A 56,432-nucleotide genomic window follows, 5' to 3' on the forward strand; every position below is an offset into this window, starting at 1 on the left:
TCGGGCCCACCGAGCCTCCGCCCACCGTGGCGGGCGACCGCAGCCGCTTCGCGACGCCGCCCGCCACGGGCCTGCGCGTCACCTGGCTTGGCCACTCCACGGCGCTGATCGAGATCGACGGGCACCGTGTCCTCATGGACCCGGTGTGGAGCGAGCGGGCCTCACCCCTGACCTGGGTGGGTCCCAAGCGCTGGTATTCGCCACCCATCGCGCTCGGGGAGCTGCCCCCGGTCGACGCGGTGATCATCTCGCACGACCACTACGACCATCTCGACCATCCCACCGTCCTGGCGATGAAGGACTGGGACACCACGTTCGTGGTGCCGCTCGGGGTGGGCGCGCACCTCGCGTCGTGGGGCATCCCCGAGGCGCGCATCGTTGAGCTCGACTGGTGGGAGAAAACGCGGGTGCGCGGACTCGACATCGTCGCCACTCCGTCGCGTCACGCGTCGGGGCGCACGGTCATCGACAAGGACGCGACGCTGTGGGCTGGCTTCGCCCTGCTCGGCGCCACTCATCGCGCGTACTACTCGGGTGACACGGGGCTCTTCCCGGCGATGAAGGACATCGGCGAGCGCCTGGGGCCCTTCGACGTGACGATGATCGAGGTGGGTCAGTACAACAAGGCATGGCCCGACTGGCACATCGGCCCCGAGCAGGCGGTGCTCGCCCACCGGATGGTGCGGGGCCGCGTCCTGATCCCCGTGCACTGGGGACTCTTCACCCTCGCGCTCCATGGCTGGACCGAGCCCATCGAGCGCGTGCTCGTCGCGGCCGGGGCGGGCGACACCGTCATCGTGCCCAAGCCCGGGCAGAGCATCGAGCCGGGTGCGCCGCCGCCTTTCGAGCGCTGGTGGCCGGAGCTGCCCTGGGAGACCGCCGCGCAGCACCCCATCGTTTCCACGAAGCTCGACTGAGCCCCACGGAGGAGCTCGACGACATGAAGATCCTTCTCTTTGGCGCCACGGGGATGGTGGGGCAGGGCGCGCTGCGCGAGTGTCTGCTCGCGCCCGATGTGGAGCGAGTCCTCGCGGTGGGGCGCAGCGCGACGGGGCAGCGGCACGAGAAGCTCCAGGAGCTCGTGCACGAGAACCTCTTCGACCTCTCCCCGGTGGAGGACGCGCTCGCCGGCTACGACGTGTGCCTCTTCTGCCTGGGCGCCTCCTCGGCGGGCATGTCGGAGCCGGACTATCGGCGCGTGACGTATGACCTGACGCTCGCGGTCGGGAGGACGCTGGCCCGGCTCAACCCGGGGATGACGTTCCTGTATGTCTCGGGCGAGGGGACGGACAGCACTGGGAAGGGCCGCAGCATGTGGGCACGGGTAAAGGGCGAGACCGAGAACGCGCTGCTCCAACTGCCCTTCAAGGCGGCGTACATGCTCCGCCCCGGCTACATCCAGCCGCAGCACGGGGTGAGGTCGAAGACGCGGCTGTACCGGTCGCTCTACGCGGTGATGGCCCCGCTCTACCCCGTGTTGAAGGCGCTCCTGCCGAAGCACGTGACGACGAGCGAGCAGCTCGGGCGCGCGATGCTCGAGGTCTCCAGGCGGGGCGCCCCCAAGCGCGTGCTCGAGAACGAGGATCTCAACGCGCTCGCCGGCGCGACTGCCTGACCCGGAGGCCGGCCCCGATTGGGACGGGCGCGTGCGGCCGTACACCGCGGGAGGGCGTCCGGGTCAGTACCCTCCGCGTACCCGGAAGAGATCCACGTGGCGCTCCGCTGGCTTGTCCTCCAGCTTCGTCGTACAGACCGCCGCGATGACCTCCTGGCAGGCATTGGCTGTGACCAGTCGACACTCGACAGTGACCAACGTCACCGGGCCTCCCTTCGTGGAGTCGATGCGGCACCCCACCGCGTCGTCCGGGCACTCGCGCAGAATACGCGAGCGAAGCACGAGGGTCGCGTGGTCATCCTCGGGAATGGACGACTCCCCCTGTCGCCGCTGGGACCAGGAGCACCTGCCGGGGTCGTGGAGCAGCCAGTGCTGGCCCCACCTCGGGTCGGTGCCATCGTCGTCGAGGTGTCTGGATTCCTTCGGGAAGTGCGCCGCGTTGATGACCAGCCGCTCGAAAGCAATTCCTCTTTTGTCCTTGCCCGAGAGCGTGTGCGTACAGGCGAGCAATGGACGTGGGCATGACGCGCTCGGAAGGAGCGCGCCACACATTCCAGGTGGCGGAATCTCGATATCCACGCCGAGGTCGTCCAGTTGGAGTAGCGCGTCGCGCGCGGACTCGGGGAGGAACAGCGGGGAGCCCGTTGGCGGCAACGCGCGACGCAGGGCCTCTCGTGCGGCATCGACAGCGCCATCGACGTCACCGGCCTTCTCGAGACACTTGGACAGGCGCAACCAGTTCCGAGGGAGCGCCTCCTGGCGCTTCGATGCCTGCCTCTCCGTCGCACATGCGGGACCCGGCTTTTCCGTCGGGGCGGGGGGGTGTTTCTTCTCCGCGGCCATGCCGGGGGAGGTGAGCACGCTCATCCCGAGAAAGACGCCGAGGAACCTGACGAACCTCGCGTAGCGCATGGACATGGCGGAACACTAGCGCACCTCGAGCAGCCGCACGCGTTTGTAGAGGCGGCGGTCGAGCGGCAGCCGCAGGTCCGTGGGCTTCATCTCCGCGTCGAACTCGATGCTGACGGTGGGCACGGGCGGGCTGATGGAGATGATGAGCTCGATCTGCCACAGGCTCACCAGTTGCGTGCGGCCCTGGAGGGCTTCGGGGGGCGGGATGGGGAGGCGCTCGGCGGCGGCGCGGATGTCGATGATCGCCTCCCGGTCTACCTGGAGGTCGTTGCTGGGCGTGACGAGCTCCACGCTGAGCAGCTTCCCCTGGGTGTCCTGCACCACGCGCACGGTGGCGCGCCGGGTGGCCCGGAAGTCCTCACGCATCTGCTTGCGCAGGGTGCGGCGCACCTCGAGCGTCGGATCTCCACCGGGAGGCAGGCGATCGTTCGCCGCGGGCGCATCGGCATTCAGTGGTGAGCCCGTGTTGGCGTAGGCCGAGGCGCGGTCCTGCCAGACGCGCATCCATTCCTTCGAGTTGCCTCGGGTCTGGTCGAGGAAGCCCTGGAGCCCCTTGGCGGAGACGGCGCGCTCGGCGTCCCAGCTCTTGAGCAGGGATTTGCCCAGCTCGGAGAAGTAGGGGTGCACGAGGCCCCTGTCCACCTTCCCTCGGCGCACGCCCTCCATCACCATGTCGGCCACCTTCGCCTCCGGCGTGGAGGGCACCGGCACGCCCGCGTCCGGTACGGCGACGCCTCCCCCGGGGCTCCACGACAGCGAGGGTGAGGGCAGCAGTCGTGAAGCGCCCAGGCGAGGACCCTCCGCATGAGGAGCGTCCGCGCGAGGCCTGTCTCCACTCGGGGGCGCGGGGTTCTCGACGACAGCGGGAGGTTCGACCGGGGAGGGCGGTGGCTCGTCGCGCGTGGGCGGTGGCTTTGGGGCCTGTGCGACTGCCGGCGGCCTGGGGCGGGGTGGCTTCGGCGGAGGCTGGGGACTCGGTGGTGGATCCTTGGGAGGCTCGGGAGGCGGAGCCACCTCCACCTCGACGAACTGGAGCGTCGCCGGCGCGGGTTCCCGGGCCCGCTGCTCGTCGAGCGGGGCCCGCCGCGAGTCCAGCCACAGCCACGCCACGGCATGCAACCCGAGGCTGAGGACGAGCGTGAGCGGCAGTCGGCGGCGGGAGTCCGGCATCGCGGCCTCGATTCAAGCACCCTTCACGCCCATTCCCGACCCCCCTTCGGGCGAGAAAGAGTATTGCTGACTCTTTCTCCACCCGTTAGATTCCGTCCCGGGAGGCACACCATGGGGAGTTCGCTGCTCGCGACGGACGGCTACAAGTTCAGCATGGCGGAGGCCGGCTGGCCGCTGCGCCGGGAGACGTTCTACTACTCGCACCGCAAGGGAGGGCAGCAGGTCGTGCCGCTGGACATCGAGTCCTACGTGCGTGGCCTGCTCCCGGAGCCGACCGAGAGCGACTACTCCTATCTGGCGCGCAACAGCTACGAGATGGGGGCGGGCTTCAAGGCGGCCATCCAGCAGAAGGAGAAGCTGGTCATCCGGGCCCTGCCGAAAGGCGCGCGCTTCTACGCGCGGGAGCCGGTATTCACGCTGACGGGGCCCTCGGCGCTGGTGTCGTGGCTGGAGCCGCTGGTGCTGCAGCTCAACTTCCGCATCCAGGTGGCCACGCAGGCGCTGGCGGACCGCGAGGCCCTGGCGAAGGCGGTCGCGGTGCTGTCGTGCGAGGAGGAGAAGCGCATCGTCCTGGAGACGCTGGACGCGGTGGGCGTGAAGCCGGTGCCCATGAAGGTGGACCCCGAGGGCTACTACGCGCGGGTGCTGGCGGTGGTGCACGACCTGGTGGACGCGGTGAAGGACCCGAGCCGCATCTTCGAGGTGGGTCTGCGCGCGGCCACGTGCCTGGAGCAGCATGAGATCGCCCTGCGGGCCTGCAAGGACGCGGGGGTGATGCGCACCAGCAACGTGTACGGGGCGCGGAAGCTGGGGATGATTCCGGTGGGCACCATGGGCCACGAGCACGTGCAGCGCTACGGTGAGGACGAGGCTGCCTTCCGGGCCATCCGCGAGCGGCGGCCGGAGCGCTCGAGCTACCTGCTGGACACCTACGACACGCTCACCTCGGGCCTGCCGAAGGCCTTCCGCATCATCCACGAGGCGCCCGATGCGGGGGACTCCATTCGCTTCGACTCGGGGGACAAGAAGAAGCAGTACACGCAGGCGGTGTCGCGGGCGCAGGCGGAGGGCATCAAGCCGGTGCTCATCCTGGAGGACGGACTGGACGCGCAGGCCACGCGCGAGTTCGAGGCGATGCGCGTCGAGTACGGCTGGGAGCCCTCGAAGCAGTTCTACGGGTACGGTGGCTTCATCGTGGCGCGCACCATGGCGTGCCCGTTCACGCGGGACCGGGTGGCGGCGGTGTACAAGCTGTCGCGCACGGGCCACGTGCCGACGATGAAGTTCGGCAACGAGCTGGCCGAGGGCAAGCAGAGCATCCCGGGCGTGCCGGTGGTGTTCCGGCGCCGGAGTGGCGCGGGGCCCATCGGGCTCATCGGCCAGGAGGGCGAGCCGGTGCCCGAGGGCTACGAGCTGCTCTCCGGTGCCACGCCCGAGACGGCCTCGGCGATTCCCTCGGCCGGAGCCGAGGAACAGCGCGTCGTCTATACGCCGACCACGCAGAAGCTGGTGGAGGAGTTGCTCCACCGCCACTTCCCGCGGGGTCGCGCGCAACAATCCTGAAGTTCCCCTGGAGGACGCCATGCCTTTGCCCATTCCCGAGTTCCATGACGAGAAGCGCGTGGGCTCGCTGTACCTGGAGCGTGCCGCGCAGGTGACCGAGGAGGCCCGTCGCTACGCGGTGGCGAACAAGGTGAAGCCGGCGCGCGAGGACCGTGTGCGCATCGCCGCGTTCGGCATCGACGTGCAGGTGGCCTTCTGCCAGCCCGAGGCGAGCCTCTTCGTGCCGGGGGCGGTGGAGGACTCGCAGCGCACGCTGCGCTGGCTGTACGCGCACCTGGATCGCATCACCGGGTTGGTGTTCTCCCTGGACACGCACCGCGTCTTCCAGATCTTCCACCCGGCGTGGTGGCAGGACGCGGAGGGCCGGCCGCCCGCGCCGCTGACGCCCATTACGTCGGCGGAAATCCGCGCGGGGAAGTGGCGGGCCACGCGCCATGCGGAGGAGAGCCTGCACTACTGCGAGCGGCTGGAGGCCACGGGCCGGTACGTGCTGACGGTGTGGCCATACCACGCGCTGCTCGGGGGCCTGAGCCACGCGCTGCTGCCGGCGATGATGGAGGCGAGCCTCTTCCACTCGGTGGTCAGGGACACGCAGACGCGCTTCGAGCAGAAGGGCGAGGAGCCACTGACGGAGAACTACTCGGTGCTGTCGCCCGAGGTGACGGAGGTGTTCGGGCGGAAGGTGGGCGAGTTCAACCAGGAGCTCTTCGACCACCTGCTGACGTTCGACCGGGTGTACGTGTTCGGTCAGGCGAAGTCGCACTGCGTGCTGTCGACGCTGCTGGACTTGAAGCAGCACATCGAGGCGACGGACCGCTCGAAGATGGGGCGCATCCACATCCTGGAGGACGCGATGAGCCCGGTGCCGGCGCCGCCGCTGGATCCGTTGCCGCCGGGGTTGGACTTCCCGCGCGTGGCCAACGAGGCGATGCGGACGTTCCAGGAGGCGGGGATGAAGGTGGTGCGGACCACCGACCCGTTGGGCGTGTGAGAGCGCCCGGGGTCCTCCGGGCCCGCGAGGCGCTGGTGTCCCATGCGCGCCCGGCGGTGGCGGTGGATCTGGTCATCCTGACGCTGCTGGACGGCGCGCTGAGCGTGCTGTTGGTGCGCCGGGGTGAGCCTCCGTTCGAGGGAAAGCTGGCGCTGCCGGGTGGCTTCCTGCGGGTGGGGGATGGGGTGGAGGACCAGGGAGAAGACCTGGACGCGGCGGCGGCGCGCGAGCTGGAGGAGGAGACGGGGCTCGGGGTGGAGGACGTGCTGCTGGAGCAGTTCTCCACGTTCGGCCGGCCGGGGAGGGATCCGCGCATGCGGGTGCTCTCGGTGGCGTACTACGCGCTGGTGCGCTCGGACCTGGCGAAGCGGGTACGAGCGGGCGGAGACGCGGCGGAGACGTGCTGGATTCCGGTGGCGGAGCTGCGCGAGGGGGTGCTGGCCTTCGACCACGAGGACATCCTCCAGGTGGCGCTGGCGCGGATGCGGGAGAAGGTGGACACGTCGTCGCTGGCGTTCTCGCTGGTGCCGGAGACCTTCACCATTCCCGAGCTGCGCGCGGTGTACTCCGCGGTGAAGGGCGAGCCGCAGGACCCGGGGAACTTCCGGCGCCGGGTGACGCGGCTCATCGAGGACGGCGTGCTGGAGAAGGCACCCGGAGTGCGGCGGACGGCCTCGAAACCCGCCGCCCTGTATCGGTTCCGCTCGTCGGGTTGAGTACACTGGAGGTCTGCACTTCGCGGAGACCTCCATGCAATCCCTCTCTGGCTCGACCCGAGCGCTGGGCCTCGGCCTCGCGCTGCTCCTCTGCTCCTGTCAATCCGAGTCGACCACGCCCCTCGAGCACCACGAATCACAGGCCGCGGCGCTCTCCATCGTGCGCGAGGGGGACGGCCCCTACGTGGAGGGCAACACGGAGCGTCTGCGCGCCGTCTACCCGGAGCCCCTGGCCACGGTGCGCTGGAACGCGACGGCGGGCCGGCTGGAGGCCAGCGCCGACAGCGCCTCCTGGCGGCTGCCAGCGGCGGGCACCGCGTCGCTGACGGTGACGGCGGTGACGAAGTCCGGGCAGGAGCTCTCCGCCACCTACCAGTTCCAGGTGACGACGGCCTCCTCGGGCCTGGGCTCCGGTGAGCCGGGCTCGCTCGCCACCGCCGGGGCGGTGGATGCGAGCAACGACCTGACCGGGCAGGTCTGCGAGCTGGCCTTCGACGCGAGCGGCAGGGGCCACATCCTCTACGACAACGGGTCGCACACCTCGCTGTGGTACGGCACGTGGGATGGTTCCACCTGGACGACGGAGCAGGTGGAGGGACTGGGGATGGGCGTGGGGGGATTGGTCAGCACGTACATGGCCATGGCGGTGGCCGCCGACGGTACGCCCCACCTGGCCTATTGGATGACACAGCAGGGCCAGCCCACGCTCTGGTACGCCACGCGCGGTGGCACGGGGGCCTGGGTGCGCGAGCGCATCAACCTCACGTCCGCTCCGGCCAGCGGCATCGGCACCGTGTCCATCGTGCTGGACCCGGCGCGGGCCAACCGCCCCACGGTCGTGTTCGACTCCTTCATCAAGGACAGCTCGGGGTACCAGCAGGGGAGAGTGGCGGTGGCCTGGCGCACCGGGCCCAATACCTGGGCGGGCAATCCCGTCTCGTACATCGCCAGCCAGCACCAGTTCCTGCAGGGAGACGCGGTCATCTCCTCGGATGGCACGGTCTTCTTCCCCTTCGGTTACAGCTACTACGGCGAGTACTTCCTGGGCTCCTACAGGCCGGGTGGCGGCCTGGACAACCTCAGCCTCGCCAACTACTCGTTCGGTGGGAGCTACGCCTCGCTCGTGTGGGCCGGGACGAACCGGCTCCTGGCGCGCACGCCCAGCGGCCTCTTCGACTTCAACCTCACCTCGCCGATGAGTGGCACCACCATCCAACGCTACGACCTCGAGCAGCATACGGTGACGCTGGGCGACCTCGTGTACACGGCGGGCAAGCCGTACATCGCCCATCTGCATGACTCCCAGCTGGAGCTGGTCTCTCCTCGCGCGGACAACTACTGGACCTATACACAGCTCGGCACCGCGCAGAGCTCGGGGCGCATCGGACTGGCCGTCCGGCCCACCACGGGGCAGCTCCACGTCTGCTACCGGAACAACTACAAGGTGATGTTCCAGTAGGTGCCGAGCATGCTCCCGCGCCTTCTGCTGGGCCTCGCGCTCGTGGTGCTGGTGGGCTGTCCCAAGGACAGTCCGCCGTCGCCTCCTCCGGACGCCGCCCCCACCGTACATATCCTCTCGCCCCAGGACGGGGCTTCCCTCTCGGGGGGTACCCTCACCCTGGAGGGCGAGGCCAGCGACGCCGAGGACGGCCCGCTCCGTGACGCCTCCCTGCGCTGGTCCTCCAGCGTCGATGGGGAGCTGGGCTCGGGAAGCCCGCTGCGCGTCACGCTGACACGCGGCACGCACCGGCTCTCCCTGGACGTCGCCGACTCCCACGGTCAGACGGCTCGCGCCCAGGTGTCCGTCACGGTCTCGGGCGACAACCGTCCGCCGGCCGTCTCCATCGAGTCTCCGCGAGACGGAGTGCTCGTCCCCGAGGGGGCCCCCATCACCCTGCGCGGGCGCGCCACCGACCCCGAGGACGGCGCACTGGGTGGTGCTTCCCTCACCTGGACCTCCGACCGGAACGGAGTCATCGGCACCGGAACGCAGGTCACCCTCGGCAACGCGGCGCTCGGCACGCACCGCATCCTGCTGACGGCGGTGGATGCGTATGGAATCTCCGGTTACGCCTCCCTCTCCCTCACCGTCGTCCCCGCTGGGACGAACCTGAAGCCCTCCGTGACCATCACCTCGCCCACCGAGGGCTCCCGGCTCACCGAGGGCCTGCCCATCACCCTCGAGGGCAGTGCCACCGACCCGGAGGACGGTCCGCTCGCGGACAGCGCTCTCGCGTGGACCTCCAGCCTCGCGGGTCCGCTGGGCACCGGGCGCAAGCTCTCCTCCGTCACCCTGGCGAGCGGCGTCCACACCCTGACCCTCACCGCCACCGACTCGGGCGGCGCCAGCGAGGGGGCCTCGGTGCTCGTCACCGTCTCGCGCCCGGGCACCACCGCTCCCGTGGTGCTCATCACCCAACCCTCGGACGGGTACACGCTCTTCGAGGGCACCGCGCTCACGCTGGCCGGTTCGGCCACGGACGCGGAGGAGGGGCGGCTCATCGGTTCCGCGCTGAGGTGGACGTCGAGCCTCGACGGCGAGCTGGGGACCGGCGAGTCGCTCTCCGTGTCGAGCCTCTCTCGGGGGAAGCACGAGGTGCGGCTCACCGCCACGGACTCGAGCAGCACGAGTGCCGCGGCGCGCATCCAGGTGGAGGTGCTGCCCCGGAACGCCGCGCCGACGGTGCGGATCTCCTCGCCCGCGGACGGCTCGCGCTACACCGCCGGCCAGACGGTGTCCCTGCGCGGCTCCGCCGAGGACGTCGAGGACGGTCAGCTCACCGGGAATCGGCTCACCTGGCGCTCCAGCCTGGACAATGAGCTGGGCGTCGGCGCGTCCCTGGATGTGGCGTCGCTGCGAGTGGGCCGGCACCAGCTTTCACTGACGGCGCTGGACTCGGGGGGCCGGGTGGCGAGCGCGAGCATCCTGGTGACCATCGATCCCTCCCCGGTGAAGCTCGCCCCGTTGGCGCGGCTCACCGGCCCCGAGCAGGCCGAGGCGCGCCAGGAGCTCACCTTCGACGCCTCCAGCTCCAGCGACCCGGATGGCACCCTCCAACGCTACCGCTTCGACTTCCAGGATGGATCTCCCATCGTGGAGGGCACCGCCGCGCAGGTGCGGCACACCTTCGCGGCCGCGGGCACGTACACCGTGACGCTCACCGTGACGGACAACGACGGGCTCACCGGGACCACTTCTCGCACCGTCACCGTCACGCCGTATGTGCGCCGGCCGGCGGTGCTGGCCGAGGGCTCGGAACGTTATGGCTCGGTGTGCCAGCTGTCGGCGCGTGGCGATGTGCTGCACCTGCTCTTCCGCGCGGAGACGCACCCGTCCATCTGGTACGGCACGCTCACCGGCTCCACGTGGAGCATGGAGCAGGTGGAGGGGCTGGGAATGGGAGTCGGGGGATTGGTCAGCACGTACATGGCCATGGCGGTGGCCGCCGACGGCACGCCGCACCTGGCCTATTGGATGACGCAGCAGGGCCAGCCCACGCTCTGGTACGCCACACGCGGCGGCACGGGAGCCTGGGTGCGCGAGCGCATCAACCTCACGTCCGCTCCGGCCAACGGCATCGGCAACGTGTCCATCGTGCTGGACCCGGCGCGGGCCAACCGCCCCACGGTCGTCTTCGACTCCTTCATCAAGGACAGCTCGGGGTACCAGCAGGGGAGGGTGGCGGTGGCCTGGCGCACCGGGCCCAATACGTGGGCCGGTAATCCCGTCTCGTACATCGCCAGCCAGCACCAGTTCCTGCAGGGAGACGCGGTCATCTCCTCGGATGGCACCGTCTTCTTCCCCTTCGGTTACAGCTACTACGGCGAATACTTTCTGGGCTCCTACAGGCCGGGTGGTGGCCTGGACAACCTCAGCCTCTCCAATGGATTCAGTGGAGGACTGGTGGCGACCTCCGCATGGAGTGGCTCGGACCTGCTGCTCCTCTCCAGCGCCGGGCTCCTCCAACTCACCCCGGAGGTGCCGCTCTCAGGAAGCACCTCGCGCCACTCGCCGGTGGAGGAGTTCACCCTCCAGCAGGCGGCCCTGGCCGTGGATGCGAATGGTGGGCCGCGCCTGGCGCTCGCTCATAGCGGGCTGCTCGAGGTGGTGCGCCGTGGGCCGGAGGGGTACTGGGTGCGCACGGCCAACCTGAGCGCCATGGACAGCGCTCGCATCGACGCGGACGTGGATGCCGAGGGCGAAACGCGGGTGTGCTTCTTCCGCTCGGGCAAGCTCATCCTCTATTGAGTTGGGGGCATGCGGGCCTATCCTTCAGGGTTGTTTCACTTGGGGAAAGGCCGCTGTCATGCCCAAGGAGTACCGGAGTCTTGGGGCGGGGGAGGGCGTCAGCACGCAGGTCGGGTCTCGACGGGAGGGTTCGCGGAGCCCGCCCCGGCGGGCGGCCGTGAAGGCCCTCGGGCTCGTCGTTCTCTTTCTCCACGCGGCGTGCGCGTACGCGCCCAGGGGGAGGCACTCGGAGCCCGGACTCGGTGATGCCGTCATCCACGAGGTGTACATCGTCGAGGTTGGGACGGTGCGCACCAGGCTGGTGCCCATCAGCAAGGCAGAGTTCCAGCGAAACGTGGAGCGGCTCACGAGGGACCTCCGCTTCAACGGGACGCCGAAGGAAGCGGCGCGGGAGTTGCTCGAACTGGCCCACGGCGAGGCGTTGCGTGAGGTCGAGCATGTGGCGATGACGGGGGACTGGGAGGGAGAGTCCCATCGAGGCGAACTCTACTCTCTGGTGCCGGTGCGGCAGTCGGGTCCGGTACCTCTGACGCCGGTGGCTGAGGCCGCGCTCCGGGCGAGATATGAGCAGTGGTGTCTAGTCCGTGGTGGCGGGGACTGTCTCGGCCTCTTCGAGGACGGGCCGTACCTGCGCGCTGACGACAGGAGAACTCTGACCCTGGCGCTGGCCTTTGGCTCGGTGCTCGATGAAACGTTCGCGGCCCTGGGTCGCGAGCTGAGTCCTCGGGCGGTGATGGCCTCGCTCATGTGGACGGTGGGGCTCTACCTGTCGCTGTGGCTGGTGCCCGAGCCGGTCATGACGAAGGGCGCGGCGACGGCCCTCACGGTGCTGCTGGTGGCTTGGCTGGGCGTGGACACGGTCTGGGGGCTGATGGACGGCTGGGTTCTCATGGCGACACAGGCCCACCGCGCCAGCACATTCGAGGATCTGCGCACGGCCGGGGATGGCTTCGCCAAGGTACTGGGGGCGGACGCAGCTCGCGCACTGATTCTGGCGGTGACGGCGCTGACGGGGCGAACGGTGACCGAGGTGGCGGGGTTGGTTCGCTCGCTGCCGGGCTACAGCCTGGCGCGGTTGCAGTTGGAGGGGCAGGGCGTTGGCGGGTGGGTGCTGATGCAGATGGAGAGGGTGCAGGTGGTGGTGGCCTCGGAGGGGGTGCTCGCGGTTGTCGTTCCTCCAGAGGCCTCGCTCGCCGGGGCGATGATGAACCGCAACAGCGCGGCGCACGCGGCTCCTACTCCAGGTCGGCCCAGGGCAACGGAGGTCTACCGCCACCGCGGTGGTCCGGCAGGTGGTGCTCGACAATGGGCAGCGATGGCACCTGCCACGCGACAAGTCGGTGGCCGATATTCCCACGTCGGACCCGCTTGGTGACGAGCTCCAGTCGGCTGCCAACGAGTTTGCGGCAAAGTGGGGCCCGGAGCATTTCACGCGTGGAGTGAGGGAAGCCCGCAACGAATTCCTACGGAGGGGTGATAAGCGCGCGGCGGACCTGTTGGAGGCGCGGGCTCGCGGGCAATGGATCGAGGATCGATTGATCGACCGGTTCAAAGGATTGAAGTGGAATGAGCGGGGAGTCGATGTCACCGGCCAGCCGGGGCTGGGTTACCACTACGAGCTCCTATCGGGGACAGAGTCCAACTTCCTGCGGCATGGACGGCGGATGTCGAGCACCTTCTTTCGTATGATCTTCTTCTGAGCGACACGTGACTCCCAACATCCACTACGAAGAGCGGGAGATGGAGGGCGAGCGGCTGGAGCTGACGGACACGAAAGCTCTCTACTGGCTCGGCCCAGACCTGACGCTGCGGCGCTGCACCCTGATTCTGGGCGTGGGGGGACGCTCTTTGTGCCTCTCGTCCTCACGACTCATCGACTGCACCATCCAGGTGAAACGGCAGTTGGGAGCGAAGGCCTGGACGAAGGTGGCCTTGAAGGGGTGCCGTTTCAAGGGCCGATATACGAGCTGCGACTTCGGCCCGTGGTACGGATACACGGAAGGATGGGAGCAGGGGGCGGTGGAGGACTGTGACTTCTCCGAGGCCCAACTCGACGGTTGCCGCTTTCACGGATGCGACGTGCGCACCCTGCGCCTTCCCGTCTGGCCATGCTTCACCATCGTGGATCCGCTTCGATGGGCCGCCGAGCTGCACCGCGTGACGTGGCCGGGTCACTTCGGGGAGGTCGTCGTGGCCGACCTGGCGAGTGAGCCGCGCTCCACCACTGGAGTGACGTGGCACGCTCCTTCCGTGGCGAAGCGGATGAACACAACACCGGAGGAGCTCAAGGTGGCGATCGAGCGGTTCGACTTCATCGTGTACTGAGCGCCGCGCAAGCCCTGTCGGGGTGCACGCGGGGAGGTGCAAAATCTGCGTGCCCGTGAGGGCCGTGCGTGGCGTCTCGGAGGGGCCGCGTCCCGGTCCATCCCTTGCACTGCTCTGGTGTCGAATCAGTACCCAGACACCGGGGCACGGCGGTGCCCGGGGAGCGCCCATGAAGGTCCGTGAACTCAAGTACGAGATCCTCGCGCAGCACCACATCCTCCGTGCGTTGCTGGTGAACCTCGGGGACGTGGCCCGGAAGGTGGCCGAGGGGGATGCTTCTTGCGAGACGGTGCTTCGCCAGGGCGCCCACCAGCTCTCCACCGAGCTCCTGCGCCACATGGCCGACGAGGAGCGGATCCTCGAAGAGCTCGCCCGCGAGGGTCATGCCCCCTCCGCCGAGCATCTCTCGGAGCTCCACCACAACCACGCCCATCAGCGCCAGATGCTCGCCTCCTTCGACACGCGCGTGGACAGTGTCCAGTCCACGCGGCGGCTCGGGGAGTTCATCGAGGCGATGACCCAGGCGGTCATCCTCGACATGGAGCACGAGGAGGCGGCCCTCTTCGGCATGCGGCCCTTCCTGCTGACACCGGTCCGGACCCAGCCGTCGCAAGTCTCCTGAGCCCTTTCAGAGGCGGACCTCGGTGAAGGGCTCGCGGCACGCGGGCCCCACGGCCACCCACATCGTGCGGCGCGCGGGTGCCATCACCACCGTGGCCTTGGTCTCCATCGGCATCGTTCCCGGAGCGGCCGGCGTGTCGTGCATGCAGATGCGGCCGTCGGGCGTGCCGTGGTCGCCGAGCAGGCGCATCACCGACTCGGGCGTGAGCCGCCCGTGCTCGGCGGCCACCCGCTCCGCGATGCGGTCCTTGCGCTTGAGCGTGCAGGGAACGAACTGACGGGTGATGTCCTGCTCGCGGAAGCGCTCGGACTGGTAGTGGTTGGCGTGGACGAGCACTCCGCGCTCCGGCTGGAGCAGCACGTGGTCGTCGTACGTGCTCTCGATGCCCACCACGCGCCCGTGTGCGTCCGCGAGGTGGTAGTAGCCGATTCCCCGCGCCGCCGTGACGAGCACCTCCAGTGCCGCCGAGAGGCTCGGTTGGCGCATGGCCTTCGGCACGTACACGCTCAGCGGCACCAGCGAGGGGCATGGCTTCGGCGCGACGAGCGTGAGGTTGGCGCAGTTGCCCACCCCGTCACTGTTGAGGTGGTAGTACGGCGAGCCGGACAGGCACAGTGAGAGCTGCTCGCGTCCATCCGTGTGGCGGATGCGGAGCAGCTCCACCGTGGCGTCCGGGTTCCAGTCGATCGTCTGTCCGATGATCGCCTGCCCGTCGGCGGTCGCCTCGCCGGTGACGGCCAGCGAGGTGCACATGGCCCCCACCTGGGCGTAGTTGATGGCCAGCTCCAGCATGCACTGGAGCACGAAGGCGTCCAGGTACGGCAGGCCCGCGCCCTCGGCTTGCCCCTGGATGAGCTCGAGGGCCCCCGGATCGAAGGCGCGCACGTTGGCCTCCAGCTTCAGCGCCGTCCGCACAACGTCCTCGCGAGGCGCCTTCAAGGGTCCCATGGCCAGGGCCTGGAAGAGGTACTCGGCCGAGGCGCGCAGGCTCTCCCGGCTCGCCTCGCCCCACTGCTGGCCAATCTGTCGCGGAGTCCCTCCGCACTCGATGACTCGAAGCGTCGTCATGGAGCGCAAGCTACGAGGGAGAAGCTCCCCGCGCTTGAACGGATGCGACACGCGTGGGCACTGCTCGGGCCGGCGGGCGGAAGTGGCTCGGCGTCCGGCCCGTCAGCTCGCGGAACTCCCGCGTCATGTGCGCGTGGTCGGCGTAGCCGATGCGATGCGCCACCTCGGAGAGGGAGCAGCCGGGGCTGGCACGCAGCACGCAGAGGGCCTCCTGGAGCCGCGCGATGCGGGTGTACATGCGCGGCGAGAAGCCCACGCGCTCCTTGAAGGCCCGTTGCAGCGTGCGCGTGCTGAGGTGGAGCTCGTCCGCCAGCGCGCCCGGACGCAGGGGCTCCGACCGCACGGCCATGCGGCGCAGGGCCCGGTCGAAGCTGTCACCCGGAGGGTAGGAGACCCGCTCCAGCAGCGGAACGAGCACTTCGCTCATCCGCTCCAGCGAGCCGGCGGCCAGCAGCCGCTCCCCCATGGCGTCGAGCGAGACTCCTCCCAGCGTCCGCAGCTCCACGGCCTCGTTGACCAGCTCCGAGGGGCTGGCATCCACGAGCCGGGGCATCGCCCCCGGGTGGAAGTGCACCACCAGGTAGCCATGATGGGCCCGCGTCGGGACATGGATGGTGCGCGTCAGCGGACCATAGAGGACGGCCCGGCAGCGCTCGTCCGACAGCTCCAGGAGCAGGTCCGCGTTGGCGTCCGGGACGACCTCGTGCTCCCACGTGATGGAGGCATCGGGCGGCACCCACAACATGAACTCCACCCGCTCGGCCAAGGAGGCGGGGGCGGACACCTGCTCTGTCCACCGGATCGGCTGGGTCGTGGCGGGCATGGCCAGAATATAGTGCCCGGAGCGGGCCATGACCTCCCTGGACAGGAAGACACGAGGAAGGACGACGCATCAGCGCCTGCGGGCGCTCGATGTATTCCTGATCCACCGCGAGCGTGAGCTGCTGGCCCGTGACGAGGGCGCGTGGGCGCGAGCCGCCTTCGTGGACCTCGGTTTCGGCGAGCATCCGTGGACCACGCTCGAGAGCGCCCGGGCCTTCCGCGAACTCAATCCGGGGCTCCCGGTGGTGGGCGTGGAGCTGGAGCCCCAACGGGTGGAGTCCGCCCGCCCCCATGCCGACGCGCTCACCGACTTCCGGGAGGGGGGCTTCGAGCTGCCCCTGCGTTCCGGGGAGACCGTTCGCCTCATCCGCGCCATGAACCTGCTGCGCGGCTACCGCCCCGAGGAGGTGCCCGGCATCCACCAGAAGCTGGGCGAGGCGCTGCTCGAGGGCGGGCTGCTCGTCGAGGGCAGCACGGACACGCCGGGGGCGGTGTTGGTGGCGCATCTGCTCCGGCGCGTCCCGGAGGGCCTCTCGCGCGAGGCCCTGCTGTTCCACACCGACTTCAGCCGGGGCTTCGCGCCCGTGCTCTTCCGTGACTGGCTGCCCAGGGATTTTCGCCGCCGGGTGAAACCCGGAGAGCCCATCCACACCTTCTTCGCCGACTGGACGGCGGCGTGGCAGGAGGCGCGCGAGGCGGGACACGAGGAGCCCCCCGAGGCCTTCCGTCACTCCGTTCTCCGGCTGGCCTCGCGTGTCGAAGGTGTCACGACCGAGCCGTGGCTGCTCGACGAGGGCTTCCTGCTCTGGAGGCCGCCCGGGGGCGTCTTCCGGTAAGAGCAGGTAGGCAACCGTATTCGGTACGAACACCAGTAGGATTGTGATTTGTCCAGACGGTAAGGACCCCCTTAAATGCCCGCCATCGTGGCCCCAACCCGCTCCTTCCCCTGGTTGTTGCTCGCCGTCCTCTCCCTGTCTTCCGTGAACGCGTGGGCCCAGGCCTACGAGGGTGCGCGCAGGGAGGAGGTGGATGGCGGTGTCCATACTCCGGTGCTGACGAAGGCACCCGAGCTCCTCCACTTCGTGGAGGCCGTCTATCCGCCCGAGGCCGCGAAGGCGGGCAAGGCGGCGTCGGTGGAGATGCTCATCACCATCGACGAGAAGGGCCAGGTGTCCGACGCGCAGGTGACGACGCCGGTGGGCGAGGGCTTCGACGAGGCGGCGCTCGCGGCGGTGCGGCAGTTCCAGTTCTCCCCGGCCGAGGTCGACGGCGTGCCGGCGCCGATTCAAATTCAATACGTCTACAACTTCGTCCTCCAGCCGCCGAAGGTAGAGGAGAGCGCGCCGCCTCCGCCCCCGGCGCAGTCCACGCTCACGGGCCAGCTGCTGGCGCGTGGCAGCCGCTCGCGCGTGGGCGGGGCCACGGTGCGCTGCGGTGACGACCCGGAGGCGCCCGAGGCGCTCTCGGACGAGGAGGGCCAGTTCACCCTGAAGGTGACGCCCGGCACCTGTGACGTGCGCGTGGTGGCCAACGACTTCCACCTCTTCACGACGAAGGAGACGCTCGCCGCGGACGAGAAGCTCCAGGTCATCTACTACCTGCTGCCCAAGGCCCCGGGCTACGAGACGGTGGTGCGCGGCGCGCGCGAGAAGAAGGAGGTGGTGCGCCGCACCCTGGAGCGCCAGGAGCTGCAGAAGGTGCCCGGGACCTTCGGTGACCCCATCCGCGTGCTGCAGAACCTGCCCGGCGTGGCGCGCGCGCCCTTCGTCCTGGGACAGCTCATCGTGCGCGGCGCGGCGCCGGACCAGACGCTCACCTTCTTCGATGGCGTGCAGGTGCCGCTGCTCTACCACCTGGGCGGTGGGCCCTCGGTGCTCAACGCGGACTTCATCGACAAGGTGGACTTCTTCCCGGGCGGCTTCGGCTCGCGCTACGGCCGGGCGGTGGGCGGCATCGTGGACGTGGCCACGCGCAAGGGCGCCAAGGACACGCTGCACGGCTCGGTGAAGATCGACCTGCTGGACTCGGGCTTCTTCGTGGAGGCGCCCGTCGCTCCCGGCATCTCGGTGGCCGCCGCGGCGCGCCGCTCGTACGTGGACGTGCTGCTGCCCGTGGTGCTGCCCGAGGACCCCGAGGGGGGCACGCTGCTCGTGCTGCCGCGCTACTGGGACTACCAGGTGCGCGTGGACTTCGGTGCGAGGAACGCCGAGCCCGTTCCGGGTGGCCGCAGCACCGGCTACGTGATGGCCTTCGGCTCGGACGACCTGCTGAGCGTGGTGGCCACGGGCGGCGGCCGCAACCGTGACGTCACCGTGGACGCGCGCACCCTGTTCCACCGGGTCAAGGGTGATTGGACGTACCGCCTCGGCGGCTTCACCTCCGTCTTCACCCCGTACGCGGGCTACGACCTGGCCGGCCTGGGCTTCGGCGAGACGAAGCTCGACGCGAACGTCTGGTCGATTGGCGGGCGCGAGGACCTGTCGCTGGAGCTGCTGCCCTGGCTTACCGCTCGTGCTGGCGCCGACGCCCGGTTCGAGCACACGGTGGCCGAGGGCACGCTCCCGGTCGTCGGAGGCGTCCAGTACCCGTCCTTCCCCGGTGCCGAGCCCAAGGCGGAAGTGCAGAACATCAAGCGGGTGGTCAACGCCTTCGATGGCGCGCTCTACGGCGAGCTGGACATCGAGGCCGGACCGGTGACGCTGACGCCGGGCGTGCGCGCCACCTATGCCCGCATCTACGGGCAGGAGCGCTTCGTCTATGACCCGCGGCTGTGGGTGAACTTCAAGGCGTCGGAGAAGACGGCCCTCAAGGGCAGCCTGGGTCTGTACAGCCAGCCGCCGCAGGCCTTCAACCTGGAGCCGGCGCCGCTGGGCAACCCGGCCCTCACCCACGAGCGCGCCTTCCAGACGAGCCTGGGCGTGGAGCAGCAGCTCACCGACATCCTCAGCGTGGACGTCACCGGCTACTACAACCGGCGCTACGACCTGGTCGTCTCCCCGGGTGCCACGGTGCGGAACGAGGATGGCACGCTGACGCGCTACCAGTACTCCAACCTGGGTCTGGGGCGCGCGTATGGCGTGGAGGTGATGCTGCGGCACGCGGTGACGCGCGACTTCTTCGGCTGGCTGGCCTACACGTTCAACCGCTCCGAGCAGCGGCGCGCGGGGGGCGACGGCTACGAGCTGACCACGTGGGATCAGACGCACATCCTCACCGCGGTGGCCAGCTACCGGCTGCCGGCCAACTTCGAGCTGGGCGCGCGCATGCGCTACGTCACCGGCCGGCCCACCACGCCGCTGCAGCACACCTTCGACGTCTACAGCGTGGACCGCAACCGCTTCTACGGCACCTTCGGCACGGAGAACTCCATCCGCTTCCAGCCCTTCCACCAGCTGGACTTGAGGCTGGAGCGGAGCTGGCTCTTCCAGAGCTGGACGCTGTCCGCCTACGTCGACGTGCAGAACGTCTACAACGCCTCCAACGTGGAGGCGACCTTCTACGACTACCGCTACCGCGAGCTCTTCGAGGTGCCTGGCATCCCGATCCTCCCGGTCGTCGGCGTCAAGGGGAGCTTCTGAGTCATGCGCCACATCCTGCCCGCCCTCCTGGGCCTGCTGCTCTGCGCCGCCTGCGTGGGACCCGAGGACAATGCCTCGAAGGTGAAGGACCTGCGCGTGCTCGGCATGCGCACGGACCCGCCGGAGCTGTACGCCGACACGTGTTCCACCGACCCCGCGGTGCTCGTCGACACGCTCGTGAGCCCCGTGCGCCTCACCGCGCTCATTCCCGATCCCGCGGGCGATGGACGCGATCTCGACTACACCCTGTGGGCTTGCGCCTCGCTGAGCGACGAGACGTGCCGTGAGGACCGCGTGGAGCTGGCGCGGGGTGTCACCAAGGCCGGCGAGCTGGTCATCAACCTGTTCCCGGGACCGGGGGCGGCGCGGCTGCCGGACGGCACCTTCCTCGCGCAGCGAGTCCTCGAGAAGGACACGTACAGGGGCCTTGGCGGCGTGCGCATGCCGCTGGTGCTCTGGGTGCGCGGTGGCGACGAGCAGGTGTACGCGCAGAAGATCATGGTGTACGGCTGCCGCTTCTTCCCGGAGATGAAGCCCAACGTGCAACCGGATCTGCCGGGCCTGCTGCTGGAGGGCGTGCCCTGGGCGGAGGAGTTGCCGCGCGAGCTGAACGGTCCGGGCCCCTTCCTGCTGGAGTCGCAGGACTTCTCCTCACTGCAGGAGTCCTACGTGGTGCCCTCCTTCGAGCTGAAACCGGTGCAGCTCCAGGAGTCGTGGGAGCTGACCTGGCACAGCACGCTGGGCAGCATCTCGCCCGGAGTGACGGGGGGGGCGGACCTCGGCGGAGGGGAGGGGAAGCACCGCGTGGAGTGGACGCCGCCACGGGACGCGCAGGCCCAGGAGGTGCGCTTCTGGGTGACGGCGCGTGATGGGCGCGGCGGCATGTCCTGGGTGACGCGCTCGGTGAAGTACACGCCGTGAGCCCGGGGTCCGGGCGCGGTTTTCAGCAACTGGTCTGACTGTCAGACCAGTTCGCGCAACGCGCGCCCGGAAGGTCCCCGGAGTCCTGCACCACCGTGGCGAAGCGGTCCCCCAGCTCCGCGAGTGCCGAGGCCTGCACCCATTGGGAGGGGATGAGGCTTCCTTCGCGATCGGGCAGGTCGCGGGTGTCGGTGGCGGTCATGGCGCCGGGCCGGGGCCCCGGGTGCTCAGGGGGCCACCGTCAGCGCGAGCTCCTGGAGACTCGCGTCCTCCGGGGTGAGGAGCAGCTTGCCGTCCTCGTCCGGTTGGAGCTTCAGGGCCGTGGGTAGCAGGACCTCGTGCTCGGGGTAGAGCGGTGGGAGCGCCGGGGGCCAGGTGCCGCGCTCCGCCCGGTGTGTCTCCACCAGTGCCATGGCGAGCAGCAGGTCCACCTGGGCCCGCTGGCGGTCCACCCGGGCGGCGAAGTTCTCGTAGTCCGGAGCACTCTCCCGGAGGATGGGATTCCACGAGCGCTCGAAGGACTTGCCCAGGCCCTCGAGCCGGGAGCTTCGTGCGGAGGCGGGCAGATCAGCGAGCGATATGGACCGGGCCGCGACTCGCATGAGCTCGAGCCCCGCGTGGCGCCTGAGAAAGGGCCCCCAGAGAGGAAGAGCGCTTCCCGGGTAGAACATGTAGTGCGTGCCCAGCGATGGGATGCTCCGCGCTCCGGGTGGAAGGGCGTCGAGCTGCTCACGGTCGAGCAACAGGCCGAATGTGCACAGGGCTCCGAAGACGCGCTCCTCGCGCAGGGCCAGCGAGAGCGGACTCAGTCCCTCCCGGATGCGTCGCAGCGCCACGGCGGCCTTCCCCTTGCCCGTTGGCGAGGCGAGGTGGAGCGCATCGGCACAGGGCTGGAACAACGTTCCGTACCCGGACACGGAGAACATCGCCCCGATCACTCCTCCTCCGTGCGCCATGTCTCGCGCCAGCCCGAGTCCATCGAGACAGGTCTCCAGGGCCGTGTCGGCCCGTCCCTCCTGGAGCTGGAACCGCATCTCGAGCGCCGCCAGCTTGAGGACGGAATGGAGCGCCAGCTGACCGTTGGCGTGAGGATGGTTGGGATCGCTGAGCGCCTGGAGGCCCTCGGGCAGACCCGCCTCCTCGGTTCGAGAGGCCAGCAGCGCGCGTCGCATCAACGGGCGGCCACGCTCGAGCATCTCGCGGCACTCGTGGGGCAGCTTCGTGAGGGGCTGCTTCCCCTCACGAACGTCCTGGCACGCCTCGCTCACGGGCTCTCCCGGCGTCGGCTCTCCCTCCTGGAGACGCAGGAGCTCCGGCACCAGCGGCTCGATGGCCTGGGCGAACGTGCCGGGAGTGGGAGCGTCCACGTGCGAGGGCCGGATCCGGCGCTGGGCCGTGAGGGCTCGGGCTTCCGCGACCACTTCGTCCCCAGCCTTGTGGGTCTGCCGAGCCATGCTCCAGAACACGCCCACCGGCAGCAGGAGCAAGGGAATCGCCACGAGGACGAGGATCGTCCAGGTCCTGCTCGTCGTTGCTCCCGAACCCGTCATGTCCGGCATTGTGGAGAGGGGGCTCGCCGGGCCGCAAGGGCAGGGGGCCGCGTTACCTGGGCATGGGCTGACGGCCCGCGACGCAGCGGCTGCTCAGCCCCTCTTCCACGCACTGCTCGTGGGGGAGGCACTCGCCGCGGCAGGGAAGCGGATCGCAGTAACCCGTCTTCCGGTTGCAGGTCGTGCCGGGGTAGCAGGAGGCGTAGCAGCCGCCCTGGGCTCGCGAGACGCCGGCCATGGCGAGTCCCCAGACGGCACCACCCAGGGCACCGCTGCCGCAGCCGATGCCCGCCAGGACGACGCTGAGCATCAGGGCCCACAGGCGCAGGTGGAAGTTCATGTGCGCGCTCCTTGTCGAGAGGCCCAGAGTCTACCAGCGTCACGCAGTGCCTCGGCATGGGAGACACCTGACGGAGCAATCGCGGACACCTCGACCACCGCGTCGAAGGGCGAGGTGCTCGCGTCGACATCGGGCGCGACGATGCCCGCGAACATCACCGTGCGCTTGCCGAGCGCTCGCGCCTCCCTGGCCAGCGCACCCGGGCCCTTGCCGAGCGCTGTCTGCCGGTCGAAGCGTCCCTCTCCGGTGAGCACGGCCTCCGCGGCGGCGAGCCGCTCGGGCAGCCGGAGTGTCCGGGCCACCAGGCCATACCCGGAGACGAGCTTGCCTCCGGCGAGGGCCGCGAGCCCGTAGCCGAAGCCCCCCGCGGCGCCCGCGCCGGGAAGGTGGGCGAGCCCGGGGGAGACGACTTCGGCGAGGTGGGCCAGGGCGGACTCCAGCTCGGCCACGGCCACCGCGTCCGCGCCCTTCTGGGGTCCGAAGAGATGGGAGGCCCCATCCGGACCCAGCAGCGGCGCGGTGACATCCGTGGCCACCAGCAGCTCCACCTGGGCCAGCCGCGGATACCGCCCATCCGTCTCCACCCGCGCGAGCCGCTTCAACGCGGCGCCACCCGGAGGAAGGGGCGCACCGTGCGCGTCGAGGAACCGGAACCCGAGCGCGGCGAGCGCCCCCGTGCCGCCATCATTGGTGGCGCTGCCCCCGAGCCCGAGGATGAGCCGTTCGCAGCCCCCGTCCAGCGCCGCGCGCATCAGCTCGCCGGTGCCGGAGGTGGAGGCGCGCCGGGGGTCCCTTTCTCCCGGCGCGAGCAGGGACAGCCCGGAGGCCGCGGCCATCTCGATGACCGCCGTGCGCCCCGAGTCCAACAGTCCGTAGGTGGCTCGCACGGGCGTGCCGAGGGGCCCCTGGACGGTGCGCGTCACCCGCTCGCCGCCCACGCCCGTGAGCAGTGCGTCCACCGTGCCCGGCCCACCATCCGCGAGCGGTGCCACGTCCAGCTCCACCCCGGGGGCTCCCTGGCGCAGCCCCTCGGCGAGGGCGGCGGCGGCCTCGGCGGCGGTGAGGGTCCCCTTGTACTCCTGGGGCGCGACGAGCCAGCGACTCGCCTTCATGGTCACTCCTCGCGGTCGACTGCCTCCGCGTGCCACTCGAGGATGGGTCGAGGGCTTTTCAGTGACGGCATGATGCGCTCGGAGACACGCTCCAGTCGAATCAGCAGGGCGCTCACGGTGTCCGAGGGCTGACGCGCCGGGCCCCGGATGCGCTCGCAGAAGAAGGTGCGGCAGCCGAAGGGCCTGTCCGCGTACACGGAGCAGCGCTTCCCCGAGGCATCCAGGTAGGGACAGCCGCCGTCCTCCCTCGGGGGCGGCAGCGGATGGTGGCGCGCCAGCAGCAGCCACTCGGGGGCCCAGAGCCAGGGCTGGCGCTTCGTCTTCGCGAGCTGGCAGCACTCGCCGCTGGCCGGGCACGAGAAGGGCGCGTACGCCGCGTCCGCCTGACGGTAGATGGCGCGCAGCTCCTGGAGGGCCCGCGCCTCCTCGCGCGCATCCGGGGCCGAGGGGGCCTCGTCGCTGTCGTCGTCCCAGTCCTGGTGGCGCATGTCACAGCACGCGGAGCACGAAGCACTTGAGGTAGCGCGTCTCGCGCAGGTTCAGCAGCACCGGGTGGTCCTTGCCCGCGCCGCGCTTCTCGATGATCTGCACCCGCCGCTTCGCGTCCGCCGCCGCCGAGGCCAGCATGTCCTCGAAGCCCTGCTCGTCGATGTGGTACGTGCAGCTCGCGGAGATGAGGTAGCCGCCCGGCCGCAAGAGCTGCATGGCGCGCAGGTTGATCTCCTTGTACCCGCGCAGCGCGCCCTCGATGGCGTCCTTGTTCTTCGCGAACGAGGGCGGATCCAACACGATGGTGTCGAACTTCCGGCCCTCGTCCACCGCGTCGCGCAGGAAGTCGAAGGCGTTGGCCACCACCACCTCCACGTTGGTGAGCTTGTTGGAGGCCGCGTTCTCGCGCAGCTGCGCCGCCGCCTGGTCCGAGATCTCGACCGCGGTGACGCTCTTGGCGCGCGTGGCGAGCTGAAGCGCGAAGCCTCCCACGTACGAGAAGCAGTCCAGCGCCTCGCCGAAGGCGTACTGGGACGCCACCACGTGGTTCTCCCGCTGGTCCAGGAAGGCGCCCGTCTTCTGGCCCTCCATCAGGTCCGCGCGCACGCGCACCAGGCCCTCGTCATAGGCCACCGGGCCGGGCGCCGTGCCGTACAGCACGCCCTTCTCCTGGGGCAGGCCCTCCAGCAAGCGCACGCCCACGTCCGAGCGGTTGATGATGGCGCGCGGCTTGAACAGCTCCACCAGCAGGTCGACGATGAGCTGCTTGCGCTGCTCGGTGGCGGGGATGAGGAACTGTACGCTCAGGCAGTCGCCGTAGCGGTCCACCACGAGGCCGGGCAGCAGGTCCGCCTCGCCGTGCACCACGCGGTAGGTGGTCTCTCCGGGCAGGGCGCGGCGGCGCATCGCATCCGCGAGGGCCAGGCGCTGGCGGAAGAAGTCCGTGTCCACCGCCACGTCCTCGTAGGAGAGCCAGCGCAGGGAGATCTTGGACTGCTTCGAGTAGAAGGCCTTGCCCAGGAACCAGCCGCGGGCGTCCATGACGCGCACCACCTCGCCACCCTGGAGGGCGGGGTCGCCGTTGAGATCGGCGCGGTAGATCCACGGGTGGCCGGCCTGCCAGCGGTCGACGCCCCGGCGGATGAGCTGGACCTGGGGCAGCCCATCCGGGCCGATCTCCGGAGAGGTCCGATCCGGGGCGACCACCTCGGGGCGGTGCTGGGGGCGCTTGTTGCGGCCGGCGGGGGCTCCGGGGCGGCGGTCGTGACGGGGTCCTGGGGTTGGCTTGGGCATGGCTTCTCGGGCGTATACTCCAACCCGTGTGAGATACGACCTGCTCCTTCAATCCATGGTCCCCGGGACGCCTTTCGACAGCGCCCGGGTGGAGGCCCTCCTGGAAGCCCGGGGGGCGAAAGAGCTGCCGGGCGGTGGGCGCGCCTGGATGCTGGAGCATGGCCTGGTGGAGGTCCATCCCCTACGCGAGGGGGGACAGTGGGTGGCCACCGAGGTGCGTGTGCCGCTGTCGGACCGGACGGACCTCATCCGCGAGGTGGTGTCCCGGGTGGCGGAGCTGGCCAGGGAGGCCGAGGTCCGCTTCTTCGACCCGCAGTTGGGACAGGCGCTGACGGCACACGATGACGGGACGGTGGCGGACCAGTTCGAGCGCACCGCGCGCTACGCGGGGGAGATGCTCGGGCTGGCCTCGGCCATGCCCATCAGCGCCACCTCCGAGCGCGAGGGCTTCCAGCCGACGACGAAGTTCTTCCTCGGGGTGCTCGGCTTCTTCTTCCTGTTGTACCTGCTGATCGACTGGATGAACGGCCAGCTCTGGGGCTGAAAAAGGCTGGATTTCGGAGCGCGGGTGACGCATGCCTCGCGCATGTTTCGCTCCTGGTCGTTGCGCATCTCGCTCGTCGCGGTGCTGCTGTTGGTGCTCGGTCCACTGCTGGGCTTCCTCGGGGTGCTGCCCGGGTTCCAGGCCATGCTCGTGTTCGCGAGCGCGGCGCTGGTGGGTCTGGTGGGCATCGTGGCCAGCATCATCTCCGTGGTCCGGGGCAGGGTGGCTCCCGGCTTCACGGCGATGGCGCTCGGAATCCTCACGCTGGTGGTGGTGCTGACACCGGCCTTCGCGGGTGGGGGCAAGCCTCCCATCAACGACATCAGCACGGACCTGAAGGACGTGCCCGCGTTCACCCACGCTCGGACGCTGCCGGAGAACGCCGGGAAGGACCTGGGCTACCCGGAGGAGTTCAAGATCGTCGTGGAGAAGTTCTACCCGGACCTGAAGTCGCGCAAGCTGGCCGAGCCCCCGGACGCGGTCTTCGAGCGGGCCGTCGCGCTGGCGCGGGCGCACTCCGGGTGGACGGTGACGAACGTGGACGCCCGGGCGCGCACCTTCGAGGGCGTGGCCGAGTCCCGTGTCTTCCGCCTGCGGGATGACTTCGTGGTGCGGGTGCGGCCGGAGGAGGGCGGGGGGACGCGGGTGGACATGCGCTCGAAGTCGAGGGCGGGGCGGGGCGACCTGGGGGCGAACGCCGCGCGCATCCATGAGTTCCTCGAAGCGCTGGCGGGCTCGGCGCATTAGGTTGGACAGGTGTTCAAGTACCTCCTGCTCGCGTTCACGCTGATTCCGTTCATCGAGCTGTACCTCCTGCTGGCCATCGGCCGGGAGGTCGGCTTCTGGCCCACGGTGGGCGGGGTGCTCGTCACGGGCCTGGTTGGCGCCTTCCTGGCCAAGAGGGAGGGCCTGCGTGTGTTCCGCCGCTGGCAGCAGTCGCTCGCCCAGGGCCGCATGCCCGAGGAGGGACTGGTGAGCGGGCTGCTCGTCCTGGTGGGCTCGGTGCTGCTGGTGGCGCCGGGCGTGCTCACCGACGTGGTGGGCCTCCTGCTGCTGTTTCCTCCGACGCGCAAGGTGGTGGCCTCGGTGGTGCGCCGGAAGCTCGAGCGCGGCATGGCCTCGGGCGCGGTGCGCTTCACCTCGTTCCAGTCGGGTCCGTTCATGGGAGGCCCGTTCGGAGCGCCTCCCCCGGAGGAGCCCTCGGCCCGGGGTTCCTCCTCCTGGTCGCGCGGGGAGCGCCGGCCCGTGGACGAGGTGGATGCCGAGTTCTCCGAGGAGGACGGGCCCGGGCGCGGGTAGCCGGGCGCCGCCGGTCCGTCAGAGGACGCGCTGGTATTCGCGCACCAGGAGCTTCATGGTGCCCTGGCAGATGCCTTCCAGACGCTTGCAGTCGAGCTCGCGGGGCTTATTCATCTCGAGCGTCTCGTCCAGGAGGGGCTCGTTCCGGGCGTTCCAGAGCTTGAGGTGGACGTGCGTGGAGTCGGTCCTGGATGCCTGGGCCCGGAGGGTGATGCGCTTGCCCTGGTACTCGAAGTCCAGGGCCGCGGCTGGCTCCGAGGGCGCGAGAGTGTAGACGCCGGTGACGGTGGGGAGCTGGAGGAGGAGCTGGACGGGGGGCTGGTGCTCCTCGGGAGTCTCCACCTTCAACGTGTGCTGGCCGGTGATGCGCACGACGAGGGAGTTCAGGGTGGGCGGGTGCTTCTCGGCGAGGGGCTTGACGGTGAGCTGTTGCCGGGTGCCCTGAATGAGGGCGATGGCGCCCTCCTTGGTGCGGACGTAGCCCGAGCAGCCCTTGGCGTCACAATCGACGGAAAGGCGCCAGTCGGCTCCGGCGTCGGGACAGCTGTCGGGCACCTCCAGCTGCACCTGGGCCTTGGGGGTGAGGATGAGGCTCTGGGTGGCGCGGGTGCGGCAGACGAAGTCCACGTCCACCGCGAGCGCGGTGACCTCGGTGGGGGAGGCCTTGGGGGACTCCTTCTTGTCCTGGGCCCCATCCGCCGCGAGCAGCAGGGCGAGCACGGTGAGAGCGGAGAGCATGGTCCAGGTCTAAGCCACGCAGTCGAGGGAGTCGACTCCCTCGAATGTGGCATGAATCACTACGTTGAAGGCAGTCGACTTCAGTGGAGGCCTGCCTACCGCAGGAGCGCGGCACGCGCATGCGCGGCCCACCGGCCCCAGGGGTACTCGCGCAGATAGCGGAGGTACTCGATCGTGGCCTCTTTGCGTTGGAAGCGAACCTCGTAGCACTGCGCTCGCAGGTAGCGTGCCTCCTCGCGGAACGGGCGCACGTGGCTCTGCTCGGCGATCTCCCCCAGTCCCACCAGGTAGCTCTCGCAGGTGCGGGTGACCACCTCCGCGCGAGCGTGTGCGAGGAAGCGCTCCTCCACCTCGCGCGGTGCCGGGAAGCGCTGCCACTCCTCCTCGGGCGCGAGCGTGTTCATCGCCACCGGTGGCTCGGACTCCACGGGCGTGGGCGGCGCGTCATCCACCGCGTCGGGCTGGGGCTCCTGGCCGAGCGCGGGTTTCGTGTCCGGCACGGGCGCCTGAGCCACTTCGGGCGAGGGCGGAGCCGTCTCGGGCAGCGTCTGGGCCACCTGGGGCGGAGGCGCGGCGGGAGCCGGCGTGTGCCTGGAGGTGCTCGCGGCCTTCACCCGGACTCCCAGTGCCTCGAAGGCCTTCCGGTCCTGGGCCGACAGCGGCCGGTTCCTCCACGCGTGCTCGCCGGAGTGCAGCTCCACGCGCTGGCCCGCGGTGGCGAACTGGGGCGAGCGACCCTCGGCCTCGACGCGCACCTTGCCCTCCAGCACGGAGACGGCGGGCCCCTGGGGCGTGTTCTCCACGGTGAAGACGGTGCCCACCACGAAGACGCGCAGGCCCTTCGCCTCCACGAGGAAGCCGCGCCGCTCGGCGTGCGAGGCCTGTACCGAGACGCGCCCCCGCACCACCCGCAGGTGCACGTCGTCCGCCGCGACGCGGGTCAGCACCACCTCCGAGTCGGGCGAGACCTGCATGTGGCTCGCATCGGGCAGCCTCAGCCGGGCGATACCCCGGTCGGGCGTCCTCACCGTGGTGCCCGCCCGCAGGCCCGAGTCCTTCTGGAGCGTCTGCTCCGTCCCCTCCGCGTCGCGGGCCCACGCGCCCGACTCGCCCTCCACCTGCGCGGTGGGGGAGGGGGCTTCGACCTGCCGGGCCACCACCGTCTCCTCGGGTACACGCATCGCCGTGTCGGGTCGCGGTACCAGCAGTGCCAGCAGCACCGCGGCGCAGACGCCCATCGCGGCCACCATCCACGGCCAGCGGGGCTTGCTCTCGAGCCGGGCGAAGCGCCGGGCGGCCATCGTCAGGACTCGCTCATCCGCCTCCACCCAGCGCACCGGGGGCGCCTCGTCCCTCGCCACCCGCAGCAGGGCGCGCGTCTCTCGTACCTCCGAGAGCCGCTGGGCGCACTCGTCGCACCCGGCCACGTGCGCCTCCACCCGGACGCGCGCCTCCGTATCCAGCTCTCCCGAGGCCAGCGCCCAGAGTGCCTCCCTCTCATGGCGAGCCATGCGGGCCTCCGGCGCGGGTGTGGAGCAGTCGCTGCATGGCCTCGTTGAACTCCAGTCGCGCGTGGTGCAACCGGCTGCGCACGGTGTTGGGCGAGCTTCCCACGGCCAGGGCGATCTCGTCCGGGCTCATGCCGCACAGCTCGTAATAGACGAAGACGATGCGCTTCTTGGGCTTGAGCCGCTCCAGCGCCGTCTCCACCAGCCGGGCCGCCTGGCGCCGGGCCGCCACTCGTTCCGGGTCCTCCCCCGGACACGCGGACTCGGGCGGCTCCGCGAACGGATCCTCCGGCCGGCGCCGCTTCCACCTCAAGTGTGACAGGGCCACATTGGCGCACACGCGGTAGAAGAAGGTGCGGAAGCGTGATTCGCCCCGGAAGCCCTTCATCGCGGTGAGCAGCCGCAGGTAGGTCTCCTGGAGGAGGTCCTCCAGCTCGGTGCGGTTGCCCACCAGGTGGCGCAGGGTCCGGGCCGCGTCGGCCCGGGTGAGCTGGTAGAGCCGGTCGAAGGCGGTGAGGTCTCCGTCCCGCACGCGCCGCACGAGCGCCAGGAGCTGGGCCTCGTCCGCGGGGAGCGCGGGGGTGGAGGGCCCGTCCACACGCAAGGCGGAGCCCAGCGGCGTCTCCACCGGGCGTGCTCCGTGCGTCGTCACCGGGTGCTCCCCCTGGAACGAGAGCCGGGCGAAGTCCCCTCCGAGGAAATCCGCCGCGGACATGTGGATGGTTCGGGTGAGCACGTTACCTCTCCGTGCCCTGAGTCGCCGTAGCGACACGAATTGATCAAAAAGAATTCTCGGTGAACGACAAAGTGGGGGCCCGGTCGTCCAGAAGGAGTCGCGAGAGCCGACGGACAGGGGTCCCGAGAAATTCTTTGATCAATTCTCCGGGCCCCGGCGTCAAAGCGCCTCGAACCCCGGGCCGGTGGCCGGCCGTCTCGACGGAGACCCTCATGCAGAACGCTCTCCCCCGCAAATCCTCCCTGTTGCCCCCCCTGCTCGCGCTCCTGGCGGGCCTCGTCTCCGGATGCATCATCAGCGACTACCGTGACCACGGAGACTGGTGCGAGGACGACTACCACGCCTGTGTCGACTCGTCCGACTGTCACTCCAACCAGTACTGCATGCGCGGGACGTGTCAGGACGTCCCCGTGGGCTCGACGTCCTGTACCACCTCCAAGGACTGCGGCACCGGGGACCTCTGCGTCAACGGGGTGTGCAACCACAGGTGCTCGCGCGATGCGGAATGCGCCACCGGTTACTACTGCGATGGGTACTACTGCCGCGTGAAGCCGGGCTCCTCCACGGACGGCGGGACGAAGCCGCCGGATGGTGGGACGAAGCCGCCGCCGGACGCTGGCACCACCTGCCCGCCGCCTCCTCCGGTCGACGCGGGCACTCCGCCGCCTCCCCCACTCGACGCGGGCACGCCGGGCAGCTGCGTGCGCAACAGTGACTGCGGCTCGGGCAGCTACTGCATCAACAACGCCTGCGTCCGTGGCTGCACCTCCGACACGGAGTGCTCCTCCACGCAGATGTGCTCGAGCGGCCTGTGCCGCCCGCGCCCGACGGACTCGTGCACCAACGCCTCGCAGTGCACCGCCGGCAACGATTGCGTGGATGGCACCTGCCGCCCGCCCTGCACCTCCAGCACCCAGTGCGCCTCCGGCAGCGTGTGCAAGATCGGCTACTGCACGCCGGCGGACAACCCGGGCAGTGGCAAGGCCTGCCAGGCCAACTGCGACTGCCCCTCGGGTGAGCGCTGCGTCGAGGGCCTCTGCCGCATCTGACGCGGTGGCTCAGCGGCGTCCGGCGCGAGGAGCCACCATGCGCCAGCAGCGGTGGATCTCCTTGCGCTGGAAGTCCTCGGGGATGGAGCCGGGCGTGAGCTCCTCCACCCCCTCGTAGTCGCGGATGGCGGAGTCCTTCAGCTCGAAGCCCAGGAAGTTGGTGGAGAAGTAGAGGACACCGCCGGGAGTCATCAGCTCTCGGATGCCCTCCAGCAGCCGCACATGGTCGCGCTGCACGTTGAAGGTGCCCTGCATCTTCTTCGAGGTGGAGAAGGAGGGCGGATCGCACACGACGAGGTCGAACCGCTCCTGGGGCGCCTTGCTCTCGGCTAGTACCCAGGCGAGGGCATCGGCGCGCAGCAGGGTGTGGCGCGCGTCCGACAGCCCGTTGAGCGCGAGGTTCTCCTCGGCCCAGTCGAGGTAGGTGTTGGACAGGTCCACGCTGAGGGTGCGCGAGGCCCCGCCCGCGGCGGCGTACACGGTGAAGGCGCCCGTGTAGCAGAAGAGGTTGAGGAAGCTCTTGCCCCGGGCCTCCTCGCGCACGCGGGCGCGCGTCAGCCGGTGGTCCATGAAGAGGCCGGTGTCCAGGTAGTCCCCGAGGTTGACCTGGAACTTCAGCCCCTGCTCCTCCACCACGAGACGCTCGCTGCCCTGGCCTACCCGGCCGTACTGCGAGCGGCCCCAGGGCTGGGGCAGGTGCGTCTTCACGTGGACGTGCTCCGGGGACACCTCCAGGACGGCCGCCACCGCCGCGAGCACCTCCGCCCGCTGCTCCTCCAGGCCGCCGGCCTTCTTCAAGGCCTGCCGGCGCGGGTACTCCACCAGGTGCACCCGGTCGCCGTAGAGGTCCACCGCGTAGGGGTACTCGGGGATGTCCCGGTCGTACATGCGGAAGGCGGTGAGCCCGCGCGCCTTCGCCCACTTGCGCAAGTGCCGTGCGTTCTTGCGCAGGCGGTTCTCGAACATCCCCACCGCCGCTCCGGAGCCCTGGTCCGCTGTCGTCATGGCTGCCCTGTCCTCTCCCGTACAACCGCGGCCCCCTCTTCCCCGACTCCCCGCCCTCCGGCAAGCGTTCTGGACACGCGGTGGGGACCGGCCACCACTCCCGAGGGGAAGGGGAGTGTGATAGGCCCCAGGCCATGCGCTTCGACACCCTCGCCATCCACGCCGGCCAGGAGCCGGACCCCACCACCGGCGCCATCATGACGCCGGTCTACCTGACCTCCACCTACGTCCAGGCGGGCCCCGGGGAGCACAAGGGCTACGAGTACAGCCGGACGCAGAACCCCACCCGCAAGGCGCTCCAGGACTGCCTGGCGGCCCTCGAGGGGGCGAAGCATGGTCTGGCCTTCGCCTCGGGCCTGGCCGCCACGGACATGCTGATGCACATGCTGGAGGCCGGGGACCACGTCGTCGTGTCGGATGACGTGTACGGCGGCACCTTCCGCATCTTCGACAAGGTCTTCAAGCGCCACGGGGTGAGCTTCTCCTGGGTGGACCTGTCCAATCCGGACAACTTCGAGAAGGCCATCACCCCGAAGACGAAGATGGTCTGGGTGGAGTCGCCGACCAACCCGATGCTCAAGCTCATCGACCTGGGGCGCATCGCGGAGACGGCGAAGAAGCGGGGCCTGCTGTCGGTGTGTGACAACACCTTCATGACGCCGTACTTCCAGCGTCCGTTGGACCTGGGCTTCGACGTGGTGACGCACTCGACGACCAAGTACCTCAACGGGCACAGCGACGTGGTGGGTGGCTTCGCCTGCACGAGCCGGGACGAGCTGGCGGAGAAGATGTACTTCCTTCAGAACGCGGTGGGCGGAGTGCCGGGCGCGATGGACAGCTTCCTGGTGCTGCGTGGCGTGAAGACGCTGGGCGTGCGCATGGAGCGCCACGCGCAGAACGCGATGAAGGTGGCGCAGTACCTCTCCTCGCACCCCAAGGTGAACAAGGTCACCTACCCGGGCCTGGAGAGCCATCCGCAGCACGCGCTGGCGCGCAAGCAGATGAAGGGCTTCGGCGGCATGATGACCTTCGACATCAAGGGCGGCCTGGAGTCGGCGCGCAAGTTCCTCAAGACGGTGAAGATCTTCGCCTGCGCCGAGTCGCTCGGTGGAGTCGAGTCGCTCATCGAGCACCCGGCCATCATGACGCACGCGTCGGTGCCGAAGGAGACGCGCGAGCTGCTGGGCATTTCGGATGGGCTCATCCGTCTGTCGGTGGGAATCGAGGACGCGCAGGACCTGGTGGATGATCTGAAGAACGCGCTCGACGTGGCCTGACGTCATCCCCTCTCCCTCTGGGAGAGGGCCAGGGTGAGGGTCATCCCGCCCGAGGGCCTCTTGTTCCACACCGTGGAGCAGGAGGCCCTTCGCGTTACTTCTTGCAGGGGAGGTAGAGCCCGACCTGCGCGTCCACCTGCACGTAGATGCGCAGGAAGCTCGGGTGCGGATAGACGCCCGTCACTTCGGAGCGCAGCACCTGGCCGCGCACGCAGCCCAGGTCCTCGGAGAAGGACAGCTCGGTGGACATCTTGTCCTTCACCGCGGCCAGGCGCTCGGAGACGTCGACCCGGAGTGCCTGCCGGGCCTGCTCGCGGATGGACTGGTAGTCCAGGGCGAACTTGAGCTTCACCAGCTCGCTGGCGGTGCCCGGGGTGATCTCCAGGTCCGGGACGGAGAGCTGGTTGTCGATGACATGGGGATGGCCGGCGAAGAAGATCTCCCCGCCCACCGGCACGGAGTAGTCGCCCACCCTGGCGCTGCCCCCCAGGTTCATCTTGATGACCACCGTGTCATCGGATGGGTAGACCTGGGGCTTCTCCATGTAGAGCTCGGGGTGGGACGAGGAGAAGTGGAGGCGTCCGTTCATGGAGGACTCGAGCGCCTTGGACAGCTCCTCGTAGCGAGCGGCGACGGGGATGATCACCTTGAAGGGGCCGGAGGGCAGGGTGGAGACGTTCTGCAGCAGGGGCATGGCCACCTGCGTGGCCGGAGTGCCCGAGTCCAGGCCCGTGCCCCCGTCATTGCTCGTGGGGCCAACGGCATAGGTGGCGTACTTCGCGCCACCGTCCACCTGGGGCACGCCACCATCCGTGCCCGAGGCACCGGGGGTGTAGCTGGCGAACTGGGTGCTGGCGGTCTGGGGGCCACCATCGAGTCCCGTGCCCCCGTCGTTGGACGTAGGGCCGGCGAGGCTGGCCACCGGGGTGCAGGGCAGCGTCACCGAGGGGAGCACGACGATGCCGAGGTCCTTCTCCATGCCGTCGGCGAGCACGGTGGGAGAGGCCTCGAGGTTGGTCACCTTCAGCTCGGCGCAAGCCACCTGGTCGCCCACGGGAATCTCGATGGGGCGGGCGAGGCGGGAGAAGGCATTGGCCACCAGGGGGCGCACGTCGAAGCGGAAGTCCTCGAGCGTCTGGGCGATGAGGCCGCGCAGCTTGGCCTCGAGGGCGCGGTTGACGGAGTCCACGGGCCCGGAGGCCACCACCTGCACGTCGGTGGACTGCAGGAGCGCCTTGAAGTCCGCGGTCATGACGGGCTCGCCGGCGATGGTGATGGCGATGGGGAGCTCCCGCTCGCCGAGCATGTTGAAGCGGCCGAGCACGTTGACGCCCACCACGACGCGGCCGCGATCGAACTTGAGCGTCACCGGCTCTCGCTGCCAGGTGTAGTGGACGGACTGTCCGGCGAAGAGCTGGGCATCGCCCTCGCCCGAGCGAGGCAGGCTCTCGGCCATCTTCTTGACGAGGGCCTCGCGGAAGATGGTGGCGTGGATGACGATGCGCGAGGGCGGCGGATCCGACACCGGGCGGCCACCGTTGGCGGCGGGAGGTGGCGGCTGGAGGTTCTGCTTCTCGATGCGAGAACCGGCGCAGGACAGGAGGGCCAGGGACGCGAGGAGCGCGGGAAGAGAGCGGAGGCGCGAGAGAGACATGGGAGACGGAGCCGCCCAGGGGGGCGGCGGTGGCGGCCATTCTCCGCTACCTGGGCCCGCCTACCCAAGCCCGGTGCGCGGATCCGCTCGGGTTTTTCACCCGCCGTGTAGGTGCTGCCCCAGGAGGTCGCGGGTATGCGAGAGCAGCTCCGGTCCTCCGATGGGCCCATGGCCCGGAACCACCGTGCGGATGGCGGGGAAGCGCGCACGCGTCCGCTCGAGGCTCTCCGGCCACGCGGTCACGTTGGCATCGGCCACGTTGCCGAGCCCCTTCGCGGTCGCGTCCTTCACGAAGCAGCCGCCGAACAGGATGCCGCTCTCCGGGTGCCACACCACCAGGTTGTCGGGCGCGTGGCCGGGGCCTGGGTAGAAGAGCTCCAGGGGCCCGAGCTTCTCGTCGTGAGTGACGGTCCCCGAGGGGAGCACCTTGTCGTGCGTCCGGGCGAGCTGGACCGTCTCCTCCAGCGCGAGCACCGAGATGTCGTGCGCGAGGAGCACGGGGGCTCCGCCGAGCCTGTCCTTGTGGAAGTGCGTGGCGACCGCGGCCCGGATGGGGCGGTGGAGCGTGTCGCGTGCCCAGGAGATCAGCCGCTCGGTCTGGGAGTCCTCCCAGGCCGTGTCGATGAGGAGCGAGGACGCTCCGTCCTCGACGAGGAGACCATTGGCGGGGTAGCCACCGTCGGCCTCGCTGGCCACGGAGGTGTGCATCCACACGCCGGTGGCGATTCGCCGCACCGTCAGGTCCTCCCCGAGCCGGTACTCCTCCGCCGGAGGGGCGGGGAGCGTCTTCGTGCTTCCGCTGGGGGTGGTGCAGGCCAGGCTCAGTGCGAGGAGCGTCCAGGCGTGGCACTTCAAGAAGAGAGAGGGGTTCATCGGGGGCTCCGGCCCAGCAGTTCGAGTGTGCGCAGCGTCGCGTCCGCCAGGGACTGCTGGCACGGGAAGCAGCCCTCGCCGCAGCAGGCGGGCCACTCCGAGGACGGGGTACGCAGCATCTGGCTCACCGCGGAACGGTAGGAGAGGGGCAGGCCCACGTCCACGCAGGCGCGCTGCACCGCCTCCTTCACCGCCGCGTCGTTCACGTCCACGTCATCCATCCTCCGCACCTTGTACCCGTCTCCGACGAGGCGGCAAGTTGGATTCATCCGGCTGAAGAGGCGGTCTCCACCACGCGCCTGGCAGCCTGCACGGGCTCCGTCCTCTCCGAACCGGCACCGTCTCGAAATCCTGGGTCCTCGGGAGCCCTTGGGTATCATGCGCCGAATGGCTTCCGTTCCTCCCCTGGACTCGCGCGCACACGCGCCGAGGGCAATGGACTGGCTCCTGCCCCTGGCCGCGGGCCTCGGGCTCGTGCTGCTGTCCAATGCCTTCACGCCCGTGAACACGGACCTCGGCTGGACGCTCGCGTTCGGCCGTGACCTGTTCCGCACCGGGGTGTTCCCGCTGACGAATGGGCACAGCTTCACCGAGCCCAACCACCCGCTCGTCATGTACCAGTGGGGCTTCAACGTCATGCTGTACGCGCTCCACTCGAAGTGGGGCGCGGCGGGCGTCATCGTCGCCAAGTGGCTCTGGATGACGCTCACCGTCGTGGGCCTGGCGGCCGCCATCCGCGCCGCCGCCTCCGGCGCACTGGTCCGTCTGCTCGTCCTGCTCGGGGCCGTCCATTTCATGTGGATGGGCTTCGAGCTGGTACGCGCGCAGCTCGTCAGCTTCGCCCTGGTGGCCCTGGTGGTGTACGCGGGCGTCTCGGGGAGCCGGCGTGCCCTCTGGGTTTCCGCCCCTCTGGTGGGGCTGTCGGCCAACTTCCATGGCGGCTTCCTCGCGGGTCTGTTCCTGCTCGCGGGGCTCTGTGGCGCGCTCGCGCTCGAGGCACGGCTGCGCTGGACGGACACCCGCATCCGCCTGGGGGAGCTGGTGGCGATGCCGGTGGTGGCGATCCTCTCGTCGATGCTCAACCCCTACGGGCCCAGGCTCGTCCTCGAGACCCTCCGGCTCTCGGGAGATCCCGCGCGGCTGCTCGATCGGGAGTGGTTGCCCCTGTGGGACCTGAAGCAGCTCGTGCCCGGGGAGAAGATCGCCCTGGGTCTGCTGGGCGTCACGGTGCTCCTGTCGCTCGTCTTCCTGCCCAGGAGACGGCTGCGGCTGTGGCTGCTGCTGGTGCTCGCCGTGGGCACCAGCGTCTCGGCCAGCCGGCACCTGCGCATGGCCCCCATCCTGCTCGCGCCGGTGGTGGCGGCCCTGTTCGAGGCGGCACTCGCCCGGGTGAAGGAGCTCCGCCTGGAGCGCCTCGACGCGCTGGCGGTGAAGCTCTCCGGGCTGCTCGCCGTGTGCTTCCTGGCCCTCTGGGCCTTGCGCGTGCCCGAGGCGTTGAAGTTCATCGAGTGGCCCTTCCGCAACCCCTCGAACGCCATCGCCGTGATGCGGCTCAATGGCTTCTCGGGGAATGTCTGGAACGACTTCGACTGGGGAGGGCTGCTGCTGTGGACGGCTCCGGACTCGCGCGTGGCGTGTGACGGGCGCCACGTCATGGCCTACTCCGGCCAGATGATCGACGCGAACATCAACCTCGGCTTCGACTCGAGGGATCCGCTCGAGGTGCTGGAGCACTTCAAGGCCGACATGGCGCTCCTGAGGACCGATGACCCGGCGCTCAAGCGCCTGAGCGAGCGATTCACCGTGCTCTTCTGCGATGCCGAGGCGTGCCTGCTGTCGAAGCGGCCCGAGCACATCGCGCGGTACAAGGAGGGGCTGAAGCTGCCCCCGAACCTGATGTTCACGAGCGAGTACTTCGAGTCACCCGAGGGCCCCGAGGCCGCCCTGCGCTAGTGGAGGGTCCACGAAGTCCTTGGACAGGGTCCGAGGGCCCGTGGATGTCCCCTCTCCCTCTGGGAGAGGGCTAGGGTGAGGGTCTTCCTCCTGGAGCGCATGACCCCATGGGAGCTCACAGAGGGACGACCCTCACCCCCCGCCCTCTCCCAGAGGGAGAGGGAGCATGCGCAACACGACTCTGTCCACGAACTTCGTGGACCCTCCACTCGCGCCGCGAGCCTCAGGACTCGGTGAAGTCGAGATCCTGGTGGAAGGTCTCGCGCAGCATCAGCGTGCACACCAGGCCGATGGCGCAGCAGGCCATGCCGAGCATGCGCGTGGCCTCCAGCGCGCCGAGCGAGGGCTTGAGGGCGAACCAGAGCGAGGTGATGGGGACGGCCAGGCCCCGCACCACGTTGGGGGCGCTGGTGGCGGCGGTGGCGCGCAGGTTCGTTCCGAACAGCTCGCTCGCGGTGGTGACGAAGACGGACCAGTAGCCGGTGGCCGCGCCGACCACGAAGACCATCGCGTAGAAGGGCATCGCGCCGCGCGGGGCCACCTCGAGGAACGCGAGGATGGAGAGGGCGAGCGTGACGAGGAAGATTCCAATGGCCCACTTGCGGCTGCGCAGCAGCTGGCTGAGCCACCCGCTCGAGAAGTTGCCCACCACCACGCCGCCGTAGGCGAAGCCGATGACGCGGCCGGGCTGGATGGCCTCGGCGAGGCCCATGGCCCGACCCAGCTCCGGCGCGAACACGAAGAGCACGCCGGTGGCGAACCAGATGGGCATGGCGCTCAGCACGATGCAGGAGAAGCGCATCAGCCGGTCCGCGGGCCACAGCAGTCCCAGGGGATTGCCTCGTGGCGCGGTGCCCTGGGCCATCTGCTCGTACAGGCCGCTCTCGGACACGCCCAGGCGCAGGGCGAGCAGGACGAACCCGAGCACTCCTCCGAGGATGTAGCAGGCCTTCCAGCCCAGCAGCTCGGCGACGACACCCGCGACCACGGCCCCCAGCAACCCCACGGAAGCGACGATCGTGGTGCCCACGCCGCGCAGCCTCGTGGGGAGCAGCTCGCCCACCAGGGTGATGCCGGCTCCGAGCTCTCCTGCCAGACCGAAGCCCGCCAGGGCGCGCAGCACGGCGTACGCCTCCACGCTGGTGACGAAGGCGTTGAGCAGGTTCGCGGTCGAGTAGAGCGCGATGGAGGCGTAGAGGGTGCGGGTGCGGCCGAAGCGATCTCCCGCGGCGCCGAAGGCGAAGCCTCCGAGCAGCATGCCGATGAGCTGCATGTCCAGCAGGTGTTTGCCGAGGCGGGCCAGCTCCTCGGCATCCGTCACGCCCATCCCGCGCAGCGAGGGGATGCGCAGGATGGAGAACATGACGAGGTCGAACATGTCGACGAAATAGCCGAGGGCGGCCACCAGCACGGCGAGCCACGGACGACGGTCGGGGGACATGGGCTCAACCTAGCACGGGTCCCCCGTCCACTGCCTCAGCGGCACTGGGGCTGGGCGGAGGCGCCAGCGCTGGTGGCCAGGAGGCCGAGGAACTCGTTCACCTGGGGCTCCTGCCCGTTCTGCCAGAGCGAGGACTCCGCCCAGCACTGCACCCAGGGGAGCCCCCAGTTCGCCGGGAGCTCACTGCACTGGGCCCGGCGCGCGGCCCCGCGGGCCACGCTGTCCTGCTGCACCGCCGCGAACACGTGCGGCGTGACCTGCTGGACGAAGGCGTTCGCGTAGGTCCCCGACGTGGGGATCTCCAGCGGATCCGGCCGGAGCCCGGCGGGCCCGAAGCCCACATGCTCCACATCCTCGAAGCGCAGCTCGCCCTCCTGCGGCGCCGAGGGGGCCGAGCCCGGGGTGCTCGCCTGCACAGTGAAGCGGTAGCCCGACGCCCAGCGGTGGGTCAGCACGGAGTAGGTGAAGTCGTCGTACACGTTCTCGGTCACCGTCTCGGGGATGCTGTCCAGGTGGTTGCGCGCATCGTTGCGCTCACGCGTCAGCCGCTTGAGGGACTCGGTGAGTTCCGTGGCCTCGTCGCAGGGCGACTTCGTCTTGGACTCGGTGCAGCCGACACAGGAGGCATCGTGCGTACGGTTGGGCGCCTGGCACGCCGCATCCTTCTCCTTCTTCCGCCGCTCGGTGGACTCGATGTCTTGATCGATGCGCTTGAGGTCCCTCCGGGCATCCCTGAAGGAGGGATTGGGCACCTGCCGCGTGCCGCTGACGTAGTTCAGACGGCGTATGTCCTCGGAGACGTTCTCCACCGCGCGCTGGATGAGCGCGCTCACATAGATCTCCAGTGGCTCCGGCTGCCCGGGCATCATCCCGCTCTCCGCGCACCGCGCCGCGGGAGCCAGGTTCCCGGAGATGCGCTCGCACAGGTTGGAGAGCTGCTCGGAGATCTGCGGCGACATCTTCCCGCCAATGCGGGCGGACACGGGGATGGCGCTCTGGGTGAGGAAGCTCTGGCGGGCCTGCTCGAAGCGCGACGTCGTGTTCGCGTCGGGTGCCAGGCACTTCGCCGCGTTCCACAGCACGGAGGCGGCGCCCGCGTTGCTCGGTGCCTGCGCGGTGGCGGCGAGGCTCGCGAAGCGCGAGGAGAGCTGGGTGGCGCGCTGGGTGAGCAGCGACTCGTAGCTCGGAACGGGGAGCTGTCTGGCGCGGGACTGGAGGCAGGCGACCTCGGCCAGCGCCGTGCTTAGCGGGCCCTCCGCCTTCCACTGGGAGGCGCAGCGCTCCGCGTGCAGCTTGCTGGCCTTCTCGAGCATCGAGGCGACCTCGGGATCGCCGGGCATGATGTCCAGGGTCGCGAGCAGGGGAGGGAGGCACAGATCGAGATCGCCCGCGTCGCACGCCGGGCGCGCGGTCGCGATGGCGTTGTCCGTCGCCTTGCGCGCGAAGACGGGGGCCCGGCTACAGGCCTTCTCGTCATCGGGAGAGGCCGCACAGGCCGAACGGTAGGCGATGGCCGCGGTCAGGAAGTCCCCGCGAACCGCCGCGTCTTCGGCGCGGGACATGGCCTCACGGTAGGCGGTGTTGCAGCCGCTCAGGATCAGCAGGCCGAGCAGCGGGGAGAAGCGCGAGAGCGGGAGTTGGGAACGCATGCGGACGATCGTGGGGCTACGGGGTGTGAGGCAGTGGACGCACTCGGGGGCCGCTTATTCACCGACCGAGCTGCCCCCCTGGTTTGTCTTCACATCCTAGCAGCACCGGACACCTGGCTTCCCGGGGGCCCCTGACGACGAAGGGCCCCGGGTTCCGGAGAACCCGAGGCCCTGGTCTTGGGGCGGGAGGTGAACCCGGGTGGTCCCGGTACCCTCACCCCGTCCCTCTCCCGGTGGGAGAGGGGTGGGTTACGCCGCCGTGCGGTGCATGTACTCGATGAGGTCGATCTTCGTCACGATGGCCAGCACCTTCTCGCCCTCCTTCACCACCGCCACCTTGTCCTGGTTGAACACCTCGCGCAGCCGGTTGAGGCTCGTCTCCGGTGCCACCACACCCTGCAGCGGCGCCACGATGCTGTCGATCGTGTCCGCGAACTTCACCTTGTTCGCCACCAGCGCGTTGAGCAGGTCGTACTCGTGGATCATCCCCACCGCGCGCCCGTCCTCGCTCATCACCGGCATCTGGCTGATGCCGTGCTGGCGCATCGTCTCCACCACCTGGTCCACCTTCTGGCCCTTGCGCGCCGTCACCACCGCCCGCTTGCCGTTGAGCAGATCGCGCACCGTCCCCGCGCCCTTCTCCTCCAGGAAGCCGTTGTCGCGCATCCACTCGTCCGAGTGGAACTTGCTGATGTAGCTCATGCCCGTGTCGGGCAGGATGACGACGATCGTCTTGCCCTTGCCGACCTCCTTGGCCAGCTGCACCGCCACGTGCACCGCCGCGCCCGCCGAGCCTCCCGCGAAGATGCCCTCCTCGCGCGCCAGCCGCCGCGCCGCCACGAAGCTCTGGCGGTCATCCACCTGCCGGATGTCGTCCACCACCTTGAAGTCCATGGCGCCGCACAGCATGTCCTCGCCGATACCCTCGACCTTGTACACGTGCGGCTCGGTCAGCTTGCCCGTCTTGAAGTACCCCTCGTAGACGGAGCCCTCCGGATCCACGCCCACGTTCTTCAGGCCGGGGATCTTCTCCTTGAGGTACTTGCCCGCGCCGCTCATCGTGCCGCCGGTGCCCAGGCCCGACACGAAGTAGTCGATCTTCCCGTCCGTCTGCTCGTACAGCTCCGGCCCGGTCACCTTGTAGTGCGCCTCGATGTTGTCCGGGTTGTGGTACTGGTTGAGCATGAACGCGCCCGGGGTCTCCCGGTGGATGCGCTTGGCCGTCTCGTAGTAGCTGCGAGGGTCCTCCGCCGGCACGTTCGTCGGCGTCACCACCACCTGCGCGCCCAGCGCCTTGAGGCGGTTGATCTTCTCCAGCGACATCTTGTCCGGCATGGTGAAGATGCACTTGTAGCCCTTCACCGCCGCCGCCAGCGCCACGCCCATGCCCGTGTTGCCGCTCGTGTTCTCCACGATGGTTCCGCCCGGCTTGAGCTTCCCCTCCTTCTCGGCCTTCTCGATGATGTAGAGGGCCATGCGGTCCTTGATGGACGCGCCCGGGTTCATGAACTCGCACTTGACCAGCACCGTCGCGTCATTGGGCCCGACCAGGCGGTTGAGCTTGACCAGAGGCGTGTGGCCGATAGCGGAAAGGATGTTGTCGTGGATGTCCATCGGGTTCTCTCTTGGGGTAAGGAAACCGGCGCGACTTATATCCGCCACGCTGGTATCGGTCGACCTTGGTCGGCTGCCTGTTCCCCCAGGGGCTTCCGACACGGTGCGGCGTAGCGCGGCTCGGGTCCTCGGGCTGCCTCCCGCGCCCTGCTTCCGTGCATGTCGGGCATTCGACCGGCCGTGAAATGTCCGCGCACTTGGCGCTTTGACCCGGCCCTCCTCGCTCCCATACTCCCGCCTCCCTCTCACCACTCCGGGAGAAGCGTTCACTTATGGAACTCGAGGCCGCGCTGCGCGACCAGGTGGGGAAGGCCATCGGCCGCCCCGTGCCCCAGGCCCCCATCAAGAAGCTCAAGGGCGATGCGAGCAACCGCTCCTACTACCGCGTGGGCACCGCCCCGGAGAGCTGGGTGGTCATGGAGATGCCCCTGGACGCCTCGAAGAAGAGCGAGGAGGCCTCCAAGGGTGAGCCGCCCAAGGAGCTGCCCTTCGTCAACGTCCACCGCTACCTCGAGAAGCTGGGTGTCCGCGTGCCGCGCATCCTGCGCTACGACGAGCCCGCGGGGATGATGGTCCTGGAGGACCTGAGCGACGTCACCTTCGAAGCGGCGCTCGAGGGCGGCCGCAACAACGAGGCCCTCTACACCCGCGCCGTGGACCTGCTGGCCCGCCTGCGCGCCGAGGCCGAGCGCAAGCCCGACCCGGAGTGTCTCGCCTTCACCCGCGCCTTCGACGAGGACCTGTACGACTGGGAGCTCCACCACTTCCGCGAGTGGGGCCTCGAGGCGTGGAGTGGCAAGAAGCCCACCGAGGCCGAGCGCGCCGAGCTGGACCGCACCTTCCGCGACATCGCGAAGCAGCTGGCCGCTGCTCCTCGCGGCTTCACCCACCGCGACTACCAGAGCCGCAACATCATGGTGAAGAACGGCGAGCTGGTGGTCATCGACTTCCAGGACGCCCTCCAGGGCCCGCGCCAGTACGACCTGGTGGCCCTGCTGCGCGACAGCTACGTGGAGCTGGACCGTGGCTTCGTGGACACCATGCTCGACCGGTACATCGCGACCTTCTCGCAGGTGACGGGCGAGCGCATCGACGCGAAGTCCTTCAAGGCCTTCTTCGACCTGCTCACCATCCAGCGCAAGCTGAAGGACGCGGGCCGCTTCGAGTTCATCAACCGCGTGAAGGGCAACCCGGGCTTCCTGGTGTCCATCCCCGCCTCGCTGCGCTACGTGCGCGATGCGTTCAAGGCGCGGCCGGAGATGAGCGGGCTGCAGAAGCTGGTGGCCAGGTACGTGCCCGAGCTGGGCTGACAGGAGAGGGGAGGGGCCGCACATGAAGGCGATGGTCCTCTGCGCGGGGCTGGGTACGCGCCTGCGTCCGTTCACCGAGCGCTGGCCCAAGCCAGCCATGCCGTTCCTCGGGCAGCCCCTTTTTCGCTACCACCTGGCGGTGCTGCGGGCCGCCGGGGTCCAGGCGGTGGGTATCAATACGCACCACCTGCCGGACGTCATGGCGGCCACCGCCCGCGCCGAGTGCGCTCGCGCCGGTCTGCCGCTGCACGTGGTGCACGAGCCCGTCATCCAGGGGACGGGCGGTGGCATCCGCGGCCTGCGGGATTTTCTCTCGGGTGATGACTTCATCGTCTTCAACGGTGACATCCTCTTCCCGGTGGACCTGCGGCCCGTGGTGGCCGCGCACCGGGCCTCGGGCGCCGCGGCCACCATGGTGCTGATGCCCATGCCCGAGAGCGAGAAGTACGCCGCGGTGGAGATGGATGCGCGGCACAGTGTGCGCCGCATCGCCAGGTTCGGGCCTGGAGGCGAGGGGCTCTCGCCCTGGCACTTCACCGGCGTGCACGTCATCTCGCCGCGCGTCTTCGACTTCATGTCTCCCGAAGGTCCCGAGGACATCAACCGCGACGTCTACGTGCGGATGATGGAGGCGGGCCTCACCGTGCGCGGTGAGGTGGTTCGCGCGTACTGGTCCGATCTGGGCATGCCCTCGCGGTACCTGGCGACCGTGCGGGATGTGTTGTCAGGACAGGTGCCGCTGGAGGGGCTCGGGACGGATTCACCGTTTGTCTCCGCGCCTCGTGCACAGGGGAATTACTGGGCTCATCCTTCGGCGCGGGTGGGCGGCGCCCAGGTGACGGGCCCGGCGTACTTCGACGCGGGATGCTCCCTGGCCGAGGGCGTCCGCGTGGGGGCTTCGGTGTTCGTGGGGTCTCAGGTCCGGGTGGGCGCGGGGGCTCGGCTGGAGCGCTGCGCCGTGCTCGAAGGGACCGAGATCGCTCCCGGCGAGGAGCTGGTCGACGTGGTGGCCTGGGGGGCACATCGCGTGCCCGCTCCGCTCACTCCGTAGTCACGGTTCTCGGGGCCGCTCACGGGCGGAACCCGAGGGCTCCGATACCCTCACCCCGTCCCTCTCCCAGAGGGAGAGGGTCAGACCCGGGTCACCTCACGGCTGTGTCTTCAGGCTCCGTGGTAGCGCGCCAGCACGCAGGTGACGTTGTCGTTGCCGCCCGCGGCGTTCGCCAAGTCGATCAGCTGCGAGCACGCCTTGTCCAGCTCCATCGTGCGCGACAGGATTTCCTGCATCTGCGGGTCCGTCACCATGCCCGACAGCCCGTCCGAGCACAGCAGGAACACGTCCCCCTCCTGCGGCTCCACCTTCGACACGTCCACCTGCACCGTCTCCTTCATCCCCAGTGCCCGGACGATGACGTTCTTGTGCGGGAAGTTCTCGATCTCCTCCGGCGTGAGCTTCTTCGCCTTGAGGTAGTCGTTGAGCAGCGAGTGGTCCTCCGTCACCTGCTTCAGCACGCCCTGCCGGAAGAAGTACACCCGGCTGTCTCCCACGTGCCCCACGTACGCCGTGTCGTTGATGAAGTGCAGCGAGACGATCGTCGTCCCCATGCCCTTGTACTTCGTGTCCGTACAGGCCTTCTCGTAGATGCTCTTGTTGGCCAGCTTGATGCCCGTGGCCAGCCGGTTCTCGTCGTAGTTGCGCGCCTTGTCCATCTTGAATGGCCAGGTCACGTCCTGGTCCCGCGCCGTCATCCGGAAGAACTCGGCCAGCTCGTCCACGGCGATCTTCGAGGCGATCTCCCCGGACGAATGGCCGCCCATCCCATCGGCGACACAGCACAGGTGCTCGTCGGACAGGATGAGGTAGTTGTCCTCATTGTGGTTCCGCTTCATCCCGACGTGGGTGGTGCCAGCAACCTCGATGCGCATGCTGCGGAGTCTCCGACGTGTCCAGGATGTCCTGGACGAGGGGGGGCAGGTTAACAAAGCGCCGCGAAAGGGGTCAAAACCCCAGCAGCCCGGAAGGTTGGCCTCTTTACGGCCTTGGGGGGGTCAAGGAACAGCCTCGAATGCGAGCCTGTCCCCCTCCTGGGTGCCACTCGCCTGGAGCGTCCCCGCCGGCAGCTCCAGCACCGACTTCGCCTGGAAGTACATCGAGGTCGCCCGCCAGGGAGGCAGGGCCACGAACTGCTTGACGATGGTCCCCTCCGGATCGAGGAAGGCCACGTCGATGGGAATGCGCATGAAGAAGGTGTGGATGGAGTTGCAGGGTAGGATGTGCAGCCCCTCCCCGAAGGCCAGCGACCTCCGGCCCATCAACCCCACGAAACGGTCCACGAACGACGTGGCCCGCTCGGCGCGGTCCGCCAACAGGCGGTCTCGTGTCACATTGTTCACCCTCAGGCGCATGTCGCGCGTTCTACCCCAATGCTCCAGCCCCTGGCGCGCCCCTTCCACCTCGTCCTCGTCTCTCCCCAGATTCCCCCCAACACCGGCAACGTCGCCCGGCTGTGCGCCGTCACCGGCTGCCGGCTCATCCTCGTGGAGCCCCTGGGCTTCTCCATCGACGACCGCCACCTCAAGCGCGCCGGCCTGGACTACTGGGACAAGGTCTTCCTGAAGCTCTACCCCGACTTCGACGCCTACCTGGCCGAGTGGCCTGCCGCCAGGCGCTGGATGTTCTCCGCTCGCGCCGCTACATCCCTGTACGCCGCCCGCTTCGAGGAGGGCGATCACCTCGTCTTCGGCTCGGAGACGCAGGGGCTGCCCGGGGACATCCTCGCCGGGGGCTCGGGCACGCCCGTCACCATCCCCATGCTGCCCGAGCGCCGCAGCCTCAACCTGTCCACCTCCGTCGGCATCGCCGCCTACGAGGCCCTGCGCCAGGTCCAGTTCGCCCCAGCGGGCGGGCGGACAGGCACGCCGAGTTGAGAGGAGGGTAGGACGGACTACACTGGGGCTCGCATGCCCCCCTCGCAGGTCGCCGAAACGCTGTATTCCGCTCACAAGTCCCGTGCCACCGGCCGGCTCACGCTGCACGCCGGAGGGCGCCAGGCGCTCCTCTTCCTCCAATCCGGAGACCTGGTGGGGACGCGGCTGGGCTTCGGGTACCAGACGCCCGTGCAGGCGTTGTTGCAGGCCGGGCGCATCCGCCCCGAGATGCTGGATGCGCTGTGGGCCCGTGAGAGCGCGGGCACTCCCGACGAGGACCTGTTGGAGGAGCTCGGGCTCGCGCCGGAGGCGGTGGCCGAGCATCAGGTGCTCGCCGAGGTGCGGCGGCTGAGTCAGCTCGCCGAGCGCGCCGCCTTCGAGGAGGGCGGGGTGGAGGAGATGTTCCGCCCCATCGCGGGGACTCGCGTCGTCCGTGCCGCCCTGGAGCCCGCGGGCGCCGAGGCCCCCGAGCCACGCATGTACCGCTGTGAGAACGCGGGGGGGTGCACCCCGTGGGTGGCCAGTGCGGAGGAGATGGCGCTGCTCCTGAAGCTGGCGGACTTCCAACGGTTGGAGGGGCTGACGCCCGCACAGGAAGTGCTGTTCCACGTCCTCGAACGTGAGGGGCTCGTCGAGTCGCTGTCCATCGCGGCATGGGAGGCGCGCGAGCGGGACCGGCGGGAGGAGGAGGCCCGGCGACAGGCGGAAGAAGAGGCCCGGCGCGCGGAGGAAGCACGGCTGGCCGAAGAGGCCCGGCGCCGCGCGGAAGAAGAGGCTCGGTTGGCCGAGGAGGCTCGGTTGGCCGAGGAGGCCCGGCGCCGAGCCGAGGAGGAAGCACGGCTCGCGGAGGAGGCTCGACTGGCTGAGGAGGCCCGTTTGGCCGAAGAGGCCCGGCGCCGCGCGGAAGAAGAGGCTCGGTTGGCCGAAGAGGCTCGGTTGGCCGAGGAGGCACGCCGCGCGGAAGAAGAGGCTCGGTTGGCCGAAGAGGCGCGACTGGCCGAAGAGGCGCGACTGGCCGAAGAGGCTCGGTTGGCCGAAGAGGCGCGACTGGCCGAAGAGGCGCGACTGGCCGAAGAGGCGCGACTGGCCGAAGAGGCCCGACTCGCGGAAGAGGCTCGGTTGGCCGAGGAGGCACGCCGCGCGGAAGAAGAGGCTCGGTTGGCCGAAGAGGCTCGGTTGGCCGAAGAGGCGCGACTGGCCGAAGAGGCGCGACTGGCCGAAGAGGCGCGACTGGCCGAAGAGGCCCGACGCCGCGCGGAAGAAGAGGCGCGACTGGCCGAAGAGGCGCGACTGGCCGAAGAGGCCCGGCGCCGCGCGGAAGAAGAGGCGCGGCTGGCCGAAGAGGCACGCCTCGCGGAGGAAGCCAGACTCGCCGAAGAGGCTCGGTTGGCCGAAGAGGCGCGACGCGCGGAAGAAGAAGCGCGATTGGCCGAGGAGGCCCGGCTGGCCGAGGAGGCCCGGCGCCGCGCGGAAGAAGAGGCGCGATTGGCCGAGGAGGCCCGCCTCGCGGAAGAAGCCAGACTGGCCGAAGAGGCTCGGTTGGCCGAAGAGGCGCGGCTGGCTGAGGAGGCACTCCGCCGTGCGGAGGAGGAAGCACGGTTGGCGGAGGAGGCCCGGCTCGCGGAAGAGGCCCGCCGTGCGGAGGAAGCCAGACTGGCCGAAGAGGCACGGCTTGCCGAGGAAGAGGCGCGTCGGGCTGCCGAGGAGGAGGCTCGGTTGGCGGAGGAAGCCCGGCTTCGAGCCGAGGAAGAAGCCCGGCTGGCCGAGGAGGCTCGACAGGCCGAGGAAGCCCGTCGCGCAGAAGAGGCGCGTCTCGCCGAGGAAGCTCGTCGTGCCGAGGAGGCCCGGCTCCGAGCCGCGGAGGAGGCTCGACTGGCCGAGGAGGCCCAGCTGGCGGAAGAGGCTCGGCTCCGAGCCGAGGAAGAAGCCCGGCTGGCCGAGGAGGCTCGAAAGGCAGAAGAAGCTCGCCTCGCGGAAGAGGCGCGTCTTGCCGCGGAAGAGGAGGCGCGTCTCGCCGAGGAAGCTCGTCGTGCCGAGGAGGCCCGGCTGGCGGAAGAGGCCCGGCTCCGAGCCGAGGAAGAAGCCCGCTTGGCCGAGGAAGCCCGCCGCGCGGAAGAGGCGCGTCTTGCCGAGGAGGCCCGGCTGGCTGAAGAGGCCCGGCTCCGAGCCGAGGAAGAAGCCCGGCTGGCCGAGGAGGCTCGACAGGCAGAGGAAGCTCGCCTCGCGGAAGAGGCGCGTCTTGCCGAGGAGGCTCGGCTGGCGGAAGAGGCCCGGCTCCGAGCCGAGGAAGAAGCCCGGCTGGCCGAGGAGGCTCGACAGGCAGAGGAAGCTCGCCTCGCGGAAGAGGCGCGTCTTGCCGCGGAAGAAGAGGCTCGTCTCGCGGAGGAGGCTCGTCTCGTCGAGGAAGCCCGGTTGGCTGAAGAGGCTCGGCTCCGAGCCGAGGAGGAGGCTCGGCTGGCCGAAGAGGCGCGTCTCGCCGAGGAGGCTCGGCTGGCTGAAGAGGCCCGGCTCCGAGCCGAGGAGGAGGCTCGTCTCGTCGAGGAGGCCCGGCTGGCTGAAGAGGCGCGTCTTGCTGAGGAAGCCCGACAGGCTGAAGAGGCGCGGTTGGCGGAGGAGGCCAGGCTCCGAGCCGAGGAAGAGGCGCGGCTGGCCGAAGAGGCTCGGCTCGCCGAGGAAGCTCGACAGGCCGAAGAGGCTCGGCTCGCCGAGGAAGCTCGACAGGCCGAAGAGGCTCGGCTCGCCGAGGAAGCTCGACAGGCCGAAGAGGCTCGGCTCGTGGAAGAGGCTCGTCGGGCCGAGGCCGCTCGTCTCGCCGAGGAGAATCGCCGTGCGCAAGAGGCTCGACATGCCGAAGAGGCGCGCAGGGCCGAAGCCGCTCGGCTCGCGGAAGAGGCACGCCGCGTAGCGGAGTTGCGCCTCATCGAGCAGCGGCGTCTCGCCGAGGTCTCCCAGTTGTCGGACGTGGCTCGCATCGCCGAGGCGGCCGAGTTGCAGGATGGGGAGTTGATCCTCGGCTCTGCTCCCGCCGAGGTGAGCACACAGCCAGTCTCCAGGTCCGAGAGCTCCGTATCCGAGGTCGCGCCCGCCCCCGAGGCGTGGTTCGACGCGTTCCCGAGTGAGTCGACCCGTGGCCCTGGTGACGCGGAGTTGCCCGCGCAGGAGGACGCGAGTGCGCTCCGTCTGGCGCGCGAGCAGGCCAATGCCGCGTTGATGCGGGACATGCAGGAGGCCCAGCGGCGCGCTGGGTCCGCTCCTCCCGAGTCATGGCTCATCGATGAGCCCGCGCAGCCCATCCCGCCCGCCGTGCCCGCGGCTCCCGCTCCCCAGGAGTCCGCGAACGAGGGCTCCGATCTGAACTTCTGGGCGGATCTCTCGGTACCCGAATCCCAGCCGCCCGCCCCTGTCGTGCCCGCGCCCGTCACCCCCGCGCCCGCGATGTCGCCTCCGGCCGCGCGCCCGCCGCCGCCCGCGATGCCACCTCCGGCCGCGCGTCCGCCGCCCGCGGCGCCGCCTCGGGCCGCCGTTCCCCCGGGGCTCCGTTCCCCCGCCGCCAGCACGCAGGTTCCGGCCGCTCCCGTTCCCCCGGGCCTCCGTTCTCCCGCCGCCAACACGGCTGCCCCCTCGGGCCCAGTTCCCCCAAACGCGGGCCCCGTTCCCCCGAACCTCTGGGCTCGCAACAGTGCGCCCGCCGCTCCCTCTCAGCCGCTCCGTTTGGGGCCGGATGCACCTCGTCCCTCGGGTGATGAGGATCTCTGGCGCATCGTCACCTTCGACAACGCCGCGGGTGAGGCTCCTGGCGACATCAACGCCTCGTTCGAGGCCGCGCTGCAGCAGGTCGATGCCCACCTGGAATCACTCGTCCGCGCGGAGGTCCCCCAGGCCTCGGCTCCCACCGCGCCCGCTCCCCAGCCTCCGGCGCCCCCGGCTCCCGCCGCGCCCGTGCCGACTCCGGCCGTCACCACGGCCTCCTCGGTCCCGACGGTCGACTTCGACATGCCCGACTCGTGGGACGACCTGTCCCTCGAGGAGAACGACCTGGCGGAGGATGTCTCCGATGAGGAGGCGAAGGTCCGGCGCCAGCGCCTGCTCCAGCGTGCCATGGAGATCGGCTCCCGCCCCGCGGCCGCTCCGCCGGCTCCCGATGCGCCGGCTCCCGGTGCGCCGCCCCCGCTCAGCGCCGAGCAGCAGCTCGCCCAGGAGATCGAGAAGCGCTACGCCGACGTGCAGGCCAATCGCGACCACTTCACGATGCTCGGCCTCCCCATCGGTCCGGATGTGAAGCGCGAGCAGGTGAAGACCGCGTTCCTCGGGCTCGCCAAGCGCTTCCACCCGGATCGTCTGCCTCCGGGGCTCTCCTCCCTGGCGCCCAGGATGACCGCCGTCTTCGAGTCCATCCGCGGTGCCTACGAAGTCCTCTACGACGACGCGAAGCGCGCGGCCTACCTCCAGGAGCTGCGCTCCAAGGCCTCGGCACAGGCGGCGAAGCCCGCCGGGGGTGTGGACTCCAATGACCTCTTCAAGATGGGGGAGGTCTTCTTCCGCAAGCGGGACTTCGCGGGCGCGGCCGACCACTTCGAGCGCGCCTACAACGCCGAGCCCAAGGCCGTGTACCTCGCCGCCCGCGCGTGGGCCATCTACATGGACCCCCAGCGCAAGGCCGACATCCCCAAGGCGAAGCAGATGATGGCCGAGGCGCTCAAGCGCGACCCCAACTGTGATCGGGCCCATTACCAGCTCGGGGTGATCTCGCGTGTCGAGGGCGACATGGTCCGCGCCGAGCGTCACTTCCGCGAGGCGGTCCGCGCCAACCCCAAGCACCTCGAGGCCAACCAGGAGCTGCGCCTCATCGAGATGCGCAAGAAGAATCCACCCCCCAAGAAGGGCGGCGGCATCTTCGGCTGAGCACCGGGGCTCGAGCACCTCCAACCGGCCGTTTCCATTGGAAAGCGTCGCCTGGTTGGCAGGGCCCCCGACGAGGGGTCCGGAGTGAGCGGCGACGCATGCTCGTTCCCCTGGACACCGGACGAGTCCCCTCGTCCTTCCACCATTGACATGTCCAGAGAGCGGGCATGATCATCCGAGCTTCTCCGCGCCGGGCGCCTTCCAATCCGCAGCCCGCAGCGAAAGGCAATCGAACGTGGCCAAGCAGCACCTGCTCCTGGTCGATGGTGACCCGAAGAGTCTCCGTGTGATGGAGGTCAGCCTGAAGAAGGCCGGCTTCTCCGTCACGACCGCGATCCACGGCAAGGATGCGCTCGAGAAGGTGCAGATCAGCCCGCCGGACCTCGTGCTCGCCGACACGAAGATGCCGGAGATGGACGGCTTCGAGCTGTGCAAGACGCTCAAGTCCGACGAGCGCTACAAGCACATCCCCTTCGTCTTCCTCACCAACCAGAAGGCGGTCGAGGCGAAGGTGAAGGGCCTGGAGCTCGGTGGCGACGACTACCTGACCAAGCCCATCTACATCAAAGAGATCGTCACGCGCGTGACGATGATCCTCCAGAAGGCGGACAAGGAGAGGATCGAGCGGCGCGAGACGACCAAGGGCGGGTTCGCCGGCAACCTGGCCGACATGGGCGTGGTGGACCTGGTCCAGACGTTCGAGATCGGCCGCAAGACGGGCACCATCTCCATCAAGGGAGACCGGGTCGCCACCATCTACTTCAAGGAAGGCCGCGTCATCGACGCGGAGATGGGGCGGCTCAAGGGCGAGAACGCCTTCTACCGTCTGCTCAACGCCACCGAGGGTGAGTTCGAGGTCCAGTTCACCGCGCTGGACCGCCCCGAGCGCATCGAGGTCTCCACCCAGGGCCTGCTCATGGAGGGCATGCGCCGGCTGGACGAGTGGGGCCGCATGCTCGAGCAACTGCCCCCGCTGGAGACGGTGTTCGAGATCGACTACCACCAGCTCGCCGAGCGCCTCTCGGAGATTCCGGACGAGGTCAACGGGCTGCTGCGCCTCTTCGACGGCAAGCGCAACCTGAGCCGGGTGGTGGAGGACTCGGACTTCGACGACTTGGCCGCGCTGGGCATCATCAGCAAGCTGTACTTCGAGGGCCTCATCCGCGAGCTGGGCAGTGTCTCGCAGGAGCCCGTGCAGAGCGGCAAGCCCGGCATCGAGGAGTGGCTCCACAACGCGCCGGCGCCGAGCGCTCCCGCCGAGCCCGCGCCGGAGCCCGTGGCGCCCGTGGTCGTGCCGGAGCCGGTGCCCGTGGTGGCGCCGGTGGTGGCCGAGCCTCCGCGGCCCGTGCCTCCCGTGGTGGCCCCCGTGTCCGTGCCGGAGCCGCAGGTGCAGGCTCAGGCCGAGGTGCAGCCGCAGCCCGCCAACGTCGTCGTCTTCGAGGCCCGGCGGCGCGCGCAGAACAACCTCCCCGAGACGGAGGACATCATCGCTCCTCCGCGCACGGCCGAGGGCTCGGCGTTCCTCGTGGATCCCGCGCCGGCCCACCGTGCCAAGGAGTTGGAGCGGCGCAGCCTGCTGCTCGACTGGAACCGGGTGGACGTGGACGGCATCGGCTCGGCGGGAGGTTGGGGTCCGGGTTGGTCTCCGGCTCCCCGCGCACCGGCGAGTCCCAGCGCTCCCGTGCCCTCCAGCGCGTCCGCGGCCTCCAACGCGCTCGCGGCCTTCGACGAGCCCGCTTCCACGCCCGCTCCCGCGATTCCCGTGGCCCCCGCGGAGCCGTCGGCATCCGCGGCCTCGCCACGTGGCCCCATCTTCGGTGGGGCCGCCGTGGGCCCCAATCCGTTCCCGCCCGTGCCTCCTCCCGAGCCCGCGACTCCGGCCGAGGAGGTGACGTTGGTGTCGGGTCTGAAGCCCTCCACCCCGGTCCAGGAGGCGCCCGCGCCCGCGCCCGTCGCGGCCCAGCCGCCCGTGGTGGCGACGCCGGCCGAGAAGCCCCAGCAGTTCGCGCTCCCGCCCTACCCGGGCCATGGCGCGCCCACGGCCCCCGAGCTCGTCGCGTCCAAGCCCGCCGAGGAGCCCAAGCCCGAGCCCAAGCCGGCTGAGCCTCAGGTCGTCAGCAAGCCCGCGGAGGAGCCCAGGTCGCGCCCGGTGACGCAGCCCAAGGCCACGCCCGCGCAGCCCCAGAAGAAGGCTCCGGCGGTCGATGACGAGGACGTGCAGCTGCCGAAGCCGAAGCGCACCGGCCTCTTCGTCGGACTCGCGGTCGCGGCGATCGCCGTGGGGGCCGCGGTGGTGTTCAGTCAAGGAAGCGGCTCGGACCAGCCCCCGCCTCCGCCCCAGGAGACGAAGCCCGCTCCCACCGAGCAGGTGAAGGCGCCGGAGCCCGAGAACAAGGCGCCCGAGGCGAAGGCACCCGAGAACAAGCCGCCCGAGACGCCTCCCGCCCAGCCGGAGCAGCCGACCACCGCAACCGGGACGCCGGAGGCTCCCAAGCCCACCGAGCAGCCCGCCGTTGCCGCGACGGGCACTCCGCCCGCCGAGGATGACGAGAAGGACGACGAGCCGGAGCAGGTCGAGGCGCAGAAGCTGAGCCCCGAGGCCCAGTACGCCGAGCTGGCGCGCCGGGCCAAGAAGCTCATGTCGGCCAACCGCTACAAGACGGCGGCCATCACCTACCGCAAGGCGCTCGCCCTCAAGCCGGACTCGGCCGAGGCCAAGGCCGGTCTGGGCATCTCCCTGGTTCGTGGCGACACCACCAGCAGCGCGGGCTACCGCGACGCCTCCAAGCTGCTGGAAGAGGTGGTGAAGGCGCAGCCCAGGAATGCCCAGGCCTGGGTGCACCTGGGCATGGCCCGGCAGTTCACCAATCAGGAAAAGAAGGCGATCGACGCCTACAAGCAGTATCTCCTGCTGGAGCCCTCTGGGTCGTCCGCTTCCGAGGTTCGCGCCGCGCTCAAGCAGCTCGGCCAGTAGTCGGACGGCTGGGCTCCTGGTAGAGAGGCAGCCCTTGCTCGTACTCGGACTCGAAACCTCCTGTGATGAGACCGCCGCCGCCGTCGTGGAGGACGGTCGGCGCGCGCTCTCCGACGTCGTCTCCACCCAGGTGGACATCCACCGCCGCTGGGGTGGGGTGGTGCCGGAGCTCGCCAGCCGCAACCACGTCGTCCAGGTCATGCCCGTCCTGCACGAGGCCCTCACCCGGGCCGGCAAGACGCTCGATGACGTGGACCTCATCGCCGTCACCTCCGGGCCCGGCCTCATCGGCGCGCTCCTGGTGGGCGTGCAGGTAGCCAAGTCGCTGAGCCTCGCCACCGGCAAGCCCTTCGTCGGGGCCAACCACCTCGAGGGGCACCTGCTCGCCAGCCGCCTGCTGGAGGACGCCCCGGAGCCTCCGTTCCTCGGGCTCGTCGTCTCCGGCGGCCACACCAGCCTCTACGAGGTGCAGGACTACGGCCGCTACCGGCTGGTGGGCAGCACCCGGGACGACGCCGCCGGCGAGGCCTACGACAAGACGGCGCGCATCCTCGGTCTGCCGTACCCGGGCGGGCTGCCCATCGACCAGCTCGCGCAGAAGGGCAACCCCGAGGCCATCCGCTTCCCCCGCGCGCTGCCCGGCTCGGAGAATTTCGACTGGTCCTTCTCCGGATTGAAGACGGCGGTGCTGCAGCACGTGCGCAAGCACGGCGTGCCCCAGGGGCAGGAGCTGGCGGATCTGTGCGCCTCCTTCCAGGAGGCCGTGGCGGACGCGCTGTCGAAGAAGTTCGTCGCCGCCGCGCGCCGGCTGGGCTTGAAGCGCCTGGTGGTGTGCGGGGGCGTTGCGGCCAACTCGCGCCTGCGCTCGCTGAGCCTGGAGCGCGCCGAGGATCGCAACCTGAAGCTGTACCTCCCGCCGGTGCGGTTGTGCACGGACAATGGCGCGATGATCGCCGTGGCGGGTTACGAGGCCTGGCGTCGGGGCCTGCGCGGCGACTTCAGTCTGTCCGCGGACCCGGCCTGGCGCATGTGAAGGTGAAGGGAGCCGCGAGTGGATACGCCACGTGACATCCTCCAGCGCCATGGCCTGAGGGCCAAGCACAGCTGGGGGCAGAACTTCCTCGGAGATCCGCAGATATTGGAGGCCATCGCCGACGCGCTGGAGCTGCGCGAGGGCGAGCCGGTGGTGGAGCTGGGCCCGGGCCTGGGGCACCTCACGCGCTTCCTCGCGGCCACGGGGGCACGCGTCACCGCGGTGGAGAAGGACCGCGACATGGTGGCGGTGCTGGAGAAGGAGGCCATCCCCGGCGTGCGCGTGGTGTCCGGCAACGCGGCCACGGTGGACTTCGCCGAGGTGGCGGGTGTCCCCGAGCTGAAGGTGGCGGGCAACCTCCCGTACCACCTGACGAGCTCCATCCTCTTCCAGGTTCTGGAGCAGCGCGACCACGTGACGCGCGCCGTCTTCACCCTCCAGAAGGAAGTGGTGGATCGCCTCTCGGCCGAGCCGGGCGGGCGCGAGTACGGCCTGCTCACCGCCATCCTCGGCCTGTACTTCGAGTCCGAGCACCTCTTCGACATCGACGCCCGGCGCTTCCATCCGCCGCCCAAGGTGGACTCGGCGGTGCTGCGGCTGACGCGGCGG

Annotated in this window: 47 protein-coding genes and 1 pseudogene (2 of these 48 only partly in view); 26 read left to right on the forward strand and 22 right to left on the reverse strand. The window is 69.8% G+C overall.

Annotation, left to right across the window (positions count from 1 at the left end):
* Both JRI60_RS13380 and JRI60_RS13385 read left to right on the forward strand, forming a co-directional pair.
* A protein-coding gene (locus tag JRI60_RS13380) for an MBL fold metallo-hydrolase (RefSeq protein WP_204226235.1) crosses the window boundary here: on the forward strand, window positions 1-917 show its 3' portion. The gene continues 238 nt to the left of window position 1, outside the view; only the last 917 of its 1,155 coding nucleotides appear in the window; the start codon falls outside the window, past its left edge; its stop codon occupies window positions 915-917.
* A gap of 23 nt (window positions 918-940) precedes the next feature.
* Window positions 941-1,615 carry an NAD-dependent epimerase/dehydratase family protein gene (locus JRI60_RS13385; RefSeq protein WP_204226236.1) on the forward strand — a complete coding sequence of 225 codons (675 nt, stop codon included), beginning with the start codon at window positions 941-943 and terminating at the stop codon, window positions 1,613-1,615.
* 63 nt (window positions 1,616-1,678) lie between these two features.
* Here the strand turns inward: JRI60_RS13385 and JRI60_RS13390 are convergent, their stop codons facing one another.
* Together JRI60_RS13390 and JRI60_RS13395 are read right to left on the reverse strand one after the other, a co-directional pair.
* Window positions 1,679-2,533, reverse strand: a complete 855-nt coding sequence (locus JRI60_RS13390; protein WP_204226237.1) for a hypothetical protein — start codon at window positions 2,531-2,533, stop codon at window positions 1,679-1,681.
* Between the two features lie 9 nt (window positions 2,534-2,542).
* Window positions 2,543-3,697: an energy transducer TonB family protein gene (locus JRI60_RS13395; protein WP_204226238.1), complete on the reverse strand. Its 1,155-nt coding sequence runs from the start codon at window positions 3,695-3,697 to the stop codon at window positions 2,543-2,545.
* Between the two features lie 111 nt (window positions 3,698-3,808).
* Between JRI60_RS13395 and JRI60_RS13400 the strand changes: the two genes are divergently transcribed.
* The 8 genes and pseudogenes from JRI60_RS13400 (at window position 3,809) to JRI60_RS13435 (ending at window position 14,163) form a co-directional block, all read left to right on the forward strand.
* The gene (locus tag JRI60_RS13400) at window positions 3,809-5,260 is read left to right on the forward strand and encodes a nicotinate phosphoribosyltransferase (protein WP_204226239.1); all 1,452 of its coding nucleotides are present in this window, start codon (window positions 3,809-3,811) and stop codon (window positions 5,258-5,260) included.
* Between the two features lie 19 nt (window positions 5,261-5,279).
* Window positions 5,280-6,251, forward strand: coding sequence for a nicotinamidase (locus tag JRI60_RS13405; protein WP_204226240.1), 972 nt, complete (start codon window positions 5,280-5,282; stop codon window positions 6,249-6,251).
* Window positions 6,248-6,967 (forward strand): NUDIX hydrolase, encoded by a 720-nt coding sequence (locus JRI60_RS13410; RefSeq protein WP_239470491.1) that lies wholly within the window; start codon window positions 6,248-6,250, stop codon window positions 6,965-6,967. The genes JRI60_RS13405 and JRI60_RS13410 overlap by 4 nt, the downstream gene beginning before the upstream one ends.
* 34 nt (window positions 6,968-7,001) lie before the next feature.
* Entirely contained in the window at window positions 7,002-8,426 is a 1,425-nt protein-coding gene (locus JRI60_RS13415) for a hypothetical protein (RefSeq protein WP_204226241.1), read from the forward strand.
* 9 nt (window positions 8,427-8,435) lie between these two features.
* On the forward strand, window positions 8,436-11,216 hold the full coding sequence (locus tag JRI60_RS13420) for a PKD domain-containing protein (protein WP_204226242.1): 2,781 nt from the start codon (window positions 8,436-8,438) through the stop codon (window positions 11,214-11,216).
* A gap of 58 nt (window positions 11,217-11,274) precedes the next feature.
* Window positions 11,275-12,916 (forward strand): annotated as a pseudogene (gene sitA5, locus JRI60_RS13425) (SitA5 family polymorphic toxin).
* 7 nt (window positions 12,917-12,923) lie between these two features.
* Window positions 12,924-13,541, forward strand: a complete 618-nt coding sequence (locus JRI60_RS13430; RefSeq protein WP_239470494.1) for a hypothetical protein — start codon at window positions 12,924-12,926, stop codon at window positions 13,539-13,541.
* Window positions 13,542-13,710: 169 nt separating this feature from the next.
* The gene (locus JRI60_RS13435; protein WP_204226243.1) at window positions 13,711-14,163 is read left to right on the forward strand and encodes a hemerythrin domain-containing protein; all 453 of its coding nucleotides are present in this window, start codon (window positions 13,711-13,713) and stop codon (window positions 14,161-14,163) included.
* Between the two features lie 6 nt (window positions 14,164-14,169).
* On the opposite strand, the gene JRI60_RS13440 is transcribed toward JRI60_RS13435, so the two are convergent.
* Together JRI60_RS13440 and JRI60_RS13445 are read right to left on the reverse strand one after the other, a co-directional pair.
* Complete coding sequence (locus JRI60_RS13440) at window positions 14,170-15,231, reverse strand: C45 family autoproteolytic acyltransferase/hydolase (RefSeq protein ID WP_204226244.1); 1,062 nt, start codon at window positions 15,229-15,231, stop codon at window positions 14,170-14,172.
* Between the two features lie 10 nt (window positions 15,232-15,241).
* Window positions 15,242-16,054 (reverse strand): AraC family transcriptional regulator, encoded by an 813-nt coding sequence (locus JRI60_RS13445; protein WP_204226245.1) that lies wholly within the window; start codon window positions 16,052-16,054, stop codon window positions 15,242-15,244.
* Window positions 16,055-16,082: 28 nt separating this feature from the next.
* Between JRI60_RS13445 and JRI60_RS13450 the strand changes: the two genes are divergently transcribed.
* From JRI60_RS13450 to JRI60_RS13460, 3 genes are all read left to right on the forward strand, one after another.
* A complete protein-coding gene (locus JRI60_RS13450) occupies window positions 16,083-16,889 on the forward strand; it encodes a methylase (protein ID WP_204226246.1) in 807 nt (268 codons plus the stop codon).
* A gap of 87 nt (window positions 16,890-16,976) precedes the next feature.
* Window positions 16,977-19,631 (forward strand): TonB family protein, encoded by a 2,655-nt coding sequence (locus JRI60_RS13455; RefSeq protein WP_204226247.1) that lies wholly within the window; start codon window positions 16,977-16,979, stop codon window positions 19,629-19,631.
* Window positions 19,632-19,634: 3 nt separating this feature from the next.
* Entirely contained in the window at window positions 19,635-20,552 is a 918-nt protein-coding gene (locus JRI60_RS13460; protein ID WP_204226248.1) for a hypothetical protein, read from the forward strand.
* Between the two features lie 22 nt (window positions 20,553-20,574).
* On the opposite strand, the gene JRI60_RS13465 is transcribed toward JRI60_RS13460, so the two are convergent.
* From JRI60_RS13465 to JRI60_RS13490, 6 genes are read right to left on the reverse strand one after another with little or no spacing between them, the layout of a single operon-like run.
* Window positions 20,575-20,754, reverse strand: a complete 180-nt coding sequence (locus JRI60_RS13465) for a hypothetical protein (RefSeq protein WP_204226249.1) — start codon at window positions 20,752-20,754, stop codon at window positions 20,575-20,577.
* 25 nt (window positions 20,755-20,779) lie between these two features.
* Window positions 20,780-22,102, reverse strand: a complete 1,323-nt coding sequence (locus tag JRI60_RS13470; protein ID WP_204226250.1) for a hypothetical protein — start codon at window positions 22,100-22,102, stop codon at window positions 20,780-20,782.
* A 52-nt stretch (window positions 22,103-22,154) separates the two neighbouring features.
* Complete coding sequence (locus JRI60_RS13475) at window positions 22,155-22,442, reverse strand: hypothetical protein (RefSeq protein WP_204226251.1); 288 nt, start codon at window positions 22,440-22,442, stop codon at window positions 22,155-22,157.
* On the reverse strand, window positions 22,439-23,554 hold the full coding sequence (locus JRI60_RS13480) for a glycerate kinase (RefSeq protein ID WP_204226252.1): 1,116 nt from the start codon (window positions 23,552-23,554) through the stop codon (window positions 22,439-22,441). The genes JRI60_RS13475 and JRI60_RS13480 overlap by 4 nt, the downstream gene beginning before the upstream one ends.
* A 2-nt stretch (window positions 23,555-23,556) precedes the next feature.
* Window positions 23,557-24,042 carry a YkgJ family cysteine cluster protein gene (locus JRI60_RS13485; protein ID WP_204226253.1) on the reverse strand — a complete coding sequence of 162 codons (486 nt, stop codon included), beginning with the start codon at window positions 24,040-24,042 and terminating at the stop codon, window positions 23,557-23,559.
* 1 nt (window position 24,043) lies between these two features.
* Window positions 24,044-25,336, reverse strand: coding sequence for a class I SAM-dependent rRNA methyltransferase (locus tag JRI60_RS13490; protein WP_204226254.1), 1,293 nt, complete (start codon window positions 25,334-25,336; stop codon window positions 24,044-24,046).
* Between the two features lie 28 nt (window positions 25,337-25,364).
* On the opposite strand from JRI60_RS13490, the gene JRI60_RS13495 reads away from it, so the two are divergent.
* The 3 genes from JRI60_RS13495 to JRI60_RS13505 are packed head-to-tail and all read left to right on the forward strand — an operon-like array spanning window position 25,365 to window position 27,179.
* The gene (locus tag JRI60_RS13495) at window positions 25,365-25,880 is read left to right on the forward strand and encodes a hypothetical protein (RefSeq protein WP_239470495.1); all 516 of its coding nucleotides are present in this window, start codon (window positions 25,365-25,367) and stop codon (window positions 25,878-25,880) included.
* Window positions 25,881-25,922: 42 nt separating this feature from the next.
* Entirely contained in the window at window positions 25,923-26,627 is a 705-nt protein-coding gene (locus tag JRI60_RS13500) for a DUF1499 domain-containing protein (protein ID WP_204226255.1), read from the forward strand.
* Window positions 26,628-26,636: 9 nt separating this feature from the next.
* Complete coding sequence (locus JRI60_RS13505) at window positions 26,637-27,179, forward strand: FxsA family protein (protein WP_204226256.1); 543 nt, start codon at window positions 26,637-26,639, stop codon at window positions 27,177-27,179.
* 18 nt (window positions 27,180-27,197) lie between these two features.
* Here JRI60_RS13505 and JRI60_RS13510 read toward each other — a convergent pair whose 3' ends face one another.
* From JRI60_RS13510 to JRI60_RS13520, 3 genes are all read right to left on the reverse strand, one after another.
* Window positions 27,198-27,917 (reverse strand): hypothetical protein, encoded by a 720-nt coding sequence (locus JRI60_RS13510; protein WP_204226257.1) that lies wholly within the window; start codon window positions 27,915-27,917, stop codon window positions 27,198-27,200.
* Between the two features lie 95 nt (window positions 27,918-28,012).
* Window positions 28,013-29,428 (reverse strand): FecR domain-containing protein, encoded by a 1,416-nt coding sequence (locus JRI60_RS13515; RefSeq protein WP_204226258.1) that lies wholly within the window; start codon window positions 29,426-29,428, stop codon window positions 28,013-28,015.
* Window positions 29,415-30,161, reverse strand: a complete 747-nt coding sequence (locus JRI60_RS13520) for an RNA polymerase sigma factor (RefSeq protein ID WP_239470496.1) — start codon at window positions 30,159-30,161, stop codon at window positions 29,415-29,417. The genes JRI60_RS13515 and JRI60_RS13520 overlap by 14 nt, the downstream gene beginning before the upstream one ends.
* Window positions 30,162-30,373: 212 nt before the next feature.
* Between JRI60_RS13520 and JRI60_RS54475 the strand changes: the two genes are divergently transcribed.
* A complete protein-coding gene (locus JRI60_RS54475) occupies window positions 30,374-31,210 on the forward strand; it encodes a DUF7107 domain-containing protein (RefSeq protein ID WP_204226259.1) in 837 nt (278 codons plus the stop codon).
* A 9-nt stretch (window positions 31,211-31,219) separates the two neighbouring features.
* Here JRI60_RS54475 and JRI60_RS13530 read toward each other — a convergent pair whose 3' ends face one another.
* Window positions 31,220-32,215, reverse strand: a complete 996-nt coding sequence (locus tag JRI60_RS13530; RefSeq protein ID WP_204226260.1) for a class I SAM-dependent methyltransferase — start codon at window positions 32,213-32,215, stop codon at window positions 31,220-31,222.
* Between the two features lie 134 nt (window positions 32,216-32,349).
* Between JRI60_RS13530 and JRI60_RS13535 the strand changes: the two genes are divergently transcribed.
* Window positions 32,350-33,492, forward strand: a complete 1,143-nt coding sequence (locus tag JRI60_RS13535; RefSeq protein WP_204226261.1) for a cystathionine gamma-synthase — start codon at window positions 32,350-32,352, stop codon at window positions 33,490-33,492.
* A 94-nt stretch (window positions 33,493-33,586) separates the two neighbouring features.
* Here the strand turns inward: JRI60_RS13535 and JRI60_RS13540 are convergent, their stop codons facing one another.
* The 3 genes from JRI60_RS13540 to JRI60_RS13550 form a co-directional block, all read right to left on the reverse strand.
* Window positions 33,587-35,146: a DUF4403 family protein gene (locus JRI60_RS13540; RefSeq protein ID WP_204226262.1), complete on the reverse strand. Its 1,560-nt coding sequence runs from the start codon at window positions 35,144-35,146 to the stop codon at window positions 33,587-33,589.
* Between the two features lie 96 nt (window positions 35,147-35,242).
* Window positions 35,243-36,019: a subclass B1 metallo-beta-lactamase gene (gene bla, locus JRI60_RS13545; RefSeq protein ID WP_204226263.1), complete on the reverse strand. Its 777-nt coding sequence runs from the start codon at window positions 36,017-36,019 to the stop codon at window positions 35,243-35,245.
* The gene (locus JRI60_RS13550) at window positions 36,016-36,288 is read right to left on the reverse strand and encodes a hypothetical protein (RefSeq protein WP_239470497.1); all 273 of its coding nucleotides are present in this window, start codon (window positions 36,286-36,288) and stop codon (window positions 36,016-36,018) included. The genes bla and JRI60_RS13550 overlap by 4 nt, the downstream gene beginning before the upstream one ends.
* Window positions 36,289-36,406: 118 nt before the next feature.
* Here JRI60_RS13550 and JRI60_RS13555 point away from each other — a divergent pair, with 118 nt between their 5' ends.
* Complete coding sequence (locus tag JRI60_RS13555; protein WP_204226264.1) at window positions 36,407-37,972, forward strand: hypothetical protein; 1,566 nt, start codon at window positions 36,407-36,409, stop codon at window positions 37,970-37,972.
* Between the two features lie 223 nt (window positions 37,973-38,195).
* Here the strand turns inward: JRI60_RS13555 and JRI60_RS13560 are convergent, their stop codons facing one another.
* The 3 genes from JRI60_RS13560 to JRI60_RS13570 form a co-directional block, all read right to left on the reverse strand.
* The gene (locus JRI60_RS13560) at window positions 38,196-39,413 is read right to left on the reverse strand and encodes an MFS transporter (RefSeq protein WP_204226265.1); all 1,218 of its coding nucleotides are present in this window, start codon (window positions 39,411-39,413) and stop codon (window positions 38,196-38,198) included.
* Window positions 39,414-39,448: 35 nt separating this feature from the next.
* Entirely contained in the window at window positions 39,449-41,062 is a 1,614-nt protein-coding gene (locus tag JRI60_RS13565; RefSeq protein WP_204226266.1) for a hypothetical protein, read from the reverse strand.
* Window positions 41,063-41,311: 249 nt separating this feature from the next.
* Complete coding sequence (locus JRI60_RS13570) at window positions 41,312-42,676, reverse strand: cystathionine beta-synthase (protein WP_204226267.1); 1,365 nt, start codon at window positions 42,674-42,676, stop codon at window positions 41,312-41,314.
* Between the two features lie 272 nt (window positions 42,677-42,948).
* Here JRI60_RS13570 and JRI60_RS13575 point away from each other — a divergent pair, with 272 nt between their 5' ends.
* A complete protein-coding gene (locus JRI60_RS13575; RefSeq protein ID WP_204226268.1) occupies window positions 42,949-43,986 on the forward strand; it encodes an aminoglycoside phosphotransferase family protein in 1,038 nt (345 codons plus the stop codon).
* 22 nt (window positions 43,987-44,008) lie between these two features.
* Window positions 44,009-45,037, forward strand: coding sequence for a nucleotidyltransferase family protein (locus JRI60_RS13580; RefSeq protein ID WP_204226269.1), 1,029 nt, complete (start codon window positions 44,009-44,011; stop codon window positions 45,035-45,037).
* Between the two features lie 110 nt (window positions 45,038-45,147).
* Here JRI60_RS13580 and JRI60_RS13585 read toward each other — a convergent pair whose 3' ends face one another.
* Both JRI60_RS13585 and JRI60_RS13590 read right to left on the reverse strand, forming a co-directional pair.
* Window positions 45,148-45,912 (reverse strand): Stp1/IreP family PP2C-type Ser/Thr phosphatase, encoded by a 765-nt coding sequence (locus JRI60_RS13585; RefSeq protein ID WP_204226270.1) that lies wholly within the window; start codon window positions 45,910-45,912, stop codon window positions 45,148-45,150.
* A 123-nt stretch (window positions 45,913-46,035) separates the two neighbouring features.
* Window positions 46,036-46,392 (reverse strand): DUF192 domain-containing protein, encoded by a 357-nt coding sequence (locus JRI60_RS13590; protein ID WP_204226271.1) that lies wholly within the window; start codon window positions 46,390-46,392, stop codon window positions 46,036-46,038.
* Between the two features lie 18 nt (window positions 46,393-46,410).
* On the opposite strand from JRI60_RS13590, the gene JRI60_RS13595 reads away from it, so the two are divergent.
* The 5 genes from JRI60_RS13595 to rsmA form a co-directional block, all read left to right on the forward strand.
* Window positions 46,411-46,914, forward strand: a complete 504-nt coding sequence (locus tag JRI60_RS13595; protein WP_204226272.1) for a tRNA (cytidine(34)-2'-O)-methyltransferase — start codon at window positions 46,411-46,413, stop codon at window positions 46,912-46,914.
* A 33-nt stretch (window positions 46,915-46,947) separates the two neighbouring features.
* Window positions 46,948-51,816, forward strand: a complete 4,869-nt coding sequence (locus tag JRI60_RS55100) for a DnaJ domain-containing protein (protein ID WP_204226273.1) — start codon at window positions 46,948-46,950, stop codon at window positions 51,814-51,816.
* Window positions 51,817-52,051: 235 nt separating this feature from the next.
* Window positions 52,052-54,790, forward strand: a complete 2,739-nt coding sequence (locus tag JRI60_RS13605; RefSeq protein WP_204226274.1) for a response regulator — start codon at window positions 52,052-52,054, stop codon at window positions 54,788-54,790.
* Window positions 54,791-54,824: 34 nt separating this feature from the next.
* Window positions 54,825-55,823 (forward strand): tRNA (adenosine(37)-N6)-threonylcarbamoyltransferase complex transferase subunit TsaD, encoded by a 999-nt coding sequence (gene tsaD / locus JRI60_RS13610; protein ID WP_204226275.1) that lies wholly within the window; start codon window positions 54,825-54,827, stop codon window positions 55,821-55,823.
* Between the two features lie 18 nt (window positions 55,824-55,841).
* Window positions 55,842-56,432 carry the 5' portion of a 16S rRNA (adenine(1518)-N(6)/adenine(1519)-N(6))-dimethyltransferase RsmA gene (rsmA, locus tag JRI60_RS13615; RefSeq protein ID WP_204226276.1) on the forward strand. It continues 240 nt past the right edge of the window, so 591 of the gene's 831 nt are visible here — the first part of the coding sequence; the start codon lies at window positions 55,842-55,844; its stop codon lies off the right edge, out of view.

Origin of the sequence: Archangium violaceum (assembly GCF_016887565.1) — a bacterium.
Classification (GTDB): Bacteria; Myxococcota; Myxococcia; order Myxococcales; family Myxococcaceae; genus Archangium; species Archangium violaceum_B.

Coding starts and splice junctions, on each gene's coding strand:
- JRI60_RS13385 (WP_204226236.1), top strand. CDS start 941: ATGAAGATCCTTCTCTTTGGCGCCACGGGGATGGTGGGGCAGGGCGCG.
- JRI60_RS13390 (WP_204226237.1), bottom strand. CDS start 2,533: ATGTCCATGCGCTACGCGAGGTTCGTCAGGTTCCTCGGCGTCTTTCTC.
- JRI60_RS13395 (WP_204226238.1), bottom strand. CDS start 3,697: ATGCCGGACTCCCGCCGCCGACTGCCGCTCACGCTCGTCCTCAGCCTC.
- JRI60_RS13400 (WP_204226239.1), top strand. CDS start 3,809: ATGGGGAGTTCGCTGCTCGCGACGGACGGCTACAAGTTCAGCATGGCG.
- JRI60_RS13405 (WP_204226240.1), top strand. CDS start 5,280: ATGCCTTTGCCCATTCCCGAGTTCCATGACGAGAAGCGCGTGGGCTCG.
- JRI60_RS13415 (WP_204226241.1), top strand. CDS start 7,002: ATGCAATCCCTCTCTGGCTCGACCCGAGCGCTGGGCCTCGGCCTCGCG.
- JRI60_RS13420 (WP_204226242.1), top strand. CDS start 8,436: ATGCTCCCGCGCCTTCTGCTGGGCCTCGCGCTCGTGGTGCTGGTGGGC.
- JRI60_RS13435 (WP_204226243.1), top strand. CDS start 13,711: ATGAAGGTCCGTGAACTCAAGTACGAGATCCTCGCGCAGCACCACATC.
- JRI60_RS13440 (WP_204226244.1), bottom strand. CDS start 15,231: ATGACGACGCTTCGAGTCATCGAGTGCGGAGGGACTCCGCGACAGATT.
- JRI60_RS13445 (WP_204226245.1), bottom strand. CDS start 16,054: ATGCCCGCCACGACCCAGCCGATCCGGTGGACAGAGCAGGTGTCCGCC.
- JRI60_RS13450 (WP_204226246.1), top strand. CDS start 16,083: ATGACCTCCCTGGACAGGAAGACACGAGGAAGGACGACGCATCAGCGC.
- JRI60_RS13460 (WP_204226248.1), top strand. CDS start 19,635: ATGCGCCACATCCTGCCCGCCCTCCTGGGCCTGCTGCTCTGCGCCGCC.
- JRI60_RS13465 (WP_204226249.1), bottom strand. CDS start 20,754: ATGACCGCCACCGACACCCGCGACCTGCCCGATCGCGAAGGAAGCCTC.
- JRI60_RS13470 (WP_204226250.1), bottom strand. CDS start 22,102: ATGACGGGTTCGGGAGCAACGACGAGCAGGACCTGGACGATCCTCGTC.
- JRI60_RS13475 (WP_204226251.1), bottom strand. CDS start 22,442: ATGAACTTCCACCTGCGCCTGTGGGCCCTGATGCTCAGCGTCGTCCTG.
- JRI60_RS13480 (WP_204226252.1), bottom strand. CDS start 23,554: ATGAAGGCGAGTCGCTGGCTCGTCGCGCCCCAGGAGTACAAGGGGACC.
- JRI60_RS13485 (WP_204226253.1), bottom strand. CDS start 24,042: ATGCGCCACCAGGACTGGGACGACGACAGCGACGAGGCCCCCTCGGCC.
- JRI60_RS13490 (WP_204226254.1), bottom strand. CDS start 25,336: ATGCCCAAGCCAACCCCAGGACCCCGTCACGACCGCCGCCCCGGAGCC.
- JRI60_RS13500 (WP_204226255.1), top strand. CDS start 25,923: ATGTTTCGCTCCTGGTCGTTGCGCATCTCGCTCGTCGCGGTGCTGCTG.
- JRI60_RS13510 (WP_204226257.1), bottom strand. CDS start 27,917: ATGCTCTCCGCTCTCACCGTGCTCGCCCTGCTGCTCGCGGCGGATGGG.
- JRI60_RS13515 (WP_204226258.1), bottom strand. CDS start 29,428: ATGGCTCGCCATGAGAGGGAGGCACTCTGGGCGCTGGCCTCGGGAGAG.
- JRI60_RS54475 (WP_204226259.1), top strand. CDS start 30,374: ATGCAGAACGCTCTCCCCCGCAAATCCTCCCTGTTGCCCCCCCTGCTC.
- JRI60_RS13530 (WP_204226260.1), bottom strand. CDS start 32,215: ATGACGACAGCGGACCAGGGCTCCGGAGCGGCGGTGGGGATGTTCGAG.
- JRI60_RS13535 (WP_204226261.1), top strand. CDS start 32,350: ATGCGCTTCGACACCCTCGCCATCCACGCCGGCCAGGAGCCGGACCCC.
- JRI60_RS13540 (WP_204226262.1), bottom strand. CDS start 35,146: ATGTCTCTCTCGCGCCTCCGCTCTCTTCCCGCGCTCCTCGCGTCCCTG.
- bla (WP_204226263.1), bottom strand. CDS start 36,019: ATGAACCCCTCTCTCTTCTTGAAGTGCCACGCCTGGACGCTCCTCGCA.
- JRI60_RS13550 (WP_239470497.1), bottom strand. CDS start 36,288: ATGAATCCAACTTGCCGCCTCGTCGGAGACGGGTACAAGGTGCGGAGG.
- JRI60_RS13555 (WP_204226264.1), top strand. CDS start 36,407: ATGGCTTCCGTTCCTCCCCTGGACTCGCGCGCACACGCGCCGAGGGCA.
- JRI60_RS13560 (WP_204226265.1), bottom strand. CDS start 39,413: ATGTCCCCCGACCGTCGTCCGTGGCTCGCCGTGCTGGTGGCCGCCCTC.
- JRI60_RS13565 (WP_204226266.1), bottom strand. CDS start 41,062: ATGCGTTCCCAACTCCCGCTCTCGCGCTTCTCCCCGCTGCTCGGCCTG.
- JRI60_RS13570 (WP_204226267.1), bottom strand. CDS start 42,676: ATGGACATCCACGACAACATCCTTTCCGCTATCGGCCACACGCCTCTG.
- JRI60_RS13575 (WP_204226268.1), top strand. CDS start 42,949: ATGGAACTCGAGGCCGCGCTGCGCGACCAGGTGGGGAAGGCCATCGGC.
- JRI60_RS13580 (WP_204226269.1), top strand. CDS start 44,009: ATGAAGGCGATGGTCCTCTGCGCGGGGCTGGGTACGCGCCTGCGTCCG.
- JRI60_RS13585 (WP_204226270.1), bottom strand. CDS start 45,912: ATGCGCATCGAGGTTGCTGGCACCACCCACGTCGGGATGAAGCGGAAC.
- JRI60_RS13590 (WP_204226271.1), bottom strand. CDS start 46,392: ATGCGCCTGAGGGTGAACAATGTGACACGAGACCGCCTGTTGGCGGAC.
- JRI60_RS13595 (WP_204226272.1), top strand. CDS start 46,411: ATGCTCCAGCCCCTGGCGCGCCCCTTCCACCTCGTCCTCGTCTCTCCC.
- JRI60_RS55100 (WP_204226273.1), top strand. CDS start 46,948: ATGCCCCCCTCGCAGGTCGCCGAAACGCTGTATTCCGCTCACAAGTCC.